Annotated in this window: 62 protein-coding genes (2 of these 62 running past the window's edge); 48 read left to right on the top strand and 14 right to left on the bottom strand. The window is 35.6% G+C overall.

Annotation, left to right across the window (positions count from 1 at the left end; genetic code table 11):
• From HNQ94_RS14070 to HNQ94_RS13995, 17 genes are all read left to right on the top strand, one after another.
• Positions 1-489: the 3' end of a cysteine desulfurase family protein gene (locus HNQ94_RS14070; protein WP_174494565.1), read on the top strand. 654 nt of this gene lie to the left of the window's left edge; the window shows 489 of its 1,143 coding nt (coding positions 655-1,143); the start codon falls outside the window, past its left edge; the stop codon is at positions 487-489.
• Between the two features lie 14 nt (positions 490-503).
• A complete protein-coding gene (gene mnmA / locus HNQ94_RS14065) occupies positions 504-1,619 on the top strand; it encodes a tRNA 2-thiouridine(34) synthase MnmA (RefSeq protein WP_174494566.1) in 1,116 nt (371 codons plus the stop codon).
• A gap of 101 nt (positions 1,620-1,720) precedes the next feature.
• Entirely contained in the window at positions 1,721-2,386 is a 666-nt protein-coding gene (locus tag HNQ94_RS14060) for a tetratricopeptide repeat protein (protein ID WP_174494567.1), read from the top strand.
• 29 nt (positions 2,387-2,415) lie between these two features.
• On the top strand, positions 2,416-4,737 hold the full coding sequence (gene recD2 / locus HNQ94_RS14055) for an SF1B family DNA helicase RecD2 (protein WP_311771633.1): 2,322 nt from the start codon (positions 2,416-2,418) through the stop codon (positions 4,735-4,737).
• A 128-nt stretch (positions 4,738-4,865) separates the two neighbouring features.
• Positions 4,866-5,054, top strand: a complete 189-nt coding sequence (locus HNQ94_RS14050; RefSeq protein WP_174494568.1) for a YrzR-like zinc ribbon domain — start codon at positions 4,866-4,868, stop codon at positions 5,052-5,054.
• Positions 5,048-5,230: a DUF3918 family protein gene (locus HNQ94_RS19890; protein WP_512700771.1), complete on the top strand. Its 183-nt coding sequence runs from the start codon at positions 5,048-5,050 to the stop codon at positions 5,228-5,230. Before HNQ94_RS14050 ends, HNQ94_RS19890 begins: the two co-directional genes overlap by 7 nt.
• A gap of 169 nt (positions 5,231-5,399) precedes the next feature.
• Positions 5,400-6,476 carry an AI-2E family transporter gene (locus HNQ94_RS14045; RefSeq protein WP_174494569.1) on the top strand — a complete coding sequence of 359 codons (1,077 nt, stop codon included), beginning with the start codon at positions 5,400-5,402 and terminating at the stop codon, positions 6,474-6,476.
• 429 nt (positions 6,477-6,905) lie between these two features.
• Positions 6,906-9,539, top strand: coding sequence for an alanine--tRNA ligase (alaS, locus tag HNQ94_RS14040; protein ID WP_174494570.1), 2,634 nt, complete (start codon positions 6,906-6,908; stop codon positions 9,537-9,539).
• 53 nt (positions 9,540-9,592) lie between these two features.
• Positions 9,593-9,862 carry an IreB family regulatory phosphoprotein gene (locus HNQ94_RS14035; protein ID WP_174494571.1) on the top strand — a complete coding sequence of 90 codons (270 nt, stop codon included), beginning with the start codon at positions 9,593-9,595 and terminating at the stop codon, positions 9,860-9,862.
• A complete protein-coding gene (gene ruvX / locus HNQ94_RS14030; RefSeq protein WP_174494572.1) occupies positions 9,859-10,272 on the top strand; it encodes a Holliday junction resolvase RuvX in 414 nt (137 codons plus the stop codon). The genes HNQ94_RS14035 and ruvX overlap by 4 nt, the downstream gene beginning before the upstream one ends.
• Positions 10,273-10,285: 13 nt before the next feature.
• Positions 10,286-10,576 carry a DUF1292 domain-containing protein gene (locus HNQ94_RS14025; protein WP_174494573.1) on the top strand — a complete coding sequence of 97 codons (291 nt, stop codon included), beginning with the start codon at positions 10,286-10,288 and terminating at the stop codon, positions 10,574-10,576.
• 738 nt (positions 10,577-11,314) lie between these two features.
• Positions 11,315-12,451, top strand: coding sequence for an endolytic transglycosylase MltG (gene mltG, locus HNQ94_RS14020; RefSeq protein WP_174494574.1), 1,137 nt, complete (start codon positions 11,315-11,317; stop codon positions 12,449-12,451).
• 113 nt (positions 12,452-12,564) lie between these two features.
• Positions 12,565-13,203 carry an O-methyltransferase gene (locus tag HNQ94_RS14015; protein WP_174494575.1) on the top strand — a complete coding sequence of 213 codons (639 nt, stop codon included), beginning with the start codon at positions 12,565-12,567 and terminating at the stop codon, positions 13,201-13,203.
• Between the two features lie 5 nt (positions 13,204-13,208).
• Complete coding sequence (locus HNQ94_RS14010) at positions 13,209-13,361, top strand: hypothetical protein (protein ID WP_174494576.1); 153 nt, start codon at positions 13,209-13,211, stop codon at positions 13,359-13,361.
• A gap of 2 nt (positions 13,362-13,363) precedes the next feature.
• Positions 13,364-13,999, top strand: a complete 636-nt coding sequence (udk, locus tag HNQ94_RS14005) for a uridine kinase (RefSeq protein ID WP_174494577.1) — start codon at positions 13,364-13,366, stop codon at positions 13,997-13,999.
• 216 nt (positions 14,000-14,215) lie between these two features.
• A complete protein-coding gene (gene greA / locus HNQ94_RS14000) occupies positions 14,216-14,692 on the top strand; it encodes a transcription elongation factor GreA (protein ID WP_174494578.1) in 477 nt (158 codons plus the stop codon).
• A gap of 84 nt (positions 14,693-14,776) precedes the next feature.
• Positions 14,777-16,507 carry a peptidoglycan D,D-transpeptidase FtsI family protein gene (locus tag HNQ94_RS13995; protein ID WP_174494579.1) on the top strand — a complete coding sequence of 577 codons (1,731 nt, stop codon included), beginning with the start codon at positions 14,777-14,779 and terminating at the stop codon, positions 16,505-16,507.
• Here HNQ94_RS13995 and HNQ94_RS13990 read toward each other — a convergent pair.
• Positions 16,504-16,749 (bottom strand): KTSC domain-containing protein, encoded by a 246-nt coding sequence (locus tag HNQ94_RS13990; RefSeq protein ID WP_174494580.1) that lies wholly within the window; start codon positions 16,747-16,749, stop codon positions 16,504-16,506. The two genes, HNQ94_RS13995 and HNQ94_RS13990, sit on opposite strands and share 4 nt — an antisense overlap.
• 239 nt (positions 16,750-16,988) lie before the next feature.
• Here HNQ94_RS13990 and HNQ94_RS13985 point away from each other — a divergent pair, with 239 nt between their 5' ends.
• Together HNQ94_RS13985 and mtnN are read left to right on the top strand one after the other, a co-directional pair.
• A complete protein-coding gene (locus tag HNQ94_RS13985; RefSeq protein WP_174494581.1) occupies positions 16,989-17,711 on the top strand; it encodes a YrrS family protein in 723 nt (240 codons plus the stop codon).
• A 7-nt stretch (positions 17,712-17,718) separates the two neighbouring features.
• A complete protein-coding gene (gene mtnN / locus HNQ94_RS13980) occupies positions 17,719-18,411 on the top strand; it encodes a 5'-methylthioadenosine/S-adenosylhomocysteine nucleosidase (RefSeq protein WP_174494582.1) in 693 nt (230 codons plus the stop codon).
• Between the two features lie 89 nt (positions 18,412-18,500).
• Here mtnN and HNQ94_RS13975 read toward each other — a convergent pair whose 3' ends face one another.
• The 9 genes from HNQ94_RS13975 to HNQ94_RS13935 form a co-directional block, all read right to left on the bottom strand.
• On the bottom strand, positions 18,501-18,680 hold the full coding sequence (locus HNQ94_RS13975) for a sporulation protein YjcZ (protein WP_174494583.1): 180 nt from the start codon (positions 18,678-18,680) through the stop codon (positions 18,501-18,503).
• Positions 18,681-18,782: 102 nt separating this feature from the next.
• Positions 18,783-19,454, bottom strand: coding sequence for an RNA polymerase sporulation sigma factor SigK (gene sigK, locus HNQ94_RS13970; RefSeq protein WP_246199917.1), 672 nt, complete (start codon positions 19,452-19,454; stop codon positions 18,783-18,785).
• A gap of 435 nt (positions 19,455-19,889) precedes the next feature.
• Positions 19,890-20,243, bottom strand: a complete 354-nt coding sequence (mnhG, locus tag HNQ94_RS13965; protein WP_174494585.1) for a monovalent cation/H(+) antiporter subunit G — start codon at positions 20,241-20,243, stop codon at positions 19,890-19,892.
• Positions 20,224-20,517 carry a Na(+)/H(+) antiporter subunit F1 gene (locus tag HNQ94_RS13960; RefSeq protein ID WP_174494586.1) on the bottom strand — a complete coding sequence of 98 codons (294 nt, stop codon included), beginning with the start codon at positions 20,515-20,517 and terminating at the stop codon, positions 20,224-20,226. The genes mnhG and HNQ94_RS13960 overlap by 20 nt, the downstream gene beginning before the upstream one ends.
• A gap of 1 nt (position 20,518) precedes the next feature.
• Positions 20,519-20,995 (bottom strand): Na+/H+ antiporter subunit E, encoded by a 477-nt coding sequence (locus tag HNQ94_RS13955; RefSeq protein ID WP_174494587.1) that lies wholly within the window; start codon positions 20,993-20,995, stop codon positions 20,519-20,521.
• A 7-nt stretch (positions 20,996-21,002) separates the two neighbouring features.
• Entirely contained in the window at positions 21,003-22,481 is a 1,479-nt protein-coding gene (locus HNQ94_RS13950; protein ID WP_174494588.1) for a Na+/H+ antiporter subunit D, read from the bottom strand.
• Positions 22,474-22,812, bottom strand: a complete 339-nt coding sequence (locus tag HNQ94_RS13945; protein WP_174494589.1) for a Na(+)/H(+) antiporter subunit C — start codon at positions 22,810-22,812, stop codon at positions 22,474-22,476. Before HNQ94_RS13945 ends, HNQ94_RS13950 begins: the two co-directional genes overlap by 8 nt.
• A gap of 1 nt (position 22,813) precedes the next feature.
• Positions 22,814-25,159 (bottom strand): Na+/H+ antiporter subunit A, encoded by a 2,346-nt coding sequence (locus HNQ94_RS13940; protein WP_174494590.1) that lies wholly within the window; start codon positions 25,157-25,159, stop codon positions 22,814-22,816.
• Positions 25,160-25,399: 240 nt separating this feature from the next.
• The gene (locus tag HNQ94_RS13935; RefSeq protein ID WP_174494591.1) at positions 25,400-25,540 is read right to left on the bottom strand and encodes a sporulation histidine kinase inhibitor Sda; all 141 of its coding nucleotides are present in this window, start codon (positions 25,538-25,540) and stop codon (positions 25,400-25,402) included.
• A gap of 573 nt (positions 25,541-26,113) precedes the next feature.
• Here HNQ94_RS13935 and HNQ94_RS13930 point away from each other — a divergent pair.
• From HNQ94_RS13930 to HNQ94_RS13895, 8 genes are read left to right on the top strand one after another with little or no spacing between them, the layout of a single operon-like run.
• Positions 26,114-26,629 (top strand): YqeG family HAD IIIA-type phosphatase, encoded by a 516-nt coding sequence (locus HNQ94_RS13930; RefSeq protein ID WP_174494592.1) that lies wholly within the window; start codon positions 26,114-26,116, stop codon positions 26,627-26,629.
• 3 nt (positions 26,630-26,632) lie between these two features.
• On the top strand, positions 26,633-27,730 hold the full coding sequence (gene yqeH, locus HNQ94_RS13925; protein WP_174494593.1) for a ribosome biogenesis GTPase YqeH: 1,098 nt from the start codon (positions 26,633-26,635) through the stop codon (positions 27,728-27,730).
• A gap of 17 nt (positions 27,731-27,747) precedes the next feature.
• Complete coding sequence (gene aroE / locus HNQ94_RS13920; protein WP_174494594.1) at positions 27,748-28,596, top strand: shikimate dehydrogenase; 849 nt, start codon at positions 27,748-27,750, stop codon at positions 28,594-28,596.
• Complete coding sequence (yhbY, locus tag HNQ94_RS13915) at positions 28,597-28,887, top strand: ribosome assembly RNA-binding protein YhbY (RefSeq protein ID WP_174494595.1); 291 nt, start codon at positions 28,597-28,599, stop codon at positions 28,885-28,887. It abuts the gene before it with no gap.
• 14 nt (positions 28,888-28,901) lie between these two features.
• Positions 28,902-29,471: a nicotinate-nucleotide adenylyltransferase gene (locus HNQ94_RS13910; protein WP_174494596.1), complete on the top strand. Its 570-nt coding sequence runs from the start codon at positions 28,902-28,904 to the stop codon at positions 29,469-29,471.
• Positions 29,458-30,027 (top strand): bis(5'-nucleosyl)-tetraphosphatase (symmetrical) YqeK, encoded by a 570-nt coding sequence (gene yqeK / locus HNQ94_RS13905; RefSeq protein ID WP_174494597.1) that lies wholly within the window; start codon positions 29,458-29,460, stop codon positions 30,025-30,027. The genes HNQ94_RS13910 and yqeK overlap by 14 nt, the downstream gene beginning before the upstream one ends.
• A 14-nt stretch (positions 30,028-30,041) precedes the next feature.
• Positions 30,042-30,407, top strand: coding sequence for a ribosome silencing factor (rsfS, locus tag HNQ94_RS13900; RefSeq protein ID WP_174494598.1), 366 nt, complete (start codon positions 30,042-30,044; stop codon positions 30,405-30,407).
• A gap of 7 nt (positions 30,408-30,414) precedes the next feature.
• The gene (locus tag HNQ94_RS13895) at positions 30,415-31,152 is read left to right on the top strand and encodes a class I SAM-dependent DNA methyltransferase (RefSeq protein WP_174494599.1); all 738 of its coding nucleotides are present in this window, start codon (positions 30,415-30,417) and stop codon (positions 31,150-31,152) included.
• A gap of 72 nt (positions 31,153-31,224) precedes the next feature.
• Here HNQ94_RS13895 and comER read toward each other — a convergent pair whose 3' ends face one another.
• A complete protein-coding gene (gene comER, locus HNQ94_RS13890) occupies positions 31,225-32,040 on the bottom strand; it encodes a late competence protein ComER (protein WP_174494600.1) in 816 nt (271 codons plus the stop codon).
• Between the two features lie 83 nt (positions 32,041-32,123).
• Here comER and HNQ94_RS13885 point away from each other — a divergent pair, with 83 nt between their 5' ends.
• The 3 genes from HNQ94_RS13885 to HNQ94_RS13875 all read left to right on the top strand — a co-directional run bounded on the left by HNQ94_RS13885 (position 32,124) and on the right by HNQ94_RS13875 (position 35,777).
• On the top strand, positions 32,124-32,720 hold the full coding sequence (locus HNQ94_RS13885) for a helix-hairpin-helix domain-containing protein (RefSeq protein WP_246199912.1): 597 nt from the start codon (positions 32,124-32,126) through the stop codon (positions 32,718-32,720).
• Positions 32,721-32,902: 182 nt separating this feature from the next.
• Positions 32,903-33,472, top strand: a complete 570-nt coding sequence (locus tag HNQ94_RS13880) for a ComE operon protein 2 (RefSeq protein WP_174494601.1) — start codon at positions 32,903-32,905, stop codon at positions 33,470-33,472.
• Between the two features lie 16 nt (positions 33,473-33,488).
• Complete coding sequence (locus HNQ94_RS13875) at positions 33,489-35,777, top strand: DNA internalization-related competence protein ComEC/Rec2 (RefSeq protein ID WP_174494602.1); 2,289 nt, start codon at positions 33,489-33,491, stop codon at positions 35,775-35,777.
• A 76-nt stretch (positions 35,778-35,853) separates the two neighbouring features.
• Here HNQ94_RS13875 and HNQ94_RS13870 read toward each other — a convergent pair whose 3' ends face one another.
• A complete protein-coding gene (locus tag HNQ94_RS13870; protein ID WP_174494603.1) occupies positions 35,854-35,988 on the bottom strand; it encodes a YqzM family protein in 135 nt (44 codons plus the stop codon).
• 364 nt (positions 35,989-36,352) lie between these two features.
• Between HNQ94_RS13870 and holA the strand changes: the two genes are divergently transcribed.
• Positions 36,353-37,387: a DNA polymerase III subunit delta gene (gene holA / locus HNQ94_RS13865; protein WP_174494604.1), complete on the top strand. Its 1,035-nt coding sequence runs from the start codon at positions 36,353-36,355 to the stop codon at positions 37,385-37,387.
• Between the two features lie 98 nt (positions 37,388-37,485).
• Here holA and rpsT read toward each other — a convergent pair whose 3' ends face one another.
• Complete coding sequence (gene rpsT / locus HNQ94_RS13860) at positions 37,486-37,752, bottom strand: 30S ribosomal protein S20 (RefSeq protein WP_174494605.1); 267 nt, start codon at positions 37,750-37,752, stop codon at positions 37,486-37,488.
• Positions 37,753-37,899: 147 nt separating this feature from the next.
• Here rpsT and gpr point away from each other — a divergent pair, with 147 nt between their 5' ends.
• The 14 genes from gpr (at position 37,900) to deoC (ending at position 53,868) form a co-directional block, all read left to right on the top strand.
• Positions 37,900-39,018, top strand: a complete 1,119-nt coding sequence (gpr, locus tag HNQ94_RS13855; RefSeq protein ID WP_376697750.1) for a GPR endopeptidase — start codon at positions 37,900-37,902, stop codon at positions 39,016-39,018.
• A 149-nt stretch (positions 39,019-39,167) separates the two neighbouring features.
• Positions 39,168-40,355, top strand: a complete 1,188-nt coding sequence (gene spoIIP, locus HNQ94_RS13850) for a stage II sporulation protein P (protein ID WP_174494607.1) — start codon at positions 39,168-39,170, stop codon at positions 40,353-40,355.
• A gap of 5 nt (positions 40,356-40,360) precedes the next feature.
• Positions 40,361-40,705: a DUF3679 domain-containing protein gene (locus HNQ94_RS13845; protein WP_174494608.1), complete on the top strand. Its 345-nt coding sequence runs from the start codon at positions 40,361-40,363 to the stop codon at positions 40,703-40,705.
• Positions 40,706-40,873: 168 nt separating this feature from the next.
• Positions 40,874-42,685 (top strand): translation elongation factor 4, encoded by a 1,812-nt coding sequence (gene lepA, locus HNQ94_RS13840; protein WP_174494609.1) that lies wholly within the window; start codon positions 40,874-40,876, stop codon positions 42,683-42,685.
• A gap of 96 nt (positions 42,686-42,781) precedes the next feature.
• A complete protein-coding gene (gene hemW / locus HNQ94_RS13835; protein WP_174494610.1) occupies positions 42,782-43,930 on the top strand; it encodes a radical SAM family heme chaperone HemW in 1,149 nt (382 codons plus the stop codon).
• A 134-nt stretch (positions 43,931-44,064) separates the two neighbouring features.
• Positions 44,065-45,096: a heat-inducible transcriptional repressor HrcA gene (gene hrcA / locus HNQ94_RS13830; RefSeq protein ID WP_174494611.1), complete on the top strand. Its 1,032-nt coding sequence runs from the start codon at positions 44,065-44,067 to the stop codon at positions 45,094-45,096.
• 168 nt (positions 45,097-45,264) lie between these two features.
• A complete protein-coding gene (grpE, locus tag HNQ94_RS13825; RefSeq protein WP_174494612.1) occupies positions 45,265-45,846 on the top strand; it encodes a nucleotide exchange factor GrpE in 582 nt (193 codons plus the stop codon).
• A 34-nt stretch (positions 45,847-45,880) separates the two neighbouring features.
• Complete coding sequence (gene dnaK / locus HNQ94_RS13820; protein ID WP_174494613.1) at positions 45,881-47,704, top strand: molecular chaperone DnaK; 1,824 nt, start codon at positions 45,881-45,883, stop codon at positions 47,702-47,704.
• Positions 47,705-47,876: 172 nt separating this feature from the next.
• Complete coding sequence (gene dnaJ, locus HNQ94_RS13815) at positions 47,877-49,007, top strand: molecular chaperone DnaJ (protein ID WP_174494614.1); 1,131 nt, start codon at positions 47,877-47,879, stop codon at positions 49,005-49,007.
• A gap of 34 nt (positions 49,008-49,041) precedes the next feature.
• Positions 49,042-49,989: a 50S ribosomal protein L11 methyltransferase gene (gene prmA / locus HNQ94_RS13810; RefSeq protein ID WP_174494615.1), complete on the top strand. Its 948-nt coding sequence runs from the start codon at positions 49,042-49,044 to the stop codon at positions 49,987-49,989.
• 11 nt (positions 49,990-50,000) lie between these two features.
• On the top strand, positions 50,001-50,843 hold the full coding sequence (locus tag HNQ94_RS13805; protein WP_174494616.1) for a DNA alkylation repair protein: 843 nt from the start codon (positions 50,001-50,003) through the stop codon (positions 50,841-50,843).
• A 6-nt stretch (positions 50,844-50,849) separates the two neighbouring features.
• The gene (locus HNQ94_RS13800) at positions 50,850-51,605 is read left to right on the top strand and encodes a 16S rRNA (uracil(1498)-N(3))-methyltransferase (RefSeq protein WP_174494617.1); all 756 of its coding nucleotides are present in this window, start codon (positions 50,850-50,852) and stop codon (positions 51,603-51,605) included.
• A gap of 5 nt (positions 51,606-51,610) precedes the next feature.
• The gene (gene mtaB, locus HNQ94_RS13795) at positions 51,611-52,963 is read left to right on the top strand and encodes a tRNA (N(6)-L-threonylcarbamoyladenosine(37)-C(2))-methylthiotransferase MtaB (protein ID WP_174494618.1); all 1,353 of its coding nucleotides are present in this window, start codon (positions 51,611-51,613) and stop codon (positions 52,961-52,963) included.
• 233 nt (positions 52,964-53,196) lie between these two features.
• Positions 53,197-53,868, top strand: a complete 672-nt coding sequence (gene deoC, locus HNQ94_RS13790; RefSeq protein WP_174494619.1) for a deoxyribose-phosphate aldolase — start codon at positions 53,197-53,199, stop codon at positions 53,866-53,868.
• Positions 53,869-54,465: 597 nt separating this feature from the next.
• On the opposite strand, the gene HNQ94_RS13785 is transcribed toward deoC, so the two are convergent.
• Positions 54,466-55,392: a Na/Pi symporter gene (locus HNQ94_RS13785; protein WP_174494620.1), complete on the bottom strand. Its 927-nt coding sequence runs from the start codon at positions 55,390-55,392 to the stop codon at positions 54,466-54,468.
• 199 nt (positions 55,393-55,591) lie between these two features.
• On the opposite strand from HNQ94_RS13785, the gene rpsU reads away from it, so the two are divergent.
• The 3 genes from rpsU to HNQ94_RS13770 all read left to right on the top strand — a co-directional run.
• A complete protein-coding gene (gene rpsU, locus HNQ94_RS13780) occupies positions 55,592-55,765 on the top strand; it encodes a 30S ribosomal protein S21 (protein ID WP_174494621.1) in 174 nt (57 codons plus the stop codon).
• 18 nt (positions 55,766-55,783) lie between these two features.
• Positions 55,784-56,230 carry a GatB/YqeY domain-containing protein gene (locus tag HNQ94_RS13775; protein WP_174494622.1) on the top strand — a complete coding sequence of 149 codons (447 nt, stop codon included), beginning with the start codon at positions 55,784-55,786 and terminating at the stop codon, positions 56,228-56,230.
• Between the two features lie 206 nt (positions 56,231-56,436).
• On the top strand, positions 56,437-57,671 hold the 5' portion of the coding sequence (locus HNQ94_RS13770) for an NfeD family protein (protein WP_246199913.1). Its footprint extends 91 nt past the window's final position; only the first 1,235 of its 1,326 coding nucleotides appear in the window; its start codon is at positions 56,437-56,439; its stop codon lies beyond the right edge, outside the window.

Raw genomic sequence — 57,671 nt, 5'->3', positions numbered from 1 at the left:
CAAATAGAAGCAATTCAACACGGTGGCGAACAAGAAAGAAAACGAAGAGCCGGAACAGAAAATACAGCAGCTGTTGTGGGATTTCAAAAGGCAGTTGACCTAGTGAAAAAAGAAGGTCAAATTAGAAATAAAGAATATAGGGCATTGAAAGAACTATTTATACAAACATTAAAGAAAAGAAATATTGATTTTGAGATCAATGGTGATGAACAATTTACCGTTTCTTCAATCGTAAATATTAGTTTCCCTGGTACAAATGTTGAAAGTTTGCTCACGAATTTTGATTTGTCAGGGATTGCAGCATCTAGTGGTTCAGCTTGTACGGCTGGTTCCATTGATCCTTCACACGTGTTATCAGCGATGTATAACCGTGAAGATGAACGCACCAAAAATTCCATTCGATTTAGCTTTGGAATTGCAAATAATGAAGAAAATGTGAAGGAAAGTGCTGAACAAGTAGCACAAATTGTAAAAAGGCTTACTTCCTAAAGGTGGTGACAGAAGTGACGAAAGCACCTCAAGATACGAGAGTTGTCGTTGGGATGTCTGGAGGAGTTGATTCCTCTGTTTCAGCGTTACTATTAAAAGAGCAAGGTTATGATGTTGTTGGTATTTTTATGAAAAACTGGGACGATACGGACGAAAATGGATTTTGTACAGCAACGGAAGATTTTGAAGATGTTGTACGAGTATGTAACCAGTTAGATATTCCTTATTATTCCGTTAATTTCGAAAAAGAGTATTGGAACAAAGTGTTCACTTATTTCTTGGATGAATATAAGGCGGGACGAACACCAAATCCAGATGTTATGTGTAATAAAGAAATAAAATTTAAAGCATTTTTAGATCACGCTATGTCCCTTGGTGCAGATTATTTAGCAACAGGACACTATGCAAGAGTTCAACAAAACGGTGAGCATTTTGAAATGCTTCGTGGTGTGGATGATAATAAAGATCAAACGTATTTTCTTAACCAATTATCTCAAGACGTTTTATCAAAAGTTATTTTTCCTTTAGGAGCATATACGAAGAAAGAAATTAGAGAAATTGCGATGAAACATAACTTAGCAACAGCAACTAAAAAAGATAGTACAGGTATTTGTTTTATTGGAGAGAGAAATTTTAAGGAATTCTTAAGTGAGTATTTACCTGCTCAACCAGGAAATATGAAGACATTGACTGGTGAAGTAAAAGGAACTCACGACGGTTTAATGTATTACACAATTGGCCAAAGGCATGGTTTAGGTATAGGCGGTGCTGGTGATCCGTGGTTTGTAGTTGGTAAAAATCTGAAGGATAATGTTTTGTTTGTTGGACAGGGATATGACAATGAAAACTTACATTCTGATGCACTAGAGGCAACTGATTTAAATTGGATCATACCGGTGGATTTGTCGACATCATTTACGTGTACAGCTAAATTCCGCTATCGTCAGAACGACAGCAAAGTTACCGTTTACCCATTGGACAATGGGGATGTACGTGTAGAATTTGATCAATCGGAACGTGCCATAACACCTGGCCAAGCTGTTGTCTTTTATAAAGAAGACATCTGCTTAGGTGGAGGTACGATTGACAAAGTGTTGAAAAATGATAAGTATATTCAACACTTAGCTTAAGACGAAAAATAAAAAAGATGATAACTTAGGGGTCAGAACGCAGAAGGTGCTTTATTTTGTGTGTCTGGCCCTACCTTATGGTTAAATGGAGGCGTATAGGGATGAGTAAAGTAAAGCAAGGTATCGAACACATGAAGGAACAAAACTATGAGCAAGCTGCAAAATGTTTTACTGAAGCAATCGAAGAAAACCCGAAAGATCCAGTAGGATATATCAATTTTGGAAATCTACTTCTTCATTTAAATGATTTGGAACGATCTCTCGTATTTTTTGAAAGAGCTATTGAGGTGGATGACCAAGCAGCCGCAGCATACTATGGACTTGGAAATAACTACTTTGAACAAGGAAACTATCAAGAGGCTCAAATAAACTTTGAACAAGCCATTAAAATGGGTTTGTCGAATAGCGATGTTTATTTTATGTTAGGTATGACATTTGTTCATCAAGAAAAATCGAAGTTTGCCCTTCCTTATTTACAGCATGCTGTTGAATTGGATGGAGATGATGTTGATGCATTATTTCAATATGGTTTAGCTTTAGCACAAACGGAACAAGTGGAATTAGCTATGGAAACATTAAAAAAAGTGATAAAATTACATCATAGTCATAGTGACGCTCATTATAATTTAGGCGTATGCTACTTGTATAAGGATGATGCAAATCAGGCATTGTTCCATTTTAAAGAAGCAATGACCATTCAGCCTGACCACTTACTTGCAGCAAACGGGAAAGCTAAGGTTGAAGAGGCATTGAAAGAGCAAGATTGAACGGACAATTAAGTAAAGGAGCATTATCCATGGCAATGGAACAACAAACAAACATAGAAGAAAAGGGATTTGTGAAAGGTCATTTTGTTCGCTTAATATATCACAATGCTGAAGAGAAATTTTCCATTGCCCTTGTACATATTGTTGAGACAAATGAAGAAGTGAATGATAAAGAAATTGTGATTAAGGGATATTTTCCGCCTTTAGACCAAGAGCAGGAATATGTCTTTTATGGAACAATCCAACAGCATGCTAAATTTGGAAAGCAATATAGTGTGTATACATATAGAAAAGAGTTACCAAAAACAAAAGATAGTCTAGTTCGTTATTTATCCAGCGACATTTTCTATGGGATCGGTAAGAAATCGGCAGAGAAGATGGTTGAAACCTTAGGGGAAAATGCGATAGATAAAATTCTTAAAGATGAAAATGTATTACAAGATGTTCCAAGTTTTCCAAAAAATAAGATTCAAAGCTTTGTTCAAACCTTAAGGGAAAATCAAGGTTTTGAACGGGTAGTAATGGGACTTGCCGAGTATGGAATTGGACTACAGTTAACACAAAAAATATATGATAAATATTATGATCAAGCATTAACGTTGATTGAGGAAAATCCGTATCAATTTGTTTTTGAAATTGAAGGATTTGGTTTTAGGAAAGCAGATGATATAGCAAAATCAGTAGGGATAGCTAGTGACCATCCTACACGAATTCAAGCTGGATGTATGCATGTGTTAAATCGACACGCTCAGTTTGGACACGTCTTTGAATATTTTACTACATTATCAGATGAAGTCCGAAAACTGTTAAATGAGTATGAGCAGACCATTACAAATGAAACCGTCATGGAGAAAATAAAAGAACTTGCAGAAGAAGACTATTTAAAAGTAGAAGATGACCGTGTTTATTTACCTTCTCTTTATTTTTCAGAGGAAGGGTTTAGCTCTCAGTTAAAAAGAATAGTTGATATTCCGTTAACGAATGAATATTCCCAAGCAGAAATTATGAAAGTGCTCGGAGAAATTGAAGAAGAAGAGGAAATGAGTTATGGTACCGAGCAATTCGATGCTATAGCACAAGCACTCAACTCGAAAGCAATGATATTAACAGGAGGCCCTGGCACAGGGAAAACAACTGTTATTAAAGGGATATTAGGGGCCTATGAACGATTGAACAAAGGGAAACCTGGGGCAGAAGACGAAAAATCCCCGTTTATTTTGGCGGCTCCAACAGGGAGAGCAGCAAAAAGGATGGCTGAGGCAACCGGTAAAAAGGCACAAACAATTCACCGTTTACTAGGTTGGTCTGGAACAGAAGAATTTGAATTTAACCAATCCCATCAATTGCAAGGGGAATTGGTTATTATAGATGAGTTTTCTATGGTTGATATTTGGCTAGCAAATCAGCTATTTAGAGCGATACCGAGTAATGCACAAGTCATTCTAGTTGGTGATGAAGATCAGTTGCCTTCTGTTGGCCCTGGACAAGTATTATCTGACTTGTTAGCTTCCAATAAGATTCCTGTCTGTCAGCTTACGGATATATATCGGCAAAAGGAAGGCTCCCGTATTATTGAACTAGCCCATGAAATTAAAAATAATCAATGTGATGAGCAATCGTTAAAAAAAGGGGACGATTTTTCTTTTATAAAGTCTCCTGAACATCAAGTAGTTCCCATTATTCAAGATGTGATTAAGAAGGCAATGGAAAAGGGTTATGGAATGAAGGATATTCAAGTGTTAGCACCGATGTATCGCTCGAGTACTGGAATTACGAAATTAAATGAAGCTATACAGGAGTTAGTAAACCCTCCAACTAGTCAAAGAAGATCGATTAAGTTTAATGATGTTTTTTTCCGTACAGGTGACAAAGTAATTCAACTAGTTAACCAACCAGAAAAAGGTGTCTATAATGGGGATATTGGGGAGTTAGTTGCTATTTTAAAAGCAGAAGAAACAGAAGACAATGTAGAACAAATAGTTGTAAATTTTGACGGCAAAGAAGTAGTTTATGTACGCTCTGAACTACAACAACTTATGCATGCATACTGTATTTCTATCCATAAGTCTCAAGGAAGTGAATTTTCTATTGTTATCATCCCCGTATTACCTGTTTTTCGACGGATGTTAAAGAAGAATTTGCTATATACTGCAATCACAAGAAGTAAACAGTCACTCATTATTTGTGGTCATCAACAGGCATTTTTTGAAGGTGTAAAAACAGAGGACCAAAATGTGCGAAATACGACATTACCCCAGCGCCTTGAATGGATGTTTAATGAAAAAAGTGTACATCCTAAATCGGAAATAGGTGAGGAAGAGGAAGAACTTACACCTTATGATTTTATGTAATTAGTAAAAATTAATACTGTTCATATGTTTTGCATATGGCAAACCATTGGGTTTACAGGTATAGTTTGGCAACTCTTTGGGAATAATGGTGCTATAAAATTACCGTTAGAAGGAGTTGCCAAAACAACATGAATTGTCCAAATTGTCACGGATCTAATTTAGGAAAGATAGGTCATCAACAATTTTATTGTTGGAATTGTTTAATTGAGCTGTCTGTTATGAATGGAAAAATTAATGTAAATGAAGTAGAAGAAGACGGATCTCTATCCTCTCTTGATGATTTGTTCAATGAAGAAGACCTAACAGCCCAGTGGTAAATCATTTGTGGGTGGTGAGTTTTTTGAATCGACGTATAAGATCCCTGTTATCCGTTGGAATCGGAATAGGAACTTACATGCTTGCAAGAAAAAGACGAAATGGAACTATGGGAAATATGTTCTCAAACCGTATGATTAGAAGGTTTGGTAGGAAAATATCCAAGACATTTTCATAAATTAGGGAGCAGCTTAAATAGCTGCTCTTTTTTTCATAAGGAGAGTATATCTAGTATGCAAAGTAGAACCCTAGATATAGGAATGGATAAAGATAAAGCAAGTGTCAAAAAATAGAAAGAGTTCAAACTAGTGGAAGCTATTTCTTCCAGTGAGGAGGAAAAAGAAGAGATGACAGAAAAACAGAAAAAGTTATTGTATTGGCTAGTAATTGGGCTTCTTGCATCTATTTTATTTTATTTATTGTTACAAACTCTTCCCTTTTATCAGGTTATTTTTTCTTTCATCTTCACGATCTTAACGCCTTTACTTATTTCAGCATTTATCGCCTATTTGTTATTCCCTTTAGTGGAGGGATTGAATCACCATTTCTTACCTAGGTGGGCAGCCATATTAAGTTTATACATCATCATTTTCGGCGGAATAGCCTTTGGCATTTATAAAGCTTATCCTGTTTTTGTCCGTCAGTTAAAGGAATTGATTGAGAATATTCCACACTTAATGGATACGTACCAAGCATGGACATATAATTTATATGTTCAAACTTCTCATTTTCCAGAAGAAATTCATGACAAAATGGATCAAGCCTTTTTGTCTCTAGAAGAAAGTTTGTTAGAACTACTTACTAGTGTCGTGTATTCACTGACACGCATTTCTGATATTTTTGTTATTGCTGCAGTTATTCCAATACTTGTCTTTTACTTGTTAAAGGATTTTCCTAAGATTAAGGCAGCACTTATTTCGGTTGTCCCGACGAAAAAAGGCCGTGTACAAAAATTTTTGAAAGATATCGATCAAAGTTTAGGTGGTTATTTAAGAGGACAATTACTCGTTTGCCTTTTTGTAGCTATCATTTCGTCTATATTACTTTGGCTTATTCATATGAAATATCCACTATTATTAGGTACCTTTATGGGCTTAACAAATATCATTCCTTATTTTGGTCCCATATTAGGTGCAGTACCAGCTGTTATAATCGCATTTACCATTTCGGCTAACAAAGTTCTATATGTCATCATTGTTGTGTTAGTCGTACAGCTTATTGAAGGAAATTTACTGTCTCCTTTTATTGTAGGAAAGACATTACATGTTCACCCTGTACTTATTATATTTGCTTTATTAATTGGTGCAGAGGCTTTTGGCATCATCGGAATGATATTGGCTGTTCCGGTACTTACTATTATTAAGGTGATATTGGAACCGACGAAAATAATACAAAAGGTAAAACAAGCGTGGGCTCATAAGTAACCACAAAACGTAAATATTGACATTTAGATTATTGTTTTCTATAATATCGGCATACTAAGTTAAACGGAAATACGATGATGGAACAAGTACATGACAGACCATCTAATTGGAATACGTTAGCGTAATCCATTGCAGAGAATAGTTCCCATAGGCTGTAAGGAACTTTAGATGAAGGGTCGTGGAATGCTAGTCCTGAGTGCGGCTAATCCCCGCCGGTTTACGCACCGTTACAGCGTCCTAAGGTGATGGATTCTTATCCATAATCAGGGTGGTACCGCGGAGTTAACTCCCGTCCCTGCAATTATTGCAGAGGCGGGAGTTTTTTGTTTTTTACTCGCTAGTTAGTCTGTAGCGGAAAATCAACACCCATGTTTTATAGAGCTTTAAAATTATATAACGAAATGCTATACAACTAGGAGGTTTATAAAAATGACGGTTTTAAAATCAGCTGAAGTAAGACAAATGTTTTTAGATTTCTTTAAAGAAAAAGGACATAGCGTGGAACCTAGTGCTTCTCTTGTTCCAAAAGATGATCCTACATTACTATGGATTAACAGTGGGGTAGCAACATTAAAGAAATATTTTGATGGAAGTGTTGTTCCTGCAAATCCACGGATTTGTAATGCTCAAAAATCCATCCGTACAAATGATATTGAAAATGTAGGTAAAACCGCTCGACATCATACGTTCTTTGAAATGTTAGGTAACTTTTCCATTGGGGATTATTTTAAAGAAGAATCGATTAAATGGGCTTGGGAGTTTTTGACGAGTCCAAACTGGATTGGCTTTGATCCAGAACGTTTATCTGTTACTGTACACCCAGAAGACCAAGAAGCATACGACATTTGGTTAAAGGAAATCAAGCTTCCAGAAGAGCGCATTATTCGACTGGAAGAAAACTTCTGGGATATTGGAGAAGGGCCAAGTGGACCAAATTCAGAAATCTTTTATGACCGTGGCAGTGACTATGGCGATGATCCAAATGACCCTGAGCTTTATCCAGGTGGGGAAAATGAACGATACTTAGAAATTTGGAACCTAGTGTTCTCCCAATTTAATCATAATCCTGATGATACTTACACACCATTACCACAACAAAATATTGATACTGGTATGGGATTAGAAAGAATGGTATCTGTTATTCAAGATACAAAGACGAATTTTGAAACGGATTTATTTATGCCGATTATTGAGCATACTTCACAAATTGCAGGGATTAAATATGGTGAGCATATTGAAAATGATGTAGCTTTTAAGGTAATAGCAGATCACATTCGTACTGTTACTTTCGCTGTAGGAGATGGAGCTTTACCTTCCAACGAAGGAAGAGGCTATGTATTACGTCGTCTACTACGTCGCGCAGTTAGATATGCAAAACAATTAGGAATTGAAAAGCCATTCATGTACGAACTAGTTCCAGTTGTTGCTGATATTATGGCTGATTTTTATGGTGAAGTAAAAGAAAAACAGGCATTTATTGCAAATGTAATTAAGACGGAAGAAGAAAGATTCCATGAAACGTTGAATGACGGATTAGGAATATTAAAAGAAGTATTGGAACAAGAAAAAGCAAAAGGAAGCTCCATATTCCCTGGTAAAGAAGTGTTTAGACTTTATGATACGTATGGATTCCCGAAAGAACTGACAGAGGAATACGTAGAAGAAGCTGGTTTTACGATAGACGAACAAGAGTTTGAAAAGGAAATGGCAGCACAACGTAAGCGTGCCCGTGAAGCTAGACAAAAAGTAGAATCCATGAAAGTTCAAAGTGGTGTGCTACGTGATATTACCGTGGATAGTGAATTTATTGGTTATGAACAATTAAATACTTCCACTACTGTTGTAGAAATCGTCAAAGACGATAATATAGTGAGGGAAGCTTCAGAAGGTGATGAAGTTTATTTATTCCTTGATAAAACACCTTTCTATGCGGAGAGTGGGGGACAAATTGCTGATAAAGGGATATTGAAGGCACAAGGGGCAACATTAATAGTAGAGAATGTTCAGAAGGCTCCGAATGGCCAACATTTACATTATGCAATCGTTAAAGAAGGAACAGTTAAAAAAGGCGATCAAGTTGGGGCAAATGTAGATAGAGACTCAAGAGCTCATACTATTAAAAACCATACAGCTACACATTTATTACATCAGGCGTTAAAAGATGTTCTAGGTGAACATGTAAATCAGGCGGGTTCCCTTGTAGCTCCAGATCGCTTGCGATTTGATTTCTCTCATTTTGGTTCGATAAGTGAAGAGGAGCTAAGTCAAATTGAAAAGACGGTAAATGAAAAAATTTGGGGTACTATTCCAGTAACAACAGAGCATAAGTCCTTTGATGAAGCAAAAAATATGGGAGCAATGGCTCTTTTTGGAGAAAAGTATGGGGATGTAGTAAGAGTTGTCTCAGTAGGGGAATATAGTATAGAGCTTTGTGGTGGTTGTCATGTGGCTAATACAGCGGAAATAGGTATTTTCAAAATAGTATCAGAATCAGGTATTGGTGCAGGTACTAGGAGAATTGAAGCATTAACAGGTAAAGGTGCATACGAGTGGATGCAAAATAGAGAAGCTTTGTTGCAAAAAACAGGTACAATATTAAAAACTCATACGGATCAAATACCAGAACGTATTGAAGGACTTTATTCAGAAATGAAAGAATTAATGCGTGAAAATGAATCATTAAAGTCTAAACTTTCTAATGTAGAAGCAAAAGGCATACTTGACCGTGTAGAAAACATTAACGGTGTGAATGTTTTAGCTGCTAAAGTTGATGTTTCAGATATGAACGCATTACGTAACATGGTGGATGAAATGAAGCAAAAATTAGAATCAGGAATTATTCTTTTAGGCGCAGTTGCAGACGGGAAGGTTCAATTAGCTGCAGGGGTTTCAAAGGATTTAATTGATAAAGGATACCATGCTGGGAAATTAATTAAAGAAGCTGCTACAATTTGTGGCGGAGGCGGCGGTGGCCGACCAGACATGGCTCAAGCAGGCGGAAAAAATCCAGCAAAAGTGGAAGAAGCTATTTCTTTTGCTAAACAATATGCACAAAGCATTTAAAACATATATAATGAAGTAAATGAAATTCTTTCCAAAAAGGGGTGTCACACGCCATGGCTAATGATCATACTATGAAGTTTAATTTCTCGGATGAACAGCTAGAGCATAATGTTAATGACATATTATTAACAGTGCACATAGCATTACAAGAAAAAGGCTACAACCCAATTAATCAAATTGTTGGATATTTACTATCAGGGGATCCAGCGTATATCCCTCGTCATAAGGACGCACGAAATCTAATTAGAAAAATTGAGCGGGATGAATTAATTGAAGAACTTGTGAAATTCTACTTAGAGAAGCATAATGAGGGTAAGAAATGAAAATATTAGGCTTAGATGTTGGTGAAAGGACAATTGGTGTAGCTGTTAGTGATGACCTAGGTTGGACAGCCCAAGGTATTAAAACAATCAAATGGAAAGAACAATTTGATACCATTAAAGAAGAGTTGCACCAATTAATTGTCGAACACCGAATTGAAAAGTTTGTAGTAGGACTTCCGAAAAACATGAATGGTACAATCGGCGAAAGAGGAAAGGCTTGTGAAAGGTTTGCCCTTAAATTGGAGGAGGCTTTTCAGTTACCGGTTGATTTATGGGATGAAAGGCTAACAACAATGGCTGCGGAAAGGGTCTTACTTACAGCAGATATGAGTCGTGCCAAAAGAAAGAAAGTAATTGATAAAATGGCAGCGATGATGATCTTACAAAGTTACTTAGACGCAAAACAATAAGGAGGATTTACCTATGTCTCTAGAAGAAAAAGAACGCATTATTATCCCTGACGAATCAGGAGAAGAGCATTTATTCGAAGTCTTATTTACATTTGATGTAGATGAAACAGAAAATTCTTACATGGTAGTTGTACCAGTTGATCAATCAGAAGCTGAGGAGCAAGAAGTTTTTGCGTTCCGTTTTGAAGAGCCAGATGGTAAAGAGGATGATTTGACGCTTTACCAAATTGAGTCTGAAGAAGAGTGGGACATGGTAGAAGAAATGCTTGCTACATTTGCAGGCGATGAAGATGAGGAAGCATAATATATCTTGAATTAACAAGCTCTTTGTCGTTTCAAACGGCAAAGAGCTTTTTGTTTGTAAAGACACTTTTCGTATAGAAGATTTCTTTAAACTACGCCATAACTATAGCTTTGGATTTTGATGAGTGCATACGACCGCTTCGGCAGAATACTTCGCTTTCCACGGGCACGGCCTCAGCCTCCTCGCGGAAAACCACCGCTGCGGGGTCTTCAGACACGTGCTATCCCGTAGGAGTCTGCGTATTCTGCCTACGCTAAGATTGACTTTCTGATTCAAGGATAGTGGTAAACCATATAGGCATGTTAGATAATTCTTGCTTATCACTATGACTTGATTTTTAACTTTCTTTTTCCCAATTCATCCGTACAGTAAAGATAAGCACATACTAAGGAAGGAAATACACGTAGACTCCTGCGGGACAGCGAAGACGTTTAGACCCCACAGCGAGCGTTCTGTGCGAGTGAGGAGGCTCAGCGCGAGCCCTAAGGTGCGTGTAGTGTGTTTCTGTAGCGGTTGGATTTGCACATATCAAGTTACGTCGCATTTTCTATCTACTGTGTAAAAACATCAGTCTTTTAGAAAACGGCATGAACAATTTAGGAAAACTGACTAGAGCTTCTAGCTAGGGTGAATCAGTAGCTTCTTTCATCAAAACTAGTAAAGGAACTTTTTTGTCAAATTAATAGAAAATGTCCCAATTTTTATAGTATAATATACCGGATGAAAGGAGGAGACCTGATGTCTACTTCGAAAAAAGACGATAAATATAACGAAAAACTACGAGAAAAGTATAAAGAAGCAAGAACAGTAAGAAAAATTGTTATCATAGTTCTATCAATGATTATTATTGCTATGATTGCCACAGGAGTATCGGGTTATTTTTATATTAAAAACGCCCTCCAACCTGTTGATCCTAATAGCGATGAGGTAACAAATGTGGAAATACCTCTAGGTTCATCTGTAACAACAATTGCAGAATCGCTTGAGGAAAATGGAATTATTCATAATAGTGATGTTTTTCGGTACTATGTAAAATTCAAAAATGAATCAGGTTTCCAGGCTGGAAGCTATGACTTTACACCTGCGATGACGTTAGATGAAATTATTGAATCACTAAAGACAGGAAAAATCTTAGAAGAAGCAATTTTTACTGTTACCATTCCAGAAGGCAAAACAATAGAGCAAATTGCTAACATTTATGCTAATCATGTTTCGTCTATTACAGAAGAGGAATTTTTGGAAAAAGTGAATGATAGAGCATATATTGATTCTCTTATCGATCTTTATCCAACAATTTTAAGTGATGAAATACTAAACGAGGACATTATTACACCTTTAGAGGGTTACTTGTTTGCTGCAACATATGACTTTTACAAAGAGGATCCAACAGTAGAAGAAATTGTGAATACGATGTTAATGAAAACAGAGGAAGTAGTTGTTCAATATACGGAGCAATTTGAAGCATATGGTTATTCTATGCACGAGGCTATTACTTTGGCGTCCCTTGTCGAAAATGAAGCAAGAACTCTAGAGGATAGACAGATGATCCAAGGTGTGTTTAATAATAGACTTGAAACCGGTATGCCCCTTCAAACAGACCCAACTGTTCTTTATGCTCATGGATGGCTAGGTGAACCGGTGGATCGTGTTTATTTTAAGGATTTAGAAATAGATTCACCATATAATACGTATAAGTATGCCGGAATACCTATTGGACCGATATCTAACTTCGGACAAAACTCTTTACAGGCTGTTGCTGAACCAATTGAGAGCAATTATTTCTATTTCCTAGCTGCTACTGCAGATGGAAAGATACACTACTCTGAGACACTTGCAGAGCATGAAAGAAAGATTGATCAATATATTCAAAATTAAATGAAATTTAACACTAAGTAGGGAATGCGAAAAAGATTCGCATTCCCTACTTTTATTATGATAAAATATGATGGTTGTAAATGTGATTATGTTCCCATAGGAGGGACTTTAAAATGAACGAAACTATTAATTCCTATTTGATATCGCTACTAAATGAAAAGAATGATTTTACATTAGAAATGGAGCAGTATGCCGCACTTCATAATGTTCCCATTATGGAACCACTAGGAATAGAATTTTTAAAACAATTAATACGAATCCAAAAACCGAAGCGTGTACTTGAAATTGGTGCAGCAATTGGCTATTCTGCTATCCGAATCGCAGAAACTTTACCTGATTTATCGGTTGTATCAGTAGAACGTGATATAAATAGATATGAGCAAGCAAAAAAATTTATTGAACAATCCGGTTTAGAAAATCGGATAACAGTAATATATGGAGATGCCTTAGAAGTGTCAGAACAACTAGGAGAAAAAGGACCTTACGATTTCCTATTTATAGATGCTGCAAAAGGCCAATATAAACGATTTTTTGAATTATATACTAAGTATTTGATTGATGGTGGTACGATTATCACCGATAACGTTTTATTTAAAGGGATAGTAGCAGATGAAGAATTGACGGAGAGTACTCGTTTGAAAAAGCTTGGAAAAAAAATTCATTCCTATAATGAATGGTTAACAGATCATCCAGAGTATCATACGACTATCATTCCTCTAGGGGATGGAATAGCTATAACAGTAAAGAGTTGAGCTGGATGAAAAAACCGGTAATTTTAGTCAACCCAACTTCTGTTGAAATTGAATTTTTCGGCCCAGAAACAGAAATTAATGGTTTCAAACAAACTGTTAGAACGAGAGTGAATCAACCAGTTTTTCCACATAATATGATGCGAAGGGAGCTTACTTAGGCATGGCAGATAAACCAATAGTAATAGGTGTAGCAGGAGGAACGGGTTCAGGTAAAACGACCGTTACACGTTCTATTTGTGAGCAATTCACTGATAAAACAATATTAATGATAGAACAAGACTCCTATTATAAAGACCAAGCACACCTACCATATGAGGAACGTTTAAAAACAAATTATGATCATCCGTTAGCATTTGATAATGATTTACTAATTGAACATTTACATGGTTTGTTAAACAGAAAAAATGTTGAAAAACCAGTATATAATTATAAACTCCATACAAGGTCAGATGAGGTCATTGATGTAGAACCAAAGGACGTTATTATATTGGAGGGCATTCTTGTATTAGAGGATGAACGATTGCGAAATTTAATGGATATAAAAGTTTTTGTTGATACCGATGCTGATTTACGTATTATTCGACGACTTATGCGAGACATTAATGAAAGAGGTAGAACAATTGAATCGGTTATTGAACAATATGTTAATGTCGTTAGGCCAATGCACTTGCAATTTGTTGAACCGACGAAAAGGTATGCGAACATTATCATTCCTGAAGGTGGAGAAAACTTAGTAGCCATCGACTTGATGACGACAAAAATTAGGAGTATATTAGAGGAACGTTCTCTTACCTAATTAGAAAAAATTGGTTTGTTACTAACTGGAAAATTTGGTTAGTATAAAAAAGTGTTGAAAATTATTGGGATTTCTGCCATAGTAAATGTTAGCAGTTATAGAAATGTTTAGTAATGGCAAAGTATAAATAAATCAAAGTGTTGAGCGCACACATATGTGCTGCTCATTTTTATATTCTATTTCACTTTGAATGGTAATGAAGGAGTGTTTTCTGTTATGGCTGTTGAAAAGAGCTATTATATGACCGTAGAAGGCAAAGAAAAATTAGAAAAAGAATTACATCATCTAAAAACAGAGAAGCGTCAGGAAGTTGTAGAAAGAATTAAAATCGCTCGTGGTTTTGGTGACCTTTCTGAAAACTCGGAATACGATGCTGCTAAAGATGAACAAGCTTTTGTGGAATCAAGAATTGCACAGCTTGAAAATATGATTAGAAATGCTGTTATCATTGAGAATGATACAGCTAATCAGAACGTAGTACAATTAGGTAAATCCGTTACTTTCCAAGAGCTTCCTGATGGTGATGAAGAGACATATACAATTGTAGGTAGTGCAGAAGCTGATCCATTTGAAGGAAAGATTTCTAACGATTCTCCTATGGCTAAAAGTTTATTAGGTCATGAAATCGGAGAGCAAGTGGTTGTTGCTACCCCTGGTGGCGACATTAACGTAAAAATTTTAAAGGTTGAATAAATAGTCAAAAAAGGAGTGAATATTTTCACTCCTTTTTTGTTTGGGAATTTCCTGTTGTGGTGACACTGTAGATGGGTGAAAACAATGAAAAAGAGAAAAAGAATATACTTCCTACTTTTTTTAACAACGATTTGGTTTGGCATCTTACTATACAAATTAGTGGATATTCAACTCATCTCCACTAAGAGCTATGGGCCTATAAATGTAGATTTATTAGAGAATAGTGTAGAACAACGATCTCATCAAATGCTTCTATCAAGCGGTCGAGGGACTATTTTGGACAGAAATGGTGAAGTTTTAACTAGTAAAGCTAGCTATGATATCGTGGTATCTCCTACTAGCGAAGGACAACAAGTAGGGAAACGGGTTTCGCAAATACTTAACTTATCAGCGAATAAATTAGAAAAACTAATAAAAAATCTTGACAAACCTACGTACTTATCAGAATTATTGACTATAGAAATAGATCAAAATCAATATGAACAGCTTAAGGAACTAGACAAAGAAGGTTTTTACGCTGTTGAAAGATCCAAATATGAGGACCCTATCATTGCTCAGCATTTGCTAGGTATAGTTCGTGACAACCCAAGTTTATATAAGGACCGCTATGGACAAGAGAACCTTTTAAATAAATCGATGCCAGTGGGAATTTCGGGGCTAGAAAAAGCGTTTGATTCTTTTTTGATTTCTAAAGAACAAGAAAAGCTTTTATTTCACGTTGATGCAAAAGGGCAGCCTATGTTTGGCTTTGACTTGCTTTTTTCAGGCTATGATAATGATTTTTATCCACTAAAAATCAAAACAACTATTGATTCCGTATTACAAATGAAAGCAGAAAATCTAATGGATGACTATAAAATGCAAAAAGGTGGTCTTGTTCTTTTAGATATTCAATCAAGAGATCTGTTAGCAATGGTTAGTCGGCCTACTATAAATAAGGAAAATCCATACATGCAAAATAGTGTAGAAAATCAAATGCTCACAAGACATTTTCCTGGATCTGTATTCAAAACGGTTGTAGCAGCTGCAGCTATTGAACAAAATGTTATTGATACGCAAAGAATGTTCAATTGTTCTGTTAAAATTCATGGAGATGAACCAGATCCTCGTGATCTAGGTGAATTGAACTTTGCAGAAAGCTTTGCACAAAGCTGTAACCGTACTTTTGCTGTATTAGGTACAGAACTGCTAGCGGAAGATGAAAAGCTATTCGATCAATATGCAGATAAATTGGGTTTAATTGGTCATGCAGGCTGGACGGGGGACATATTTAAGTATGATGCCTTTAAACAGTTTCCTGAAGAGCAAAAAGGTGTTATTTGGGGAGAAGAAAGCCACCGTTCTGACCAAAACTTTATTCGACAAACTTCAATTGGCCAAAAAGATGTAAAAGTTACCCCACTAGCGGTTGCCAATATGATGGCAACAATCGCTAATAATGGTATCAAAAAGGAAGTTAGGGTAGCTGAAAGAATTTTATACAATAACGGTGCTACCATGGCTGCGTTTTCCCAGGAAGAGGATAGTACCAATCAGATAACACCAAAAACAGCCACAAGACTTAGGGAACTTATGCAGCTTGTGACTGAGGTGGGGACAGGGAAATATTTAAATGGGCTTTCTATAGCAGGGAAATCAGGTACTGCTGAAACTGGTAATAACCAGTTCAATAATTATTGGTTTGCAGGATTCTTTCCTTATGAAAATCCGAAATATGCGATGGTAGTTGTAGATATAGAACAATCAGCACCTTCATCTAATATATATAACGTTTATCGGGAAATGGTTAAATATATTTATGAAAAGGAAAATTAAACGGATAATGTCAACTCATTATCATGTATATTGTATGGAAAACGTTCCTTGAATTCTGTAATTAGATTATCTTTATCAATAGAAATAATTAAACCAAAAACATCTTTTTGTTCAATATTAAAAAATTCTATAACTTTACCATCATTACAAAAAATATAAAGCTTTTTCGTTGCTTTATCGTATCCAATCTCATCAAACAAATCAATATTCCATAGTTTTTGATTGAATGAAGTTTTTTTCATAAAGATCCCCCTTTTTCTCAATGACATATTAGATATATATGCTAGAACTCCTTCCTATATGTCAAAACTAGTAAAGATTTGACATAATAAATTGAAAATCGACGTAAGAAAAATGCTTTTTCATGAGTATAATTATGGTAAGCTAGTTTTATTAAGGGGTTGTTTTATTAACCATAATTTTTTCTAATTGGTTAGATTTAACAAGCATAGTATAATAGCAAAAAAGGGGAGGAATGATGGTGTCAAATTCTTTTTTTGATGAACAATCACGGGTTAATAAATTTGAAAAAAGAAGAAAAAATACGAAATGGATTAATACATTTATTGTATTAGGGTGTCTACTTGGTATTTACTTAGCGTTTACAGTTTTTTTTAACGATGATGATCAAAAAGCTAGTGTAACAAAAGAGGAAGAAAACGATCAGGAACTAAGTTCTAATGATGAATCAGTAGATACAGAGTCACCAGATGATAATGCTGAAGAAGACAGTAGCGATGACGCTCCAAATGATGATTCTTCTTCCACTGAAAATAGTAATTCAAATAATGATAATAATAATAAAAATGACGATACCACACAAGAAACTAGTTCAGATGAGAATGTTTCAGAAGTAATTGTGAAAAGTTGGGAGCCTATAGGTACTGAACAGGATGAGCCACACGTAACGACATATGAAGAAGAAACAGTTGATTGGGAAGAAATGTGGTCAGCTGCTAGGTATGCAACCGGCTTATCAGAAGGTGACACGATTAGATGGTGGGTTACGAATGGTGGAGACCCCCAAAAGGTTGTAACAACTATTACGAACAAGGCCCAAACAGAAATATATAGAGTGTATATACAATGGGTGAGCGAACAAGGATGGCAACCAACAAAGGTGGAAGTACTAAAAGAAAATGACCAAGCTGACCGTTTTAAAGACGACACGGAAGAGGAAGCTGAAGAACAACAAGAGGAGTGAGTAAGTTGTGATTGTAGGGATAATCGGAGCAATGGATGAAGAAATTGAACTACTAAAATCTAAGATAGAAGTTAAGAGCGAGGAAGAAATAGCAGGTTGTCTCTTCATAAAGGGAGCTTTAGAAGGTAAAGAAGTGGTCTTATTAAAATCAGGCATCGGAAAAGTGAATGCCTCTATGTCCACTACTATTTTGCATGAACGGTATAAACCAGATTATGTAATTAATACGGGATCTGCTGGTGGATTTGCAAAAGAACTTAATGTTGGTGATGTCGTTATTTCTGATAAAATTGTTCATCATGATGTTGATGTAACAGCTTTTGATTATGATTACGGACAAGTCCCCAATTTACCTACATATTTTGAGGCAAACGAAGAACTTATTTCCCTGGCAATAAACGCTTCAAATGAAATGCAGGAAATTCAGACGAAAGTAGGATTAATTGGGACTGGAGACTCCTTTATGCAAGATGCAGAAAGAGTTAATTTTGTTCGTGGGAAATTTCCCAACTTACAAGCTGCAGAAATGGAAGCTGCTTCTGTTGCACAAGTATGCCATCACTATAAAACGCCTTTTGTCATTATTAGATCCTTATCAGATATAGCCGGAAAAGAGTCGTCTGTATCCTTTGACAAGTACTTAGAAAAGGCTGCAAAAAATGCAGCTACCTTAATAATGAAAGTAGTAAGTAACTTATAAAATTAAAAAGGGAAAACCCATGTTTTACTCGAAAGTAAAACATGGGTTTTGTGCATAAATGGCTTACCATTTATTTTTTTACCATCCATTTACATATAGTTAAGATAATAATATCCACCAAATACAAGTAAAAGGATGAGCAAGACTACTGCAAGAGCTAGCCAATAGCCTCCATAGTTATAGCCACCATATCCACCGACTCCGTAAGGCTGATAATAACCTGGTCCATATGGGTAATTTCCATAAGGAGTAAAGCCATCATAATACAACCTTGATCACCTCACTTGTAGGGCTTTGCTATATAATATGCAAAAAGAAGTGAGGTGTTTAGGACATAGTCCTAACAATTATAGTTATTTGTTTATTTTTTGTTATTTGCCACTTGCATTTCTTTTTTCACGGTGAAAGGCGTGAAAAATTTTCATGAGAGCACGCTTTTCGATTCTAGATACATAACTTCTGGATATTCCTAGTTTTTTTGCAATTTCTCGTTGTGTTAACTCCTTTACATTCCCAATTCCGTAACGTTTCATAATCACTTCTTTTTCCCTTTCATCTAAAACATTAAGAAATTCATGGACTTTTTCTATTTCCATATTTGTTTGGATATGTTCTACAATATCTGGGTTTTCGGTTTTTAATATATCCATTAATGAAATTTCATTGCCTTCCTTATCTTGCCCAATCGGATCGTGCAAAGACACGTCTTTTCTCGTTTTCTTTAAGGAACGTAAAAACATTAATATTTCATTTTCAATACATCTGGCTGCATACGTTGCTAATTTTGTTCCTTTATTAGGTGAGTAACTTTCGATTCCTTTAATAAGCCCAACAGTTCCGATTGAAATTAAGTCCTCTTGGTCCTCTCGAGTATTTTCATATTTTTTTACAATGTGGGCTACTAATCTTAAGTTATGCTCGATTAACATATTACGAGCATGCTCATCTCCCTCTTGCATAAGCTTTAAGTACTTTGCTTCCTCCTCAGGATTTAATGGTTGGGGGAAAGCATTATTTTTAATATAGGAGGCAAAAAAGAACATTTCTTTTATAAAATATGCAATTGTCTGTAATATGCTGAACAAAAAAGACACCTCCACTAAGCTTTTAGGCAATAGCCTATATAGGTAACTTATGAGGAGGTTTTCTAATTTGTGTCTGTCCAAGTGGAAAAGTTTCCGTTTAATTTAACAGAATAAGATTGCCCGCCTTTATTTTTTCCGAAATATTGGACAGATAAAAGAAATGAATATTTTGAGAGCTGTTTTTTAAAAAAATGCGTTGTCTTTAAACGGAATTTACCTTCATTAAAAAAATACGTTGGCTAGATGGTAATTTACGCTCTCTTAAGGACTTCAAGGCTCTAACTAACCATATAGGTCCTCTTTTTGATTTAATGTCCTCAGTTGGTTTTAAATGCTCTTACAAGAAATAAATGAATGTCCACAACAAAAAAACCGGACATTCAAATGTCCGGTTTACTTACTCTCTTCTTTTACAGGTCGCATCTTTTTAGCTAAGTCATCCTTTACGCTACCTTCCCATAGTTCTATCCCACTCATATACGCCGCACGTGCAATCATATGGGCTGAAACAGGTGCTGTGAGTAACATAAAAATAATACCTAAAATTAACTTACCACTAACAATATCAGCATCAAAATACATAAATAAAAAGGCACCGATCAAGATGCTGGCTACTCCTAGGGTAGAAGATTTAGATGCTGCGTGAAGACGAGTAAATACATCAGGAAAACGAATAATCCCTAATGATGCAGAGAAGATAAAAAAGGTGCCGATAATCAGTAATAAACTAATTCCTATTTCTATCAATGATAACACCCTTTTCTAAAAATTTTGCGATGGCTATCGTACCAATAAATAACAATATACCGATAAGTAAAATAACATCATTGAGTTTGGTTGTGACTAACAATATCGCAAGCAAACCGCATAGTGCCATTAAGTTGACGCCAATGGTATCTAAGGCAACAGCACGATCAGGATTTGTCGGTCCTTTTAGAACGCGGTAGAGCAAAATGATGATGGAAATGGAAATGAATACGATACATATTATTGTTACTGTATGAAGAATACTTTCCCCCATTTTATCGTGTCACCTCCATTATAGCTCTTTCAAACGTTTCTTTTATTGATTTAATCTCTTTCTCGATATCCGGTGCATTCATGGCATGAATATAAATGTAATTATGATCATCAGAAACAACAACGGATAGAGTTCCAGGTGTTAAAGTAATTAAGTTTGCTAACAGTGTTATTTCCCAATTACTCTTTAACTCAGTTGGAAGGGCAAAAATCCCCGGGTGTATATCTAGTTTAGGTTTATATACAAGTTTAACTATGCTTAAGTTAGACAAGATAAGTTCCTTGATAAACAGTAGAAATAAACGCACGACTTTAATAACCCTTTTCATGTAAAAAGCATCGGGAATAAATCGTTGAAGAGCAAACAATAACAAGAGCCCAATGATATAACCCGAGAAAAAGGATGCGAAATTATATGATTCTTTTAAAAACATCCATATTAACGCAATAATTAAATTAAAAACAATTTGTAAAGCCATAATTGGTTTACTCCTTTAGCACAGAATCAATATAAATACTAGGGTCCAATAAATCGTTAGCAATTATTTCTACATAAGGATATACCCACTCGGCACCAACCCCAAGCAGTACAGAGAATATTAATAAGAAGGCGGCTGGCCATGTAAAGCTTCGAATAGGTTTTAAGCCACCATTAAGTTCTTCCTTCTCTCCCCAAAAACATCGCATGAAAATTCTCATCATAGATAATAAAATAAGTAGACTAGATCCTAGTCCAACAACTACTAACATAATTTGTCCTTGCTCTACACCACCTTGGATGAGAAGAATTTTTCCGATAAATCCACTAAATGGTGGAATACCGGCAAGAACTAATGCAGCAAGGAAAAATAACCATCCTAAAAATGGATAATGATGAATAATACCCTTCATTTTTGTTAAGTCTGAAGTTCCAGCTACATATACGAGGGCACCAATTAGTAGGAAAAGGACCGCTTTAATAATCATGTCATGTAGTAAATAATAAACTGATCCAGCGAGACCGTCTTGTGATAACAAACCAATACCCATTAGCATGAAACCAACAGCCGGAATAATGTTATAAGCTATAATGAGCTTTACATTATTCGTAGATAGTGCACCTATCGCTCCGAAGACCATTGTAAAACCAGCTAGCCACAGAAATAAGTCATGGGTAATATTTGTTTCGTGTACAAAAATTAATGAAAAGGTTCGAATGATAGAGTATATACCTACTTTTGTTAAGAGAGCACCGAATAAAGCGGAAACAACAGGATTTGGAACTATATAGGATTTCGGTAGCCAATAATAAAGGGGAAAAATCGCTCCCTTTGTTGCAAACACGAAAAATAATAGCATACCAATTGTTGTTAATATTCCTGTCTGATCAACTTGTTGTACTCTATCCGCTATTTGGGCCATGTTGATAGTACCAACAACAGAGTACAGATAGGCAATCGTCGTAACGAATAACATGGAAGAAAAAAGATTTAATAGTACGTACTTCAATGACTCTCTTAATTGAATTCTTTCTCCACCTAAAACAATTAATCCGTAAGAAGCCATAAGAAGCACTTCATAGAAGACAAAAAGATTAAATAGGTCACCTGTAAGGAACGCACCGGAAACCCCTGATATTAACAGAAAGTAAAATGTATAAAAATAAAACTGCTCTTGTTTCTTACTTAAAGAGGATTGGGCATAAAAGACACAAGCTGTTCCGATAATGTTTGATGTGATAACTAATAACATGGCCAAAGGATCTGCTACTATTATAATTCCATAGGGAGCTTCCCAACCACCTGTTGCTAATGTTATCGTTCCATTTTGAAGAACGAGCCAGCCAATCCATAACACCACTCCAAGGTTAATAATGGACATCACTTGTGAAAATAGTCGAACAGCTTTTACGTATTTGTGGAAAAATATAGCAATTATTCCGCAAAGGAGTGGAATAATGATAGGTATTATAGCTAAGTTACTCATCTTCACTTCCCCTTAATTCTTCCATATTATCTGTTTTATTTAGTGTAGCTGCTCTGTAAGCAAGTACTAACAAAAGGCTAGTAACGCCAAAGCTAATAACAATGGAAGTTAATATTAATGCTTGTGGAAGAGGATCTGTATATTGCTCTACTCCCTTTACAAGTATTGGCGGCGCTCCTGTTTTTAACTTTCCCATTGTTAAAATAAACAAGTGTGCACCATGAGAAATAAGAGCAGTACCAATAACGATCCTTAATAATTGTTTTTGTAGCAGGTTGTATACACCGGTTGCAAAGAGTATACCTGCTAAAACAGACATAATTATTTCCATCTTATTTCGCCTCCTTATCTCGGCGAAGTTTGATCATGCCATAAATAGCAAGAGCTGCAATTCCTAGTACCGTAATTTCAAATAACGTATCTAGTCCACGCATATCGACAAGTATGACGTTTACTACATTGTATCCACCACCAAGTGGTTTTGAAGTTTCAAGAAAGTAATTAGAAATAGGTTCAAACCATTTACTACTATGAGCACTTATTGCAATAATAGTCATAAGCGCACCAAATCCGATGGAAATAATAGAATTTGTCAGCGTAATACTTGGTTTTTCTTTTATCTTTTTCAAATCGGGTAAATGGTAAAAACAGAGTAAAAATATAGCAACGGTTACTGTTTCAACTATTAATTGCGTTAGGGCAAGGTCTGGAGCACGATAGATTACAAACAAAATAGCTAATCCATACCCAACCACACCTAAAATAATTATTGCTGATAATCGATTATTTGTAAAAATAGTCCCTATTGCAGCAATAGCCATTGTTAGTCCCACTAAAATATCTGGAACATCGCTTAACTTTAATGTGGACAATCCACTTGTATCAATCGCAAATCCATTTGTTAGGAAAAATACAACCCCACTTACAACTAATATAGCAATGAGGATATACAATACATAATGACGTAAAGATCCCGTCATATACTTGTTCGTAATTTTTGTAGATGCAGTTTCAGTCTTATCGACAATGTAGTTATATACTTCATTAAAGCTTAGGTTTCTAGGGAAAATAGTATAGATTCCTGCCCATTTTTGCCTAGTTAGGGCTAGTAAAGTTCCTAGAACAACTACAATTATGGACATGATAAGTGGTGGATATGTTAATCCGTGCCAAAAATAAATATCTTTTTCTACTGCTGACCCATAGATTGCTTCTGCCGAGTGAGCGATAAAAGTACCGTTTACCAAATTTGGGAACAGTCCAATTAAAATAACACCTAATACTAGTATGAATGGCGAAATTAACATTCCTATTGGTGCCTCATGCGGTTTCTTAGGAAGTTCACCCATTTTTGCTTCCCCTCTAAACGTTCCAAAGAAGAAATACATCGAATACACGAATGTGAAGATGCTACCAAATACAGCTAAATACGGAATTGCTTGTTGGAAAAATGGGATAAATTGCCCGCCATAGCCATCCAAATGTAAAGAGGCTTCAAAAAACATTTCCTTACTATAGAAGCCATTTAAAAACGGTAGTGGAAACCCTGCCATAGAGAAAACACCAAATAATGCTAAAGTAGCGGAAATAGGCATAAATGTCATTAGCCCGCCTAATTTGCGAATATCCCTCGAACCAGTTTCATGGTCTACAATACCAGCAATCATAAAGAGGCTACCTTTAAACGTTGCGTGATTTAAAATGTGAAAAACAGCAGCAAATATAGCAGCTTTTGTACCGAACCCAAGCATAGCCATAATCATTCCTAGCTGACTAATCGTAGAAAAAGCCAAGATACCTTTTAAGTCAGTCTGTCTCACTGCCATATAAGAGCCCCAACATAAGGTGATAATCCCAAATAAACTAACTATGATGAAAAACATAGGTTCCCCAGCTAAAATAGGGGAGAAACGAGCAATAAGAAATATTCCAGCCTTTACCATTGTTGCTGAGTGCAAGTAAGCACTAACTGGTGTAGGTGCCTCCATTGCATCTGGTAACCAAATATGGAAAGGAAACTGTGCGGATTTTGTAAATGCTCCAAGAATAATAAAAATAAGGATTAATGGAAATAGAGGACTATCAATAATTATGTCCTTCTGATTAATCATTTCTTGAATACTAGTCGTTCCGGTAATATACGTAAGCGTGACAATACCGGCAAATAAGCTAAGTCCTCCGAAAACAGTGATCAGCATGGACTTTAAAGCGCCGTACCTAGATCTTTCTCGGTAATGCCAGAAACCAATTAATAAAAAGGAAGAAATTGATGTGAACTCCCAGAACGTATATAAAACGTACACGTTGTCAGACAATACAACACCTAACATGGAAGACATGAAGATAAACAAGTATATGTAAAAATGTCCTAATCTCTCCGACTTATGTAAATAGTAAATCGAATAAAGCAAAACGAGTGTTCCAATCCCACTTATTAAAAGCACAAATAATAAGCTTAAACCATCTAAATAAAAATCAATGGATATATTAAGGGAAGGAATCCATTGGTAAGATTCCGCTACTGGTGAAAAACCTTCACCAATAAATTGAACGAAATAAAGAAAAATGAATAAAGGGATAGGTAATAAAAACCATCCTGTATGTATTTTGTCCTTCCATTTATTAAAAAAGGGGATCAATAAAGTCATAACTAGAGGAGCAAATACTGCATAAATCATGTAACATAATCCTCCTGAAAATTTTTTTATATGGCGAGTCTATTTCAAATCCCTTTCATTTTAGCCAATAAAGGAACTTGATATCAACTGTTATCTCTTGGTCAAAAAAGAATAATTCACTTTCTTCCTATTTAATATATTTTTAATAATTTCTATATTTATTAATGTGGAAACAAAAAAACCCTATCACATATTAGTATATGCAATAAGGATATTATATAAGAGAAAGTATTAATTTATTTAACTGCTTTTTTTTATCTTGTGTGAAAGGGATCTACGTTTCATTTCATCCTCTATTAGTTGGATAAAATCTCTACTAAGTGATAATTCACAGGCCTTATGGTATGACTCAATTAATAGCTCGTCCGATAAATGTTCCATTGTGAGCGCCATCTTGAAGACGGCTGTTCACCTCCTGTAAAAAACTCTTTATAACTGGCTCTTGAGTAAACATGAGGTTATCAGATAGGCTAGGGTTTTCCTTGCCTTTTTCTCTTCCTAACCTTCAACATGCTTGCCATTTCCAAATGTTGAAAGTTGACATCAAAATTTAGGAAGAAAGATGAATGTAGCTTGGTAGTAGCCTGTACCTATAGGCTTTGGAGAAACCTAAGTTTTTCTAATAAATTAACTCTATCACGAAAAAAAACATTACACAATATTGCGACTATCCACATAGACTTGTGCATAAGTTGTGTGTTAATCGTATAAGTCATTAAAAAACATAGTATTTATTTAGGGTTTTTCTTGTTGATAGTGTGAATAAAGTTATCCACAATCGGAATTTGTATGAATTTGTCGAACGTTTTTTCGTTCTATTTTCAAATTAATTGCATAAAAATAGCAGTTTAACCATAGAAAGCCTATATTTTTTTGAAAGTAAAGTGTAAATTGGTATATGATGTTTAAAGGAGAACAACGAAAGAAAGATACATATAAATAGAGGTGAACATTTTGTTAAAAAGATTCTTACCAAACGAACATGTGAAAACGGTGTTTGAAATTACTCCAGCGAAACTTAAAGCGAAAGGAATCCGTGGGGTCATTACAGATTTAGATAATACATTAGTAGCTTGGAATCAAAGGGATGCTACTCCTGAAATAATAGAATGGTTTAAATTGATGAAGGATAATGGTATTAGTGTAACTGTAATATCAAATAATAACGATGAAAGAGTTCGACATTTTTCAACCCCATTGGAAATACCTTTTATTTCTAAAGCGAGAAAACCACTTTCTAAAGCCTTTAAAAAAGCGCAACTAGAAATGGGAATAGATAAACAACACATTGTTGTAGTGGGGGATCAGTTATTAACCGACGTTTTAGGTGGTAATTCTTCTAACTTTTATACTATCCTAGTCGTACCTGTTGTAAAAACGGATGGATTTATTACTCGTTTTAACCGTAGAGTAGAACGGATTTTACTTAATTGGTTTAGAAAAAAAGGCTTAATTACTTGGGAGGATTAATAAATGGAAAAAATAACTTGTCAGGGCTGCGGTGTATCTATACAAACCGAAGATCCAAAAGAATTAGGCTATGCACCTCCTTCCTCTCTAGATAGAGAAGACATTATATGTAAAAGGTGTTATCGACTCAAACATTATAATGAAGTTCATGACGTTTCTCTAACTGATGACGATTATATTAAAATGCTGGACCAAATTAGTCATTCAAAAGGATTAGTCGTCAAAATAATTGATATATTTGATTTTAACGGTAGCTTTATTTCTTCACTTCCTAGATTCACGGGCAACAACCCTATCGTTTTAGTTGGAAACAAGGTTGATTTGCTACCGAAGTCAACTAATCCAAATAAAGTGAAGGTTTGGATGAGAAGGGCAGCAAAGGAACTAGGATTAAAAGTAGAGGACGTTTTTTTAGTTTCCGCTAAAAAGGGAATTGGAATGGAAGAAGCCTCGGAGGGAATTAATCGACTTCGGAATAGAAAAGACGTCTACGTTGTTGGATGCACAAATGTAGGAAAATCAACCTTCATTAACTATTTAATTCAGAAAACAACTGGGGAAGCAGAAGCAATAACGACCTCGTATTTCCCTGGGACAACATTAGGCTTTATAGATATCCCATTAGATGAGAGGAGTTCTATGTACGATACTCCCGGAGTCATCAATCGCCACCAAATGGCTCATTACATTTCCGATGAGGACCTTAAAGTTATTACACCTAAAAAAGAAATAAAATCAAGAGTCTTTCAATTAAATGAACAACAAACATTATTTTTTGGTGGGTTAGCAAGGATGGATTTTGAGCAAGGGGAAAGAACTTCATTTGTTTGTTATCTTTCTAATGATTTAATGATACATCGTACGAAAACAGAAAAAGCTGATGAACTATACAAAAATCATCTAGGTGAATTACTGAACCCTCCTGGTGAGGAAACGTTACAGCAATTACCTCCTTTAAAGGCACATACCTTTCACATAAAAGATAAAACAGATATTGTTTTTTCTGGATTAGGCTGGGTTACAGTGACGCAAGGCGGGATAACAATCAGAGCACATATACCTGAAGGTGTAAGAGTTTCTATTCGTGAATCATTAATCTAAAGAGAGAGGGCATGATTATGGGGTTATTGTTAGGTGTAATCGGAAATCCTATCAAACATTCGTTATCTCCGTGGATACATGAACAATTTTTCGAGTTAACCGAAACAAAGGGAGTATATAGGCCTTTTGAGATAAAAGAGGAGAAACTGGAACATTCCTTAGAAGTTTTTAAAATGATGGGAGTAGATGGTTTTAATGTGACCATTCCTTATAAGGAAAAAGTAATGGAATATCTTGATCAAATAGATGAAGAGGCACAAAAGATTGGAGCAGTTAATACGGTTGTAAATAATGAGGGGAAGTGGCTTGGCTATAATACTGATGGTAAAGGATACTGGCGTTCACTCCAATCCGCTTACCCTCATTTATTACAGGATATTAAGTCAAAAAAAGTATTAATTATAGGAGCAGGTGGTGCTGCTAGAGGCGTATATCGCTCCATTAACAATGCCGGTTTTTTACATGTTGATATATGTAACCGAACTGTAGAGCGGGCCCACATTCTAAAAATGATAAAAAATCATAACGTCAAGACGGATATTTTATCGTTGAAGGAAGCGGAAGCAAATATACACGTTTATGATTTAATTATTCAAACGACGAACATAGGAATGGTTCCGCATATTAGTATGGAGCCTTTAAAATTGCAAAAACTAAAGTCTAATACAATCGTAAGTGACATTATTTACAATCCGTTAGAAACACAGTTTTTAAGCAATGCTAAAAGGTTAGGCGCGCATGTTCATTTTGGACATGGAATGCTTCTATATCAGGCTGCATTATCATTTGAACTTTGGTCAGGAAAACATGTTAATCCATCATCTATTTATCCGAGACTAGAACAAAAATTGAAGGGTGGTTCTTAATTGTTAACAGGTAAACAAAAACGTTATCTTCGTTCAAAGGCACATCACTTAAAACCTATTTTTCAAGTTGGAAAAGCCGGTGTAAATGATAATTTAATTCAGCAAGTGAAAGAAGCATTGGAAAAAAGGGAATTAATTAAAGTTAGTATTTTACAGAATTGTTTTGAAGATAAAGATGAAGTAGCCAACGGATTGGCGACGAATGCAGAAAGTGAACTTGTACAATTAATCGGACACACAATTGTACTTTATAAAGAGTCTAAAGAAAATAAACAAATTGTATTACCATAGAAAAGGTAGATGATATGAAGAAAATTGGGTTATTAGGAGGAACGTTTGATCCCCCTCATATTGGTCATTTAATTATGGCTGAAGAAGTATGTGAAAAACTACAATTAGATGAGGTATGGTTTATACCAGTGAATGTTCCCCCTCATAAGGAAGCTTCTACAACTCATGGAGAGCACCGTTTAGAAATGGTAAAGAGAGCAATTGAGGGAAATAAACATTTTAAACTTGAACCAATCGAGCTTAAACGTAAAGGAATATCTTATACAGTAGACACAGTTAAACAGTTAAAAGATAAGCATCCTAAGCATACTTTTTATTTTATAATCGGTGCAGATATGGTGGAATACTTACCGAAATGGCACCAAATTAAAGAACTCGTACAGCTTGTTCAATTTGTTGGGGTAAATCGTACCGGCTATAAAGTGAAAAGTGATTTTAACGTTATCGAGGTGCCAATACCGTTTGTTGACATCTCTTCTTCACAGATAAGAGATAGAGTTGGGGAAAAAATAACAACAAAATATTGGTTACCTGATTCAGTTAGAAGATATATAAGGGAGCAGGATTTATATGGAAAGAAGTGAGGCTTTAGCAAAGGTTAAACCACATCTTAAACAAGAACGTTATGAGCATACAGTGCGAGTGGTGGATACAGCCGTAAAGCTTTCTGAACTGAACGGAGCTGAAAAAGAAAAAGTAGAAATTGCAGCAGCTTTTCATGATTATGCAAAATACAGAGATAAAGAAGAATTAGAACGTTGGATTCTTAAAGAAACCGGTCTTTCAAAAGACTTACTACAATACCACCATGAATTATGGCACGGTCCTGTGGGAGCCTATATAGTAAAGCTAGAATATAATATAACCGACAAAGAAATATTAAATGCCATTACGTTTCACACAACAGGCCGTAAAAATATGTCTTTGACAGAAAAAATTGTTTTTTTAGCCGACTATATAGAACCAGGTAGAAAGTTTCCTGGTGTGGAAGAAGTAAGGGATGCTGCTTGGAAAAGTCTAAACTTAGGATGTTATATGGCTTTAAAAAACACCATTCAATTTTTAATGAGTAAAAAGCAACCAATATATCCAGATACATTTCATGCTTATAATGATTTTGTAACGATGGAGAAAAAATAATGGAGGGGTATAAAATGGATAGTAAAGAACTATTAAAAATAGCAGTAAAAGCTTGTGACGATAAAAGAGCTGAAAATATAATTGCCCTTGATATGAAGAATGTCTCCTTAATTGCGGACTATTTTCTTATTTGTCATGGTAATACAGAGCGTCAAGTGGAAGCAATTGCGAGAGAAGTAAAGGATAAGGTAGAAGAAAGTGGTTTGGAAGTTAAAAAAATCGAGGGTCTAGAGCAATCTAGATGGGTTTTAGTTGATTTAGATGATGTCGTTTGTCACATCTTCCACAAGGATGAAAGACAGTATTACAACTTGGAAAGACTATGGGGAGATGCTGATAGTGTATCAGAAGAAGAACTAAGCATCGCTACCGAGGGATAGAATAAAAATGGCATATAAGAAGTTTGCTCATTTTTATGATGCTTTTATGGAAGGTGCACCATACGATGAGTGGGTGAATTTTACGAAAGACATGATAAGTCAATATAGGCCCAATTCACGCGGGATGATTGATTTGGGTTGTGGAACAGGTGAAATTGCCATACGACTTGCCGAATTAAACTTTGCCGTTACTGGTGTTGATCTTTCGTCAGAGATGTTAGCAATTGCACACCAAAAAGCACAGGAGAAAAATCTTGACATTACTTGGATTGAACAAGATCTTAGAAGATTACAAAATCCATATGAATATGATGTAGCTATTAGTTACTGCGATGTAATCAATTATGTAACAGACCCTGAAGAAATAAGGGAAATATTCTTAGGTGTATATAAACTATTGAGTGAGAATGGACTTTTCTTGTTTGATGTCCATTCTGAAAAATATGTAAATGACTTTCTAGCTTCAAACACTTTTGCAGAGGTTAGAAATGAAGTTTCCTATATATGGTTTTGTGAACCGGGAGAAGAAGAATCTTCTGTTGAACATGAATTAACTTTCTTTGTGCAAAATGATAATGGTTCATATAATCGCTATGATGAAACCCACTTACAACGTACTTTTCCAATATCTTTTTATCAGAAATTATTGCAAGATTGTGGTTTTACCATATTAAATATGTATGGAGACTTTTCAGAAGAAATAACCGAAAGAACTGATCGAATCTTTATTGTTTGTCAAAAATAAAGAGAGGAAGCATTTTTCATGCTTCCTCTCTTATTTTCGAAGGAATATTAAATTTTTTGTCGAATATACTTATTATAACTGCTTGGAGACTTTATCTCTATCCTCATAATACTTTCCGTGAGTAGCCTCTAATAAATGATAAAAAATGTTTCCTAATTCCTCATCAAAAACCTTTAATCCTGCACCAGTTACCCCACCTTTTACGGTAACCTTTTCTTGTAAAGTTGCTAAGGTATAGTGACCTTCTTCAATTAATTTACCAAACCCGACAATCATTTCCTCAGCAAACAACATTCCTTTTTCTTTATCTAAATCTGCATAATCATTTGCTGCTTGAATAAGTGCTTGAATTAAGTAGCTTAAAAATGCTGGACCGCATGAAACGATATCAGAGGAAACCCTCGTAATGGACTCATCAATTTCAATGGGAACAGAAAAAAGTCTACAGCTTTGCTTTAAATAGGCTCGCATTGTTTTATCCATATTTTCACTAAAGGTTAATAGTGTAGCACCTTGACCTGCACGATTCGTAATACTTGGTATTATCCTTCCTACTTGACACGGCACAGCACCCTCTAACTCTGTTACTGAAATTGGGCTTGTTATGGAAATGATACACTGGTCTGCATTTAAGTGACTTTTAAGTTCATTTAACAAAGGCATAATTTGTAAAGGTTTAACACAAACAAAAATAATGTCTGCATTTCGAACAACCTTTTCAGGAGTGGTGCACACATTTACATCTTTATACTTTTCCTTTATATCAAATGCTTTTGTTAAAGTACGATTATGAATCCACAACTCATCTTCCTCTATAACACCATTTGTGAGCCAAGCATCGATTAAAACACTACCCATATTTCCTGTACCAATAACTCCCCAGTTCATCAGCCTACCCCTCCTATACACCCTAGTATCTCCTTTATATGTATGTGCTGAAATTTAAAAATATGAAAGAAGGCGCGTTTAAATTGCTAATAAACAAAAAAAGTTTTTTAAAAGTCTTGCTTGGCTTTGTTTTTCTCCTCATTTTAGTTGTTATCGTCAATTCAAATAAAGAGGAAGGTGTATTAGTGCTTGAGGAAGAAAATAACACCAGACAACCAGAGGAGATGGAGTCTATTAACTCACAATTACATGATGAAGCGATATCCGATCCTTTAGTCGTTGACATTAAAGGTGCTGTCAATAATCCAGGTGTGTATGAAATTACTGCTGGATCAAGGGTAATAGATGTTATTGAAAGTGCTGGTGGAATGACCGAGGAAGCTGATACTTATTCGGTTAATTTAGCGGAACTAGTCTATGATGAAATGTCGATCGTGATTTTTAAAGTTGGAGAAGAGCAGGGCATTTGGCAAACAGAAAAAAATAATAAGATAAGAATTAACTCTGCTTCTAAAGAGGAGCTTCAGTCTTTAAGTGGAATAGGCCCTTCAAAGGCAGAAGCAATTATACAATATAGGGAAGAGAATGGTCCCTTTCAAACAATTGAGGATTTAACTCTTGTTACAGGAATTGGGGAGAAAATTGTAGAAAAGATAAAAGACGATATATTGATTAGGTAATTGACGATAAATTAAATAGTTAGGTAAACTAAAAAAGGCGCCTCAGACTTCAAGTAAAAAGAGTAGTGTGTTTTCGTAGCAGTAGGTATGCATACAAAATAAATGATGCGACTTGTAAAGTGTATTGTTTAAATAAACAATATTATATAAAATAGCCAAAAGAAAACGAAGAGGTGGAAAAAATGGAGCGTATATCCTGGAACCAATATTTTATGGCACAAAGTCACTTACTGGCATTAAGGAGTACTTGTGAACGTTTAAAGGTAGGTGCAACAATTGTTCGTGACAAGCGAATAATAGCGGGTGGATATAATGGGAGTGTTTCAGGAAGTGTTCATTGTATAGATAGTGGGTGTTATGTAATAGATGGTCATTGTGTTCGAACAATCCATGCTGAAATAAACGCCCTTTTACAATGTGCGAAGTTTGGTGTCGCAACAGAGGGCGCCGAGGTTTATGTAACTCATTTTCCTTGTTTGAATTGTTGTAAAGCTCTTATCCAAAGCGGAATTAAAAGTGTTTACTATGCAGAAGATTACAAAAATCATCCTTATGCAATAGAATTGTTTAAAGAAGCCGGTGTACATGTGGAATATGTAGAACTAGAATACTTACAGGTAGATATAAAAGCAAAAGAAAAAATCTTGTTCTTCTCTAAAATATTTGAAAAACTTGAACATTCTAGTTTGTCTGATGAAGAAATACAATTACTTCGTCAAGAAGCGGACAAGTTGTTTTCATCATTGGATTGATTGGAAAGTCTAAACAATGAGAGGAAAATGGCATTTTATCTTATTTCTTCTCCTTATTAGCTATGGGAGTAATAACCATTGGGTTTTGATTGGCTTATTATTCCTTTTCTTTATTTTTTATCACTGGTTCACTAATGAGGAGTTAGGTAAACAAATTATTTTCATCAGCATAGGTTTAACGATTTTTTGTTTTTCTTCATTCTTTCCTTCAGAATTATCTCCCTCTATCTCTATTGAGAAGTCAACTGAGCCCTCTACTTATACAGGTAGTATCCTTTCCAACCCAGAAAAATCCACAACAAAGATGGGGTTTGTCTTTAAACAAAATAATACAAAAGAAAAATTTTATGTACAAGTCTACACGAATCAATCAAGCCAAAAGGTTTCTAACTCCATTCAGCATGGTGCTTTTTGTAAAATTAGCGGGAGCATAAGAAAACCCAATGGTGCAACTAATCCAGGTAGTTTCGATTATAAGCAGTATTTGAAAGCGCAAGGTATTCATTATCAGTTGAACACTGACTTAACTAATATAACTTGCAGTGGAAGGAGTATTTTATCTTATCCTTACAAACTTAGAGAAAATATAATAATTTATATAAAGAACAAATTTGATCCAAATACTTTTGCTTGGATTCAAGGGTTACTATTCGGGAATAAAGAGGAACTTTCACAGGAGCTAATCTTGACATTTCAACAGTGGAATTTATCCCATTTATTAGCCATATCAGGGTTACATGTCGGATTAATTTGTGGTTTTATGTACTTTTTTCTTTTGCGAATTATAGGCTTAACGACAGAAAAAAGTAAACAAATCATCATGGTTTTTCTCCCTCTATACGCTATCCTCGCAGGTGCTCAACCCCCTGTTTTAAGAGCTGTATTTATGGCCGAATTTATCTTTCTTTTCACCTTCATGAAACGAAAAATTCCTTTAACAGATATCATCAGTATCACCGCGATAATCTTTCTCACTATGAATAGAGATTTGTTAGGTCAATTAGGATTTCAATTTTCCTTTTTGGTTACGTACTCATTAATACTTTCAAAAGATATTTTAAAAAAACATGCTTCCTTTTTTTGGGGAAGTATGCACGTCAGTTTTATTAGCCAGTTAGTCTTAATTCCTTTGCAGTTACTTCATTTTTATTATATTAGTCCCCTCTCTCTTTTAGCAAACCTTGTATTTGTTCCTTATTTTTGTCTATTTGTTATTCCGCTTACTTTATGTGCTGTTTTATTCTCTTGGTTGCCTATATATTTCATAAAACTTTTTGATTTTTTATTGGATATACATCAACTATTGGTTCAGACAATACTGGACGTTATGGAGCCTTTTACTATTTTGTGGGTTATTGGGGAAATATCTATATTATGCTTCATTGCGTATTTCATAACGTTTTTGGGATTGATGAATCGTTTAAACAAAGATAAACACAACCAAGCGTTTTTATTTGGGATTATATTGGTTCTCATTTTACAAATAGAGCAAGTAAAGCCTTATTTTAGTGACAAAGGAACAATTACGGTTTTAGATGTGGGACAAGGCGATACAATTGTTATTGAGCTCCCACATCGAAAGGGAATTATTATGATTGATGCTGCAGAGGAAGTAGATTTTTTATCCAATGATAGTGATTTAGAGCATATAGAAGAAAATAAAGTAGGTCGTTATGTTTTGCGCCCTTTTTTGTGGTCAAAGGGTATAAAACATATTGATTATTTAATTATTACACATCCTGATTATGATCATTATGGGAGTATGACGTATATGATAAATCACTTTGATGTGAGAAATGTTTATGTAAATCCATCTATGGTTCAGTTAAAACCATTTTCAAGCATAACGAAAATAAACGCAATCCATCAAGGAATGAAGTTGAAAATAGGAGAATATGATTTTCGCGTGCTGTATCCTGGACAAGAAAACAAAACGAAAAAAAGTAATGACTCTTCACTTGTTATTTATACAGAGCTCGGTGGAAATCGCTTTTTATTCACAGGTGACATAGGGGAAGCAGTAGAAAAAGAACTGTTGAAAACATACCCGAATTTAAAAGTCGATGTATTAAAAGTCGCCCATCATGGGAGTAAAACATCGACGTCAGAAGATTTTTTGCAAGCAACAAAACCAAAGCATGCCCTTATTTCTGTAGGGGAAAACAACATGTATGGCCACCCTTCTAAGGATGTAGTAGATCGTCTAGAGAATATGGGCATTAACTTATTTCGTACTGATTTAAATGGGGCAATTTTTTATTATTTTCAAGATACAAGTGGCACGTTTTCGACGATGATTCCATAAAATACGTTAGAGATAAAAAAAGAGAGACTGAATAGCACAGTCTCTCTTTACGTAAAGCATGTTTTTACATTTGTCGTTAGGAGCCAATCACTTCGAATATAACACCTATAGCAAATATTACAAAGAAGAATACAAAAGAAAAAGTAAACCCTTTGATTGAATCAACTATGTCATTATTTTTTGATTGCACTTCTTTTTCGAATTCGTTCACGATTACCCCTCCTATATCATTACTTAGTATAAGTGATTACGTTTAAAAAATCTATATGAATGAAAAAAATTCACAATTTGTTTCCAAATCCTGCTTTGTCAAGAGTTAACACCTATATTTTTGCCTCACTCTTCACAAGCTAATGATATAAAGGAAAACATCGTCTGAAAGGCAGCTTTCCCGGGACTGTAATTTCAGGCGTTCATATAGATTTTGGGGGGAATGGGTATACCATTTCCCTCTTTCCTTTCTCATCTTATAAAAAATAATCGTCAATGCCAAATATAAGTTTTCTTGGATAAATTCCTTGTACATAAAAGCAATAACCATTACGATATTAGTACTAATACTTGGGGTGATCCTAATGACATACTTTGAAGTGATTAAAGAACTTAAAAATAAAAAAATTTCTCCTATATATTTATTATTTGGAAATGAAACATATTTAATACAAGACCTTCAACAAAAAATCATACAAAAAGTACTTGATGAGCCAGAAAGGGGAATGAATCTTTCTACTTTTGATTTAGAGGAAACGCCCATACAAGAAGCTATTTTAGATGCAGAAACTTTCCCTTTTTTTGGAGAAAAAAAGGTTCTATTACTGAAAAATGCTAATTTATTTAAAGCAAATCCGGATAAAACGAAAGTGGAGCATGACTTAAAATCATTAGAGCAATATATGCAGGAACCTGTTGACTATACGGTTATTATATTTGTTGCCCCCTATGAGAAGGTTGATGAAAGGAAGAAAATAGTAAAACAAATGAAACAAATGGGGTCAATGGTGAAATGTGAACCCCCAAAAGAGAAAGAATTAAAAAGCTGGATAGAGATGCTGCTGAAAAATATGAATGTACATATGGAAAATGCTGCCATTCAGTTATTGATGAATGAGGTTGGTAGTGATTTAATGGCAATTCAAAAAGAGTTAGAGAAATTTTCCCATTATGTTGAGGATAAAGAACCAATTACAATAGATATAGTGAAACAATTAGTTTCCCGTCATGTGGAATCCTCTACCTTCACGATGGTGGATGCCGTGATGAATCAAAATATAGCTGAAGCTATTGCTACTTTTAAGGATCTAATGAAAAAGAACGAAGAACCAATTGCTATGTTGGCCTTGTTCGCATCTCAAATTAGATTAATATTACAATGTAAGCTATTAAAAGGTAAGGGATATTCGAAACCTCAAATGGATAAACAAATCAAGGCCCACCCCTATGCAATAAAAATGGCTTTAGATCGAGAAAGATTTTTTTCGGTAGAACAGCTATATGAAATGGTAAGTGTTTTAACGAAAACAGATGAACAAATGAAAAGAGGAAAGGTAGAGAAGGAGCTTGCTTTTGAACTACTTCTTTACCAATTAATCACATTACGCCAACCTTCATAAACAGTTAGACGTACCCTAATTTAACCAATTTAAAATTAATTTAGTGTAATCAAAAAAACGATCCCATTAAGATGAGGATCGTTTTTTATTTTGATATATTAAGCGCCAAGATTGTTCACTTTTTTCGTTAGGCTTGACTTTTTACGGTCACCGTTGTTTTTGTGAATAATTCCTCTTTGAACAGCTTTATCAATGTTGCTGATAGCTTGTTTAAGTGCTGCAGTTGCTTGTTCAGCATTATTTTGAGTCACTGATTCTTCTACACGCTTAATAGAAGAGCGCATTTCTGATTTAACTGCTTGGTTTTGTAAACGGCTATCTTCATTCAATCTAACACGTTTAATAGCAGATTTCATGTTTGGCATACTTTTCACCTCCTGAAGAAGCTTACGAAATTTCATTATAACAAAAGTCATTTTACCAAAGCGATGGTAAGTTTTCAATAGAAAGATGTCAAGAAATCTTCCTTGTCGTATAAAGAGTTATAAGATTGGAAAACCTTTAATAATGAAATGGAGGGTCGTAACATGGACAAAAACGAACAATACCAAGTGCGGACTGACCTTGCAATTGAAGCAAGAGAAATGTTTGTTGAAAAAGAAGAAACGAAAAAAAAGACAAATGAAATTAAAGGCGTACACATAAAAGAGCGTAAAGAAGGCGACATGAAAATTACGTATGTCGAAATTGACGATGAGGGCTCAAAAGCTATCGGTAAAAAAGCAGGATCTTATTTAACATTAGAAACACAAAGCATTCGTAATCATGATACCAAAATGCAAGCAGAAACATCCAATATTGTTGCGAGAGAGTTAGAAAGATTTTTGGACAAAAGTAATATTAAAAAAGATGCTTCTTGTCTCGTGGTCGGCCTAGGGAATAGAAACGTTACTCCTGACGCTTTAGGGCCGGATACGATTGAAAAGTTATTAGTGACGAATCATTTATTCAAATTACAGCCCGAACATGTTGCTGATGGGTATCGTCCTGTATCAGCTGTATCACCTGGGGTTATGGGGTTAACTGGTATTGAAACGAGTGATATTATATTTGGCATCATTAACAAAGTAAAGCCTGACTTCGTGATCGCGATTGATGCACTTGCATCCCGTTCTATTCAAAGAGTTAATGCGACAATTCAAATATCCGACACTGGTATTCATCCAGGTTCCGGAGTTGGAAATAAACGAAAAGAACTTAGTAAGGAATCATTAGGTATCCCTGTTATTTCTATAGGGGTTCCGACAGTAGTGGATGCGGTGACGATCACAAGTGACACGATTGACTACTTACTCAAGCATTTTGGTAGAGAATTAAGAGATCATGATAAGCCGGCACGATCGCTGACTCCGGCAGGACTAACATTTGGAGAAAAAAAGGAATTTACGGAAGAAGATTTACCTGATATTGAACAAAGAAAAGCATTTTTAGGAATGGTTGGAAGTTTACCTGAGGAAGAAAAAAGACAGTTGATTGGTGAGGTTCTATCCCCTCTAGGCCATAACTTAATGGTAACACCAAAAGAGGTAGATGGCTTTATTGAAGACATGGCTCATTTATTAGCATCAGGAATAAATGGTGCTTTACATGAAGCGGTCCAGCAAGAGAATAAAGAAAATTACACAAAATAGGGACTAGCGCCAAGAGCGTTAGTCTCTCTTATAGTAAAACTAAATAGAGAAGATAGAGCAAAAAATAAATAGGGTTGGTTCTATTTCAAAAATCGTGCTCATATAGATTTAATAGAGAAGCTAGAATACGATTTGGGAAGGATGGAACCATGAAAATCCCTAAAGAAAAAGGTTTATTGAAGTCAGAACGTCTGAAAGCAGTCTATCAGGGGGCTACTATTTTAATTATATCTACTATAGCTTTATTTATGATAATAGGAGCATTAACGTCTGTAAAACCAACTTTCCGATTATCCTCTCAAGCAATAAATAACTGGACAGAAAATATGGAAGGATCAACTTTTCTATATTTATTTGGGCTAGAGAACCGAATGTTTGAAGGGGCATATCCAGAAGATCAAGAAAAAATTAATTGGTCATCTATCCTTTTTGAGACAGCTACTAATATAAGACCAGATGATTCTAGATCTTTACTAGGAAGGGAATTACCTGGATTTTCATTTTTTGATAGTAAAATTCTCGTAGCTGGAGAAGGTACAGATTATACGAACCTCCCTATTGAATCCTCTCCTCCAATAGAGGCGATAGCAGAAGATAAGGTAGCTAAAGTAGAGGAAGAGGAACCAGAGCTACCAAAACAACCAGATAATACGGAGGCTGGGCCAACTACAGATGGAAAAGAAGTAGTATTTATTTACTCAACACATAATAGAGAATCATTTTTACCTCATTTACCAGAAGCAACAATTGCTGACGAAGCATTTCATTCAGAGGTAAATATTACACAAGTGAATGATCGATTTGAAAAAGCCCTTGAAAATAACGGGATTGGTGCTGTTGCAGACGAAACAGATATATATAATAACTTGGTTGAAAATTCATGGGAATACTGGAAATCTTATGAAGCATCGAGACCGGTTTTACAAAATGCCATACAAGCTAATAAAGACTTACAATACTTTTTTGACTTTCATCGTGATGCCCAAGGAAGAGACATTACGACAAAAACATTTAATGGAGAAGCATACGCAAGACTTATGTTTGTGATCGGTGGAGAACATGAGAATTTTGAAAAGAATTATAAGCTAGCAAAACAATTACATGATTTATTAAACAAAAAGTATCCTGGAATTAGTCGCGGGGTTATGACGAAACAAGGGGCCGGTACGAACGGGAAATTTAATCAAGACTTATCTGAGAGAGCGATTCTCGTAGAATTCGGTGGAGTAGAAAATAACATGACGGAGCTTTATCGAACAGCAGACGTTTTTGCAGATGTTTTTAGTGAATTTTACTGGGATGCAGAAAAAGTTGATGGAAATCCATCAGGGAGTTGATAGAGATGATTCGTTTTACAATGACTTTTTTCCTTATGATCATATTGTTTTTAGGTGGCGTAATCGTAGGGTTTGACCAAGCTGGAAGCGGTATGAATAAATTAAGAGGAAATGATGTAGAATCATATGACGCCCTACAGACTGTGAAAACAGAAGATAATCAGTTTGGAGTGGAAGTGCTTGGACAAACCTTCACACAAGAATCCATTGATGAGAAACGGGAAGAATATAAAGAAATAAAAGAAGATGTTTTTACCGAGAAGCTCGCCTTTGCTCTAGAGAAAATCGTGAAATGGTTTTATAACATATTAATCCAAGGTGCTTATCAAATTTCACAACTGTTTTATTAATTCTTCGTTTAACTTTTCATATGGTTAAATGATAGTGAAAAAAGGGCAACCTGACATTAGGTTGCTTTTTTTACTGTTTGTTAAATCGAATAAGATTGAATCTTTAGTTTGCTATTGCTATAATCAATCCTAGTGATTGTTGGTGTTTTAAAACAGGAGTGATGGGACTTGACGAAGAGAAAACAGGAAAACATAAGGAATTTCTCGATAATTGCACATATTGATCATGGGAAATCAACGCTCGCTGATCGAATATTAGAGAATACAAAAGCTTTAACCCAGCGAGAAATGAAGGAACAGTTTCTTGATGCGATGGACTTAGAAAGAGAACGTGGTATTACCATTAAATTAAATGCTGTACAGTTAAAATATGATGCAAAAGATGGACAGGAATATACTTTCCATTTAATTGATACCCCAGGACATGTAGATTTCACTTATGAGGTATCGAGAAGTTTGGCAGCGTGTGAAGGTGCTATTTTAGTAGTAGATGCTGCACAAGGAATAGAAGCACAAACATTAGCAAATGTTTACTTGGCACTTGATAATGATTTAGAAATTGTTCCTGTTATTAACAAAATTGATTTGCCAAGTGCAGATCCAGAACGTGTTAAACAGGAGATTGAAGATGTGATTGGAATTGATGCAGAACATGCAATTTTAGCTTCTGCAAAAGCAGGAATAGGAATTGAAGACATATTGGAGCGTATTGTGGAACAAATTCCGCCTCCAGCAGGTGATCCAGATGCACCATTAAAAGCACTGATTTTTGACTCTTTATACGATTCCTATCGCGGTGTAGTTGCCTACATTTGTGTGAAAGAAGGTACTGTAAAAGTTGGAGATAAGATTAAAATGATGGCAACCGGAAAAACATTTGAAGTGAATGAAGTTGGTGTGTTTACCCCAAAACCAGTTTCAAAAGATGAACTTTCGGTTGGGGATGTAGGTTATTTAACAGCCTCTATCAAAAATGTTGGTGACTCACGTGTTGGGGATACTATTACTCTTTCTAATAAACCAGCTCAGGAACCTCTACCAGGTTATAAGCGCTTAAATCCAATGGTTTATTGTGGATTATTCCCTGTTGATGCTAATGAGTACAATGATTTACGTGAAGCTCTTGAACGATTGGAACTAAATGATTCTGCCCTTCAGTATGAAGCAGAAACTTCTCAAGCTTTGGGCTTTGGCTTCCGTTGTGGATTTTTAGGTTTACTTCATATGGAAATTATCCAAGAGCGAATTGAGAGAGAGTTTAATATTGATCTAATAACGACAGCACCGAGTGTTATCTATGAGGTTGAAATGACAGATTCTTCTGTTATTACGATAGAAAATCCATCGGCAATGCCTGATCCACAAGAAATTCATGAAATACGTGAACCTTATGTAAAAGCAACGATTATGGTTCCAAACGATTTTGTTGGAGCTGTTATGGAAATATGCCAGAAAAAACGTGGCGATTTCATTGATATGGTTTATATGGATGAAAATCGTGTCAACATCGTATATGATCTTCCTTTATCAGAAATCGTGTATGATTTCTTTGACCAATTGAAGTCACAAACAAAAGGTTATGCTTCTTTTGATTATGAATTAAAAGGGTATAAAACTTCTAAATTAGTAAAAATGGATATATTGTTAAATGCGGAACAAATTGATGCATTGTCCTTTATTGTACATCGTGATTTCGCTTATGACCGAGGAAAAGTAATCGTAGAAAAATTGAAAAAGATTATTCCAAGACAACAATTTGAAGTACCTATTCAGGCAGCTATTGGAAATAAGATTGTTGCACGTTCGAATATTAAAGCAATGCGTAAAAACGTTTTATCCAAATGTTACGGTGGTGACATTTCAAGGAAACGTAAATTGTTAGAAAAGCAAAAAGAAGGTAAAAAGCGAATGAAAATGGTGGGGAAAGTGGAAGTCCCACAAGAAGCCTTCATGTCTGTACTACAAATGGATGACGATTAAACCATTAATGTAAGGAAAACCGCAAGAAGTTCTTGCGGTTTTCCTGTTTTTCGTTCCTTATACCGATAATAGAAAAAAAGTAAAAGAGGTGAGTTAATGGTTCAATCTGTTTATATTCATATACCTTATTGCCATGAAATCTGTCATTACTGTGATTTTACAAAGGTTTACTATAACGAGGCTCAAGCAAATGATTATTTAGATGCGCTTCAACAAGAAATTAAACTCTATATAGGTAACGAGCGGGTAAAAGTGAACACGATTTATATTGGTGGTGGCACTCCGACTAGCCTTTCCGATACTCAATTCCAAAAATTGCTTCAAATTGTTCATCAATCTTTTGATGTGGAAAATTGTAAAGAATACACAATCGAAGCAAATCCAGGAGAATTTTCAGAAGAAAAAATGAAAATGCTCACGGAAATGGGAGTAAATAGAATTTCATTAGGGGTTCAAGTTCTAGACGATCATTTTCTCAAAATGCTTAACCGAAATCATCAAGTAAAAGACGTGGACCATACAGTGCTCGGATTGCAGTCTAATGGTATAACAAACATAAGTATGGACTTTATCTATGCTCTTCCTAATCAAACATTGGACCATTTTCGTACGACATTACAAGGAGCTTTGGATTATCAATTACCCCATTATTCTGCCTATGCGTTACAGATAGAACCGAAAACAGTTTTTTATATGCGCTATCAAAAAGGGAAGTTAACGAAACCACCAGAAGAGATAGAGGCTGAAATGTATACGACACTTGTAACGGAAATGGAAAAAAAGGGTTTAATGCATTACGAGGTAAGTAACTTTGGTAAGGTTGGATATGAAAGTCAACATAATTTAACATACTGGGACAATCAGTATTATTTTGGTTTCGGGGCAGGTGCCCACGGATATTTAGAAGGAAAAAGAATAGTAAACCTTAGACCAGTCAATCATTATATAAAGTTCATTAACGAAAACAAAAGACCAGTTCTTCATGAAGAGATCATAACAAAAAAAGAACAAATTGAAGAAGAAATGTTTTTGGGCTTGCGAAAGGCTGCAGGGGTTTCGAAAGATAAATTTCAAGCAAAATATCATGTTACCATAGATGAGCTATATAGATCAGAGTTAGAAGTTCTGAAGAAAAAAGGTTGGCTAAAAGAAGATAGTGAACATATTATGCTTACGAAAAATGGAATGCTATTTGGGAATGATGTTTTTAGTCGTTTTTTGTTAGATGATAATAGCAAACTATAAGACATTTCATTCAAGAAATAATAAAAAACCTCTACGGAAACGTGCGCTTTTTCGTTGACAAACGAATGCCCATTTGTTAATTTATTATTATAATTAGCACTCGGATGATGTGAGTGCTAACAGAGGTGATCATCTTGCTTACAGAACGCCAGTTACTTATATTACAAGTAATTATTGATGATTTTATTCATACTGCACAGCCAATTGGTTCTAGAGCTATTTCAAAAAAAGATGATGTGACTTTTAGCTCTGCTACCATTCGCAATGAAATGGCTGATTTAGAGGAAATGGGTTATTTAGAAAAAACCCATTCTTCTTCAGGGCGCATTCCTTCTGAAAAAGGTTATCGTTTTTACGTTGACCATTTGATGTCACCATTTTATTTATCTGTTGGAGATGTGAAACGGATTCACAACATGTTTGGAGACAGGATGATGGAATTTGAGCGTGTTGTAAATAAATCGGCTCAGGTTCTTTCCGATTTAACAAACTATACTTCCATTATTTTAGGCCCAGAAGTGTTTGAAACAGAATTAAAACAGCTGCAAATACTTCCATTGAATGCTCATTCTGCTGTTGCTATTCTTGTAACAAATACTGGGCACGTGGAGCATCGATCCTTTTCCATTCCAGTGGGATTAGACCCACAAGATTTAGAGAAAATAGTTAATATTTTAAATGAGAAGTTAAAAGGTGTTCCAATCCTTCAGTTAAATAAAAAAATTGAGTCAGAAGTAGTAGATCTTTTGAAAAAGCATACAAAAGATTATCAAAAAGCAGAGCAATATATTCAAGCTGCTTTATTTAATGAACAACCAACGAAGCTCTATGTAAGCGGAAAGACGAATATTATGATGCAACCAGAATTTAAAGATATAGAAAAGGTTAGATCGTTGTTTTCGATGATTGAGGAAGAAACGCAGATTGCTCCTATTTTACGATCGCAAGCACATGGTATAAATGTGATGATTGGTAAAGAAAATGAGCATGAAGCTATGAGGGATTGTAGCTTAATTACAGCATCCTATTCTCTCGGACAACAGCACATGGGGACTATTGCCCTGCTTGGTCCAACAAGGATGGAATATTCAAAAGTTATTTCATTGTTAAATGAATTATCCAATCAAATGTCAAAAACGTTTAAGGTATGGTATCAAAATTCATAATCTAGGTAATAGATAGTATAGATGGCATTTTGAGCCTTTGTGCGCCTTTTTCCTTATAAGGCGCTCCGTTTTTGTTTAACCTAGCTATCTTTTTATTTTTGTTTTATTGCAATTCATGATATATTCATAACCGTTGCATTCCATAAAAGTACAAGTGAGGTGACAGGGATGACAGACAAGGAAAATCAAAACGAACAAGTTGTAGATGAACGAGAGGAAGTAGAAGCGGTAGTAGAGGATGAAGTTATCGCTGAGCAAGAAGTGGAAACACTTGAAGAAACAAAGGAACAAGATTCGCTACAAGCTGAACTAAGCAAGGTTCAACAAGAAAAAGACGAACTCTATCAAAAACTATTAAGAGCTCAAGCAGATTTTGATAATTTTCGCCGTAGAGCAAAAAAGGAACGGGAAGCAGACCTTAAATATAAATCCCAGGAACTAGTAACAGAGCTTCTACCAGTGGTAGATAACTTTGATCGTGCTTTAAAGTTAGAGGTTAATGAAGATACGATGCAGGGCTTTGTCGATGGGATGAATATGGTATATCGCCAACTAACTCAAGCACTTGAAAAAGCAGGTGTGGAGGAAATTAAGTCTGAAGGCGAACAATTTGACCCGCATTTACATCAAGCGGTGATGCAAGAGTCAGATGATAGCAAGGAGCCTAATACTGTAATGGAAGTATTACAAAAAGGGTATATTTTAAAAGATAGAGTAATCAGACCAGCAATGGTAAAAGTAAATCAATAAATTACATATAGAATGTTAAAGGAGGAACTATACCATGAGTAAAATCATAGGGATTGACTTAGGTACTACTAACTCATGTGTCGCTGTAATGGAAGGTGACGAATCAAAAGTAATTCCAAATCCAGAGGGTAATCGCACGACACCATCTGTTGTCGCTTTTAAGAATGGGGAAAGACAAGTAGGGGAAGTGGCGAAGCGCCAAGCTATCACAAACCCAAATACAATTCTTTCTATTAAGCGTCATATGGGTACAGATTATAAAGTTAATATTGAGGGGAAAGATTATACGCCTCAAGAAATTTCAGCTATTATTTTACAACACCTTAAATCTTATGCGGAAGACTACTTAGGAGAAAAGGTAGAAAAGGCTGTTATTACTGTTCCTGCATACTTTAATGATGCAGAACGCCAAGCAACTAAAGATGCTGGTAAAATTGCTGGACTTGAAGTAGAAAGAATTATTAACGAACCTACAGCAGCAGCATTAGCTTACGGTATTAATAAAGATGAAGACCAAACTGTTCTTGTATATGACCTTGGTGGTGGTACGTTTGACGTATCTATCTTAGATATTGGTGATGGTACGTTTGAAGTTGTTTCTACAGCTGGTGATAACCGTCTAGGTGGAGATGATTTTGACCAAGTCATTATCGACCACATGGTAGCTGAGTTCAGAAAAGAAAATGGCATTGATTTATCCAAAGATAAAATGGCATTACAACGTTTGAAAGATGCAGCTGAAAAAGCGAAAAAAGATCTTTCTGGTGTAACACAAACACAAATTTCTCTACCATTTATCACAGCTGGTGAAGCTGGACCATTGCACTTAGAAATGAACTTAACACGTGCGAAGTTTGAGGAAATTTCTTCAGACCTAGTAGAACGTACGATGGGACCTACTCGTCAAGCAATGTCTGATGCAGGTTTAAGTGCAAATGATATTGATCAAATTATTCTAGTTGGTGGTTCTACTAGAATTCCAGCTGTTCAAGAAGCAATCCGTAAAGTTATTGGTAAAGAACCTTCTAAAGGGGTAAACCCTGATGAAGTAGTTGCTCTTGGAGCTGCTATTCAAGGTGGAGTTCTTCAAGGTGATGTAAAAGACGTTGTATTACTTGATGTAACACCACTATCTCTTGGTATCGAAACAATGGGTGGAGTATTTACAAAGCTAATCGAACGTAATACTACGATCCCAACAAGTCATTCCCAAGTTTTCTCTACGGCTGCTGACAATCAAACAGCTGTTGATATCCATGTACTTCAAGGGGAAAGAGAAATGGCTGCTTACAATAAGACATTGGGCCGTTTCCAATTAGCTGATATCCCACCAGCACCACGTGGTGTACCTCAAATTGAAGTATCATTTGATATTGATGCGAACGGTATCGTGAATGTTAGAGCAAAAGATATGGGTACGAATAAAGAGCAATCCATTACGATTAAGTCCTCTTCTGGTCTATCTGACGAAGAAGTAGAAAAAATGGTTAAAGAAGCGGAAGAACATGCAGAGGAAGATAAAAAACGTCGTGAAGAAGTAGAACTTCGTAACGCTGCTGATCAACTAGTATTCACAACAGATAAAACATTAAAAGACTTAGCAGATAAAGTTTCGGAAGAAGAAAAAGCGAAAGCAGAAGAAGCAAAAGAAGCTTTAAAGAAAGCGTTAGAAGAGAATAACCTAGAGGACATTAAAGCGAAGAAAGAAGCGCTAGAAGAAATTGTTCAAAATCTTTCTGTAAAGCTTTATGAAGAAGCACAAAAACAAGCACAGCAAGCTCAAGGTGAAGGTACAAAAGATGATAACGTCGTTGATGCAGACTATGAAGAAGTCAATGATGAAAATGAGAATAAGTAATTACTAATTGAAAAGTCAAAGTCAGGGTATTCTTGACTTTGGCTTTTTTACCGTAAATGACCAACCTTGTTAAGTGAACAAAATATTCGAATAGAACGTGTTCATTGCACTTTTTTATCAAGAAATGTTAATATAATCTTTATGTGAGAAGATTCGGGAGAGTGATTGGCTAGTGAGTAAACGAGATTATTATGACGTATTAGGAGTTTCAAAGGAAGCTTCAAAAGATGAAGTGAAAAAAGCTTATCGCAAACTAGCGCGTCAATACCATCCGGATGTTAATAAAGAAGCGGATGCTGCGGATAAGTTTAAAGAAGTTAAAGAAGCGTATGAAGTATTGAGTAACGAACAAAAGCGTGCTCAGTATGATCAGTTTGGCCATGCAGGACCTAATCAAGGACAAGGTTTTGGTGGATTTGGTGGTGCGGAAGACTTTGGTGGATTTGGTGATATATTTGATATGTTTTTTGGTGGCGGTGGACGTCGCCGTGATCCGAATGCTCCAAGAAAAGGTGCAGATTTACAATACACGATGGATTTAGGATTTGAAGAAGCTATTTTTGGTAAAGAAACAGATATTCACATTCCTAAGGAAGAAGAATGTGAAACGTGTCATGGTTCTGGGGCTAAGCCAGGAACAACTCCAGAAACATGTTCCCACTGTAATGGATCAGGGCAACTTAATCAGGAGCAAAATACACCTTTTGGTCGAATTGTAAATCGTAGAGCATGTCATCATTGTCAAGGAACCGGTAAGATGATTAAGAATAAGTGTCATACTTGTGGCGGGGATGGAACGGTTAAGAAAAGAAAGAAAATACACATTTCTATTCCAGCAGGTATTGATCATGGACAACAAATTCGAATTTCAGGTCAAGGGGAACCAGGTCAAAACGGTGGACCGGCAGGGGATTTATATGTAGTGGCAAGAGTGAGACCACATGAGTTTTTTGAAAGAGAAGGCGAAGATATTCATTGTGAAATGCCTCTAACGTTTGCTCAAGCGGCATTAGGAGATGAAATTGAAGTTCCTACAGTTCACGGTTTAGTTAAACTAAAAATACCAGCTGGTACACAAACAGGTACGCACTTTAGACTACGTGGAAAAGGTGTACCTAATGTTCATGGTCAAGGGACGGGTGACCAGCATATACATGTGAAGGTTATAACACCTAAAAATTTATCAAGTCGCCAAAAAGAGCTATTACGAGAATTTCACGACATTAGCGGAAATGAATCAATTGATGAACAACAAGATAACATTTTCCAACGCATGAAAAGAGCCTTTAAAGGTGAATCATAAGTGTTTTTAAATTTGAAAAAGTGAGTTGATCCCTTTGAAATGGTCCGAAATTTGTATCCATACGACGAATGAAGCGGTTGAACCAATTTCTAACATACTACACGAAATTGGTGCAAGTGGTGTAGTAATTGAAGATGCTCTTGATTTACTAAAAGAATATGACACAACATTTGGTGAAATATATGAATTAAATCCAAATGATTATCCTGAAGAAGGTGTATTTGTTAAAGCATACTTACCAGTTAATAGCTTTTTAGGTGAAACGGTAGAAGAAATTAAACAAGCAATTAGTGGTTTGATTAAGTATGACATTGATATTGGTAGAAATAACGTAACGATAAGTGAAGTGAATGAACAAGAATGGGCAACAGCTTGGAAAAAATATTACAAGCCGGTTAAAATCTCAAAAAGAGTGACCATTATTCCAACATGGGAAGAATATGAACCTGTTGACAGTGATGAAATTATATTAGAGTTGGACCCAGGTATGGCATTTGGGACAGGAACACATCCGACTACTATACTGAGCTTACAAGCCCTAGAGCAATATATAAATAAAGAGGACATTGTACTGGATGTTGGATCAGGATCAGGTGTATTAAGTATTGCTGCAGCTTTATTTGGAGCGAAACAAATTTATGCTTTTGATTTAGATGAAATTGCAGTAAAAAGCACGACAATAAATGCGAAGTTAAACAAAGTAGAAGGTAAGATCATAGCTAAGCAAAACGATCTTCTTAAAAAAGTTGACGTTAATGCCGATGTTATTGTGTCCAATATTTTAGCAGAAATCATCGTGCGATTTACAGATGAAGCGTTTGCTTTACTTAAAGAAGGCGGGACCTTTATCACTTCTGGCATTATTCAAACGAAAAAAGAAGAAGTCAGGGAAAAGCTAAAATCTTCAGGCTTTGAAATTATTGAAACAAATCAGATGGAAGATTGGATTGCATTTGTTGCCAAAAAGCCAATTTCTAATTGAGGACTATTCCTATGATTTTTCCTGACTGGTTAAAACAGTTTATAGAAAAAGTAGAAATAGAACCTCAGAAAAGTTTAGAATTATTAAAAGTTCATGGTGTTGGAGCTAGAGGTACGCCCAAAAGTGCTATAAAGTTAAAAGCTATTGAGGCAATTATTAATCACTTTGCAAATCTAAAAATACTTCAGATAGCAAATTCCTTTATAGGCTTAGAAGACGATACCGCAAAAGAGATATCAGCTCATTTACTAGCGGAGGTCTATTTAAGAGAACCAGAATGTATTTCTAATAAGCTAAAAAGGTTAGCAGATGATGATAATTGGGAAGTAAGAGAGTGGGTTGCTAGTGCTGTTGGAAGTATAGTAACCAATCATTTCTCATCCTTTCATACAGAAGCACTTAATTGGGCGAATGATACTTCTCCAAATGTGAGAAGAGCGATTGCTGTGGCTGTTAAATACGCTTCAAAAACTAGAAATGAGCATTTTGCAGAGCCCTTTCTTGATATAGTGGAAATGCTCTTAACTGATTCGAATACTTATGTGAAGAAAAACTTAGGTCCATTTGTTTTAGGAGACGGATTATTAAAATACTTTCCTGAATTTTTCCTAACTAGATTAGAGAAATGGATAGAAATAGATAATGAGCATGCAAGGTGGAACATTGCTAAAGTATTTTCTGCAGCTGAAGGTATAAAGTATGTACAACACGCAGAACACGTCCTGAAGGTGTTAGCTAATGATGAACGCGTTATAGTCAAAAGAGCTTTTCAATCCACATTGAATCAAATAAAGCAAAAAGATAGAGAAGCGTTTGAACGAATAGCTTATTTAATAAGTCAGGAAAGCAGGTAGATTACAGTGCAACGGTATTTTGTTCAAGAAACGAATTGGACAAACGAACATAGAGTTGATGTCACAGGTGATGATGCAAGGCATATTTCAAAGGTGATGCGGATGAAGGAAAAAGATCAGATTATTTGCTGTCATCCAGGTGGTAAATCTGCCTTGTGTGAAATAGAAGAATTCACCAATGAAAAAGTAATCTGTCATGTAGTACAATGGTTAAATGAGCATAAAGAAATGCCAGTGGAAGTAACTATTGCACAAGGGCTTCCGAAAGGTGATAAACTTGAATTGGTTGTGCAAAAAGGAACAGAGCTTGGGGCTGCTGCTTTTTTACCATTTCAAGCTGAAAGATCTGTTGTCAAATGGGATCAAAGGAAATCGGATAAGAAGATTGAACGACTAGCTAAAATTGCGAAAGAGGCTAGTGAACAATCCCATCGAACCTCGATTCCGAAGATCCATGAACTTGAAAATTTTCAAGGACTCTTAAGGTTTTGTGAGTCCTTTGACCATAAAATTGTTGCTAGTGAAGTTGAGGCTAAAAAAGAAGCTCCATCTTTACTAAGTGACATGATTAGTAATATAAACCCTGGGCAACGTGTTGTTGTCGTCATTGGTCCAGAGGGAGGATTTTCTAATCAAGAATTAGAAATAATGGGGCAACACGGCTTTTTATTCACCCGTTTTGGACCAAGGATTTTACGAACGGAAACTGCTCCCTTTTATTTTTTATCAGTTATGTCCTATCATTTTGAGGAATTGAGGTGAGGAAAATGGCAACTGTTGCTTTTCATACGTTAGGTTGTAAAGTAAATCATTATGAAACAGAGGCTATTTGGAACTTCTTTAAAGAAAACGGATATGAACGTGTTGATTTTGATCGTAAATCAGACGTTTATGTTATTAATACATGTACGGTAACAAACACTGGTGACAAGAAGAGCCGTCAAACAATTAGACGTGCAATTCGTAAAAATCCCGATGCAGTTATTTGTGTAACAGGATGTTATGCTCAGACTTCTCCAGGAGAAATTATGGAAATTCCAGGGGTAGATGTTGTTGTTGGTACAAAAGACCGTAAAAAGATGTTGGATTATATTGAACAGTACAAAGAAGATCGTCAACCAATTAATGGTGTAACGAACATTATGAAAACTCGTGAATTTGAAGAGATGGATGTGCCAGCCTTTACCGACCGCACACGTGCTTCACTTAAAATTCAGGAGGGCTGTAATAACTTCTGTACTTTCTGTATCATTCCATGGGCACGTGGATTACTGCGTTCTAGAAAACCGGAAGATGTATTAGTACAAGCACAACAACTAGTTGATGCTGGGTATAAAGAGATTGTTCTTACAGGTATTCACACTGCTGGATATGGCGAGGACATGAAGGAGTATAACTTTGCTAAACTATTACGTGAACTAGAAAGTAATGTAGTGGGCTTAAAGCGTATTCGTATTTCCTCAATCGAGGCTAGTCAAATTACCGATGAAGTGATTGAAGTTTTAGATCAATCGGAAAAGATTGTTCGTCACTTGCATATACCGTTACAATCTGGATCTGATACCGTTTTAAAGAGAATGCGCCGTAAATATACTTCTGCTTTTTATAAAGAGAAGGTAGAAAAAATTCGTAAGGCTCTACCCGGTCTAGCCATTACATCTGATGTAATTGTAGGATTCCCAGGTGAAACAGAAGAAGAATTTATGGAAACATACAATTTTATTCGTGATATTGGCTATTCTGAGTTGCACGTTTTCCCATACTCTATGAGAACGGGTACTCCTGCTGCTCGAATGGATAACCAAATTGAGGATGACGTGAAAAATAATCGTGTTCATCGTTTAATTGAATTATCAAATCAACTAGCAAAAGAGTATGCTTCTCAATACGAAGGAGAAGTTTTGGAAATGATTCCAGAGGAACACTCCAAAGAAGACTCAAACAGCAATATCTATGTAGGCTATACAGATAACTATTTAAAAGTGAAACTAGAGGCTACAGAAGATATGATTGGTAAGATTGTTAAGGTCAAGATTACGAAGGCAGGATACCCATATAATGAGGGCCAATTTGTTCGTGTAATGGAAGAAGAAAACGAAGTAGTATCATTAACTTCATAAAAGAAAAAAGGTTAAACATGTAGGCTATGTCCAATGTTTAACCTTTTTTATGTGTAAAGACTTTATGAGGGGAAGAATGCATTTTTGAAAACAGTAATTTTTCGCAGTAATGTGAAAAAGGTAACATGGTTTTCTTATATATGACCCCTTTTTTTGTCATACTAGGAAGCATAGCTTTTTATTTTTAACAATGATAATATGTAGAAAGATAACGAATAAAGGATGTGTAAAGATTGAACAAAGAACTAGCAAAGAAGATTGATCACACTCAGTTAAAACCTGACACGCAAAAAGAAAAAATAGACGTGCTTTGTGAAGAGGCTAAAGAATATGAATTTGCATCTGTTTGTGTAAATCCATATTGGGTTACATATTGTTATGAAAAGTTAAAGGATAGTCCTGTAAAAGTTTGTACAGTAATTGGTTTTCCACTGGGTGCAACAACGACAGCTGTGAAAGCTTTCGAAACGAAAAATGCTATTGAGAACGGTGCGACGGAAATTGATATGGTGATAAATGTAGGTGCACTAAAGGATGGAGATTACGACGTTGTAAAACAAGATATTGAAGCAGTCGTCGAGGCAGCAAAGAGTAAGGCAATTGTTAAAGTTATTATTGAAACATCTTTATTAACAGAAGAGGAAAAAGTAAAGGCCTGTGAACTATCTAAAGATGCTGGCGCAGACTTTGTGAAGACATCAACTGGCTTCTCAGGTGGAGGAGCTACGGTTGAAGACATAAAACTAATGCGAAAAACAGTTGGCACTGATTTAGGAGTAAAAGCCTCTGGTGGTGTCCGTGATGGCAAAGCTACACAGGATTTAATAGAAGCAGGCGCTACAAGAATAGGAGCTAGTTCTGGCGTGGCAATAGTAAAAGGCGGAACAAGTGATCAAGCATATTAAAAGCAGGTTGATATCTAATAGTTTGTTTTTTACACAGTTGATAGAAAATACGACGTAACTTAATGTATCTGGAACCCAGCCGCTACGGAAATACACTACGCGCACCTTAGGGCTCGCGCTGAGCCTCCTCACTCGCACAGAACGCTCGCTGTGGGGTCTCAACGTCTTCGCTGTCCCGTAGGGAGTCTACGTGTATTTCCTTCGCTAAGCATGTGCTTATCTTTAATGTACGGATGAATTGGGCAAAAGAAAGTTAAAAATATAGCCTTAGTAGGAAGTATTATCTAACATGCCTATATGGTTTACCACTTTTCTTAAATCAGAAAATCAATCTTAGCGTAGGCAGAATACGCAGAATACGCAGAATACGCAGAATACGCAGATTCCTACTGGATAGCACGTGTCTGAAGACCCCGGAGCAGTGCTTTTCCGTGAGGAGGCTGAGGCCGTGCTCGTGGAAAGCGAAGTATTTTGCCGAAGCGGTCATATAGCACTGACCAAATTACAAAGTTACTTCGCAGTTTAAGTAAACATCGAAAGATAATAACAATCATTTACAAAAAAGGAAATCCTAATCAGGATTTCCTTTTTTGTATGTTAGATTCTCCTGCTAGACCATTGAATAAAGGATGCAAAAGGCTTAATAAACGGAAGGAAAAGTAAGCTTATGACAACATTAAATATGACAGAGGCATGCGCTAATTGCCGCCCGGGAATGTCTGACAATTGCATAGAAATGTCGCTTAGTAGTTGTATTAATGGTAGGAAGATGATAACACCTATAACATTAATCCATACATGTGCATAAGCAGTCCATTTCGCTTCCTTTTTACCACCAATAGAAGCCAAAATAGCCGTAAAGCATGTCCCAATGTTAGCACCCAATACCATAATAATAGCACTAGATAGAGTTAAGAGATCTTTGTTTATAAAGCTCATAATCATACCTGTTAAGGCACTAGAAGATTGAATGATGGCAGTCACAATTATACCAAATAATAAGCTGTAACTCGTGTTTCCCCCAATTGAAACCAGACCCTCATCTAAGTATGGGGTTCTTCGTATAGGCTCTACTAAGCTCTCAAATCCATATAGAGCAGTAAATACTGTCCCTAGACCGAATAATATACAACCGACAGAAAAAAATATTTGTTTATGTATACACAAACAGATAAAACCAATAATTAATGTTCCCCACATTAACCATATGTTGGAAAATGACATAATTTCTGCTGTAACGGTTGTCCCCACATTTGCCCCAAGAATAATAGCAATTGCATTTTTAAAGGCCAACAAACCAGTCGAGGTTAAACTAACAATTAACACTATAGTAGTGGAACTACTTTGCATAATAGCTGTTACAATAACGCCAACTAAAAATCCATTTATGGGATTAGACGTATGTTTGCTTAACCATGCTTTCATTTTTCTATAGGAAATTTGCTGAATTCCTGTTTTTAATATCATTAAACCAAATAAAAAAATAGTGATGTAAACAATAAAAGAAGTCATTATACTTTCCACAATAGATTCACCTCAATACATTGTATGGACAAGGGCTATTTTCATGTATAAAAAATATTCAATTAAAATTAAACAGGAAATGTTGCATAATGAAGTTGACCGTCAAGCTATGTTTTAATATAATATTTAAAGATGTGTATCGAATTGATAGGTACATGTCGCCGAGATCTGTTTGTGCAGTTGGAGGGAGGGAAAAAGCATGTCAAATACTCGCGTTCGAAAAAATGAGTCTCTTGAAGATGCACTTCGTCGCTTTAAGCGTTCAGTTTCTAAAAGTGGAACTTTGGCTGAGTACCGTAAAAGAGAATATTACGAGAAGCCAAGCGTGAAGAGAAAGAAAAAATCAGAGGCTGCAAGGAAGCGTAAAAAGTAAGAAGAGGGTGTAATAGAAGTGACTTTGCTTGAAAGACTTAATCATGATATGAAGGAAGCAATGAAGAAAAAGGATAAACCCGCACTTAATGTTATCCGAATGGTAAAGGCTTCTATCCAAAATGAAGCGATTAAACAAGGTAAACCTCAACTAACAGAGGACGAAGAATTATCTGTATTATCGCGCGAGCTAAAGCAAAGAAATGATTCCCTCCACGAGTTTCAGGATGCCGGCCGAGATGACCTAGTCGAGAAAACTGATGAAGAAATTAAAATATTGCAAAAATATATGCCTGAACAGTTATCTGATGATGAGTTAGCCACATTGGTCGAAGAAACGATAAAAGCAGTCGGTGCTGAATCGAAAAATGACATGGGCAAAGTAATGGGCGCTTTAATGCCGAAAGTAAAAGGTAAGGCTGACGGTTCAAAAGTAAATAAGCTTGTTATGAAGCATTTGTCTTAAATAAAAAAGGTTGCCTAAGGGCAGCCTTTTTTTACTGTACAGAGTTGCTCCTACATTGTTTATCCTGTTGAAAAAGGTTATCCTAAATGAGAAGTAATTTACTTCACTTATTAGCATAAATGGACATCTTTTATAAAAAAATAATTGAAACTTTTCTATGCTAAAAGACGTAAATGTACATAATAGACATAGGAAGGGGGGTTCGTATGCGATTAAAGATGGCTAAACGATTATTACCTTTACTTATTCTTCTACTTCTAATAATTCCTTTTTATCAAACTCATGCAGAAAATGGCCAAGGAGATTTGGTTTTATTTGTGCCTATTGAAGATAACGTGGAAAGAGGGTTGGCTTCCTTTCTAGAAAGAAGCATTAAAGAAGCGAGAGAAAAAGGTGTAGATCACATTATATTTGAAATTGATACACCAGGTGGTCGTGTAGATGCTGCTAGTGATATTGCGAAACTACTGCAGACTTTAGATATACCTAATACTGCTTTCATACTTAAACAAGCACTATCAGCCGGTTCTTACATTGCTTTAAATGCTGATAATATTTATATGAAACCAACTGCAACGATGGGTGCCTCCGGCGTGATTACCGCTGACGGTAATGCGGCTGATAAAAAAGCCCAATCTGCTTGGATAGCAGAAATGACTGCTGCAGCAGAACATAATGGAAGGGATCCGCTATATGCCCAAGCGATGGCAGATGCATCTATCCACTTGCCGGAATACCGTGCACACGAAGGGGAATTTTTAACGTTAAGACCTAACGAAGCTGTAGAAGTTGGCTATGCAGAAGGTATACCGGAAGATAGAACAGAATTACTTACGATGTTAAATTTACAAAATGCTCAAATACAGGAAATTGAACCGACATTAGCAGAACAAATTGCCAGATTTATAACAGATCCCGTAGTTGTACCAATTTTGCTTTCTATAGCAAGTTTAGGATTTATTGTCGAACTATACTCCCCAGGTTTTGGACTTCCAGGATCAATGGGACTAATGTCACTAATCTTATTTTTTTATGGTCATATGATTGCAGGTTTGGCAGGATTTGAATCCATCATTTTGCTAGTTCTAGGGATCATTTGTATTGTATTAGAATTCTTTGTTCCAGGTGGAATATTAGGGTTTGTTGGAATAGGCGCCATTTTAGCCTCTCTATTTATGGCCAGTGCTGATGTTGGGCATATGGCAATGAGTGTTGGAATTGCATTAATAGTTTCCATTATTGCTTCCGTTATCTTGTTTAAAACGATAGGCATGGAAAAAGGATTATTTAGACATATCATTTTAAGTGAAGCGACAACGACAGAAAAAGGTTTTGTTTCTACTGTTAATCGTTTAGAATTAATAGGGATGATAGGAACAACTTTAACACCACTTCGTCCTGCTGGTACAGCTGAGTTTGAAGATGAACGACTCGATGTTGT

It is taken from the genome of Salirhabdus euzebyi (assembly GCF_014207435.1).
In the GTDB taxonomy this organism is placed as follows: Bacteria; Bacillota; Bacilli; order Bacillales; family Alkalibacillaceae; genus Salirhabdus; species Salirhabdus euzebyi.
Note: the sequence above shows the minus strand (reverse complement) of the source record. Positions and strands in the feature narration are given on the sequence as shown.

Excerpts from the sequence above, each read along its gene's own strand:
- HNQ94_RS13845 (WP_174494608.1), top strand. The coding sequence starts at position 40,361 with ATGATTCGTTTTACAATGACTTTTTTCCTTATGATCATATTGTTTTTA.
- HNQ94_RS13875 (WP_174494602.1), top strand. The coding sequence starts at position 33,489 with ATGAGAGGAAAATGGCATTTTATCTTATTTCTTCTCCTTATTAGCTAT.
- HNQ94_RS13990 (WP_174494580.1), bottom strand. The coding sequence starts at position 16,749 with ATGAAAAAAACTTCATTCAATCAAAAACTATGGAATATTGATTTGTTT.
- grpE (WP_174494612.1), top strand. The coding sequence starts at position 45,265 with ATGACAGACAAGGAAAATCAAAACGAACAAGTTGTAGATGAACGAGAG.
- HNQ94_RS14035 (WP_174494571.1), top strand. The coding sequence starts at position 9,593 with ATGGCTAATGATCATACTATGAAGTTTAATTTCTCGGATGAACAGCTA.
- yqeH (WP_174494593.1), top strand. The coding sequence starts at position 26,633 with ATGGAAAAAATAACTTGTCAGGGCTGCGGTGTATCTATACAAACCGAA.
- HNQ94_RS13910 (WP_174494596.1), top strand. The coding sequence starts at position 28,902 with ATGAAGAAAATTGGGTTATTAGGAGGAACGTTTGATCCCCCTCATATT.
- greA (WP_174494578.1), top strand. The coding sequence starts at position 14,216 with ATGGCTGTTGAAAAGAGCTATTATATGACCGTAGAAGGCAAAGAAAAA.
- HNQ94_RS14060 (WP_174494567.1), top strand. The coding sequence starts at position 1,721 with ATGAGTAAAGTAAAGCAAGGTATCGAACACATGAAGGAACAAAACTAT.
- recD2 (WP_311771633.1), top strand. The coding sequence starts at position 2,416 with ATGGCAATGGAACAACAAACAAACATAGAAGAAAAGGGATTTGTGAAA.
- udk (WP_174494577.1), top strand. The coding sequence starts at position 13,364 with ATGGCAGATAAACCAATAGTAATAGGTGTAGCAGGAGGAACGGGTTCA.
- HNQ94_RS13880 (WP_174494601.1), top strand. The coding sequence starts at position 32,903 with ATGGAGCGTATATCCTGGAACCAATATTTTATGGCACAAAGTCACTTA.
- comER (WP_174494600.1), bottom strand. The coding sequence starts at position 32,040 with ATGAACTGGGGAGTTATTGGTACAGGAAATATGGGTAGTGTTTTAATC.
- holA (WP_174494604.1), top strand. The coding sequence starts at position 36,353 with ATGACATACTTTGAAGTGATTAAAGAACTTAAAAATAAAAAAATTTCT.
- ruvX (WP_174494572.1), top strand. The coding sequence starts at position 9,859 with ATGAAAATATTAGGCTTAGATGTTGGTGAAAGGACAATTGGTGTAGCT.
- alaS (WP_174494570.1), top strand. The coding sequence starts at position 6,906 with ATGACGGTTTTAAAATCAGCTGAAGTAAGACAAATGTTTTTAGATTTC.
- dnaK (WP_174494613.1), top strand. The coding sequence starts at position 45,881 with ATGAGTAAAATCATAGGGATTGACTTAGGTACTACTAACTCATGTGTC.
- HNQ94_RS13935 (WP_174494591.1), bottom strand. The coding sequence starts at position 25,540 with ATGGAACATTTATCGGACGAGCTATTAATTGAGTCATACCATAAGGCC.
- HNQ94_RS14050 (WP_174494568.1), top strand. The coding sequence starts at position 4,866 with ATGAATTGTCCAAATTGTCACGGATCTAATTTAGGAAAGATAGGTCAT.
- aroE (WP_174494594.1), top strand. The coding sequence starts at position 27,748 with ATGGGGTTATTGTTAGGTGTAATCGGAAATCCTATCAAACATTCGTTA.
- HNQ94_RS13955 (WP_174494587.1), bottom strand. The coding sequence starts at position 20,995 with ATGGCTTTACAAATTGTTTTTAATTTAATTATTGCGTTAATATGGATG.
- HNQ94_RS14010 (WP_174494576.1), top strand. The coding sequence starts at position 13,209 with ATGAAAAAACCGGTAATTTTAGTCAACCCAACTTCTGTTGAAATTGAA.
- HNQ94_RS13950 (WP_174494588.1), bottom strand. The coding sequence starts at position 22,481 with ATGAGTAACTTAGCTATAATACCTATCATTATTCCACTCCTTTGCGGA.
- sigK (WP_246199917.1), bottom strand. The coding sequence starts at position 19,454 with ATGTTCTTTTTTGCCTCCTATATTAAAAATAATGCTTTCCCCCAACCA.
- rsfS (WP_174494598.1), top strand. The coding sequence starts at position 30,042 with ATGGATAGTAAAGAACTATTAAAAATAGCAGTAAAAGCTTGTGACGAT.
- mltG (WP_174494574.1), top strand. The coding sequence starts at position 11,315 with ATGTCTACTTCGAAAAAAGACGATAAATATAACGAAAAACTACGAGAA.
- yqeK (WP_174494597.1), top strand. The coding sequence starts at position 29,458 with ATGGAAAGAAGTGAGGCTTTAGCAAAGGTTAAACCACATCTTAAACAA.
- HNQ94_RS14045 (WP_174494569.1), top strand. The coding sequence starts at position 5,400 with ATGACAGAAAAACAGAAAAAGTTATTGTATTGGCTAGTAATTGGGCTT.
- HNQ94_RS13995 (WP_174494579.1), top strand. The coding sequence starts at position 14,777 with ATGAAAAAGAGAAAAAGAATATACTTCCTACTTTTTTTAACAACGATT.
- rpsU (WP_174494621.1), top strand. The coding sequence starts at position 55,592 with ATGTCAAATACTCGCGTTCGAAAAAATGAGTCTCTTGAAGATGCACTT.
- HNQ94_RS13940 (WP_174494590.1), bottom strand. The coding sequence starts at position 25,159 with ATGATTTATGCAGTATTTGCTCCTCTAGTTATGACTTTATTGATCCCC.
- HNQ94_RS13945 (WP_174494589.1), bottom strand. The coding sequence starts at position 22,812 with ATGGAAATAATTATGTCTGTTTTAGCAGGTATACTCTTTGCAACCGGT.
- HNQ94_RS14025 (WP_174494573.1), top strand. The coding sequence starts at position 10,286 with ATGTCTCTAGAAGAAAAAGAACGCATTATTATCCCTGACGAATCAGGA.
- HNQ94_RS13960 (WP_174494586.1), bottom strand. The coding sequence starts at position 20,517 with ATGGGGGAAAGTATTCTTCATACAGTAACAATAATATGTATCGTATTC.
- mtaB (WP_174494618.1), top strand. The coding sequence starts at position 51,611 with ATGGCAACTGTTGCTTTTCATACGTTAGGTTGTAAAGTAAATCATTAT.
- spoIIP (WP_174494607.1), top strand. The coding sequence starts at position 39,168 with ATGAAAATCCCTAAAGAAAAAGGTTTATTGAAGTCAGAACGTCTGAAA.
- hemW (WP_174494610.1), top strand. The coding sequence starts at position 42,782 with ATGGTTCAATCTGTTTATATTCATATACCTTATTGCCATGAAATCTGT.
- HNQ94_RS13805 (WP_174494616.1), top strand. The coding sequence starts at position 50,001 with ATGATTTTTCCTGACTGGTTAAAACAGTTTATAGAAAAAGTAGAAATA.
- HNQ94_RS13895 (WP_174494599.1), top strand. The coding sequence starts at position 30,415 with ATGGCATATAAGAAGTTTGCTCATTTTTATGATGCTTTTATGGAAGGT.
- gpr (WP_376697750.1), top strand. The coding sequence starts at position 37,900 with ATGGAGGGTCGTAACATGGACAAAAACGAACAATACCAAGTGCGGACT.
- HNQ94_RS14015 (WP_174494575.1), top strand. The coding sequence starts at position 12,565 with ATGAACGAAACTATTAATTCCTATTTGATATCGCTACTAAATGAAAAG.
- rpsT (WP_174494605.1), bottom strand. The coding sequence starts at position 37,752 with ATGCCAAACATGAAATCTGCTATTAAACGTGTTAGATTGAATGAAGAT.